At 69.9% G+C, this 47722-nt stretch carries 51 protein-coding genes and 2 pseudogenes; 28 read left to right on the top strand and 25 right to left on the bottom strand.

Translation table 11 applies throughout. The features are described from left to right. Positions 1 to 1111 (top strand): MDR family MFS transporter (locus ACIRP7_RS43190; protein WP_403671768.1); only part of this gene is annotated, 1111 nt, incomplete at its 5' end. A 52-nt stretch (positions 1112 to 1163) separates the two neighbouring features. Here the strand turns inward: ACIRP7_RS43190 and ACIRP7_RS43185 are convergent. Both ACIRP7_RS43185 and ACIRP7_RS43180 read right to left on the bottom strand, forming a co-directional pair. Continuing rightward, on the bottom strand, positions 1164 to 1589 hold the full coding sequence (locus ACIRP7_RS43185) for a DUF2000 family protein (RefSeq protein WP_403671765.1): 426 nt from the start codon (positions 1587 to 1589) through the stop codon (positions 1164 to 1166). An 86-nt stretch (positions 1590 to 1675) separates the two neighbouring features. Then, positions 1676 to 2889 (bottom strand): annotated as a pseudogene (locus tag ACIRP7_RS43180) (RNA-guided endonuclease InsQ/TnpB family protein). Positions 2890 to 2939: 50 nt separating this feature from the next. Here ACIRP7_RS43180 and tnpA point away from each other — a divergent pair. The 3 genes from tnpA to ACIRP7_RS43165 all read left to right on the top strand — a co-directional run bounded on the left by tnpA (position 2940) and on the right by ACIRP7_RS43165 (position 4881). Beyond that, a complete protein-coding gene (gene tnpA, locus ACIRP7_RS43175; protein ID WP_403671762.1) occupies positions 2940 to 3368 on the top strand; it encodes an IS200/IS605 family transposase in 429 nt (142 codons plus the stop codon). Between the two features lie 118 nt (positions 3369 to 3486). After that, a complete protein-coding gene (locus ACIRP7_RS43170; protein ID WP_403671759.1) occupies positions 3487 to 4299 on the top strand; it encodes an AraC family transcriptional regulator in 813 nt (270 codons plus the stop codon). Positions 4300 to 4356: 57 nt separating this feature from the next. Continuing rightward, positions 4357 to 4881, top strand: a complete 525-nt coding sequence (locus ACIRP7_RS43165; protein WP_403671756.1) for a hypothetical protein — start codon at positions 4357 to 4359, stop codon at positions 4879 to 4881. A gap of 29 nt (positions 4882 to 4910) precedes the next feature. On the opposite strand, the gene ACIRP7_RS43160 is transcribed toward ACIRP7_RS43165, so the two are convergent. Together ACIRP7_RS43160 and mshA are read right to left on the bottom strand one after the other, a co-directional pair. Then, positions 4911 to 5411, bottom strand: a complete 501-nt coding sequence (locus tag ACIRP7_RS43160) for a YbjN domain-containing protein (RefSeq protein ID WP_403671753.1) — start codon at positions 5409 to 5411, stop codon at positions 4911 to 4913. Next, a complete protein-coding gene (gene mshA, locus ACIRP7_RS43155; RefSeq protein WP_403671750.1) occupies positions 5404 to 6741 on the bottom strand; it encodes a D-inositol-3-phosphate glycosyltransferase in 1338 nt (445 codons plus the stop codon). The genes ACIRP7_RS43160 and mshA overlap by 8 nt, the downstream gene beginning before the upstream one ends. A gap of 246 nt (positions 6742 to 6987) precedes the next feature. Between mshA and ACIRP7_RS43150 the strand changes: the two genes are divergently transcribed. The 3 genes from ACIRP7_RS43150 (at position 6988) to ACIRP7_RS43140 (ending at position 11131) form a co-directional block, all read left to right on the top strand. Continuing rightward, positions 6988 to 7812, top strand: a complete 825-nt coding sequence (locus tag ACIRP7_RS43150) for a class I SAM-dependent methyltransferase (RefSeq protein WP_403671746.1) — start codon at positions 6988 to 6990, stop codon at positions 7810 to 7812. Between the two features lie 669 nt (positions 7813 to 8481). Then, the gene (locus ACIRP7_RS43145; RefSeq protein WP_403671742.1) at positions 8482 to 9555 is read left to right on the top strand and encodes an NlpC/P60 family protein; all 1074 of its coding nucleotides are present in this window, start codon (positions 8482 to 8484) and stop codon (positions 9553 to 9555) included. A gap of 274 nt (positions 9556 to 9829) precedes the next feature. After that, the gene (locus ACIRP7_RS43140) at positions 9830 to 11131 is read left to right on the top strand and encodes a PP2C family protein-serine/threonine phosphatase (RefSeq protein WP_403671739.1); all 1302 of its coding nucleotides are present in this window, start codon (positions 9830 to 9832) and stop codon (positions 11129 to 11131) included. 440 nt (positions 11132 to 11571) lie between these two features. Here the strand turns inward: ACIRP7_RS43140 and ACIRP7_RS43135 are convergent, their stop codons facing one another. The 3 genes from ACIRP7_RS43135 to ACIRP7_RS43125 all read right to left on the bottom strand — a co-directional run bounded on the left by ACIRP7_RS43135 (position 11572) and on the right by ACIRP7_RS43125 (position 13438). After that, on the bottom strand, positions 11572 to 11910 hold the full coding sequence (locus ACIRP7_RS43135) for a DUF2516 family protein (protein ID WP_352391718.1): 339 nt from the start codon (positions 11908 to 11910) through the stop codon (positions 11572 to 11574). A 152-nt stretch (positions 11911 to 12062) separates the two neighbouring features. Next, positions 12063 to 12746 carry a hypothetical protein gene (locus tag ACIRP7_RS43130; RefSeq protein WP_403671736.1) on the bottom strand — a complete coding sequence of 228 codons (684 nt, stop codon included), beginning with the start codon at positions 12744 to 12746 and terminating at the stop codon, positions 12063 to 12065. A gap of 101 nt (positions 12747 to 12847) precedes the next feature. Further along, the gene (locus ACIRP7_RS43125) at positions 12848 to 13438 is read right to left on the bottom strand and encodes a helix-turn-helix domain-containing protein (RefSeq protein WP_403671733.1); all 591 of its coding nucleotides are present in this window, start codon (positions 13436 to 13438) and stop codon (positions 12848 to 12850) included. A gap of 276 nt (positions 13439 to 13714) precedes the next feature. On the opposite strand from ACIRP7_RS43125, the gene ACIRP7_RS43120 reads away from it, so the two are divergent. The 4 genes from ACIRP7_RS43120 to ACIRP7_RS43105 are packed head-to-tail and all read left to right on the top strand — an operon-like array spanning position 13715 to position 18495. Continuing rightward, on the top strand, positions 13715 to 14497 hold the full coding sequence (locus ACIRP7_RS43120) for a TnsA-like heteromeric transposase endonuclease subunit (RefSeq protein ID WP_403671730.1): 783 nt from the start codon (positions 13715 to 13717) through the stop codon (positions 14495 to 14497). Next, positions 14463 to 16547 (top strand): Mu transposase C-terminal domain-containing protein, encoded by a 2085-nt coding sequence (locus ACIRP7_RS43115; protein WP_403671728.1) that lies wholly within the window; start codon positions 14463 to 14465, stop codon positions 16545 to 16547. Before ACIRP7_RS43120 ends, ACIRP7_RS43115 begins: the two co-directional genes overlap by 35 nt. Continuing rightward, a complete protein-coding gene (locus ACIRP7_RS43110; RefSeq protein WP_403671726.1) occupies positions 16538 to 17575 on the top strand; it encodes a TniB family NTP-binding protein in 1038 nt (345 codons plus the stop codon). Before ACIRP7_RS43115 ends, ACIRP7_RS43110 begins: the two co-directional genes overlap by 10 nt. After that, positions 17575 to 18495 (top strand): hypothetical protein, encoded by a 921-nt coding sequence (locus tag ACIRP7_RS43105; protein ID WP_403671722.1) that lies wholly within the window; start codon positions 17575 to 17577, stop codon positions 18493 to 18495. The genes ACIRP7_RS43110 and ACIRP7_RS43105 overlap by 1 nt, the downstream gene beginning before the upstream one ends. Positions 18496 to 18580: 85 nt before the next feature. Here the strand turns inward: ACIRP7_RS43105 and ACIRP7_RS43100 are convergent, their stop codons facing one another. After that, positions 18581 to 19621 carry a hypothetical protein gene (locus ACIRP7_RS43100; RefSeq protein ID WP_403671719.1) on the bottom strand — a complete coding sequence of 347 codons (1041 nt, stop codon included), beginning with the start codon at positions 19619 to 19621 and terminating at the stop codon, positions 18581 to 18583. Between the two features lie 172 nt (positions 19622 to 19793). On the opposite strand from ACIRP7_RS43100, the gene ACIRP7_RS43095 reads away from it, so the two are divergent. The 6 genes from ACIRP7_RS43095 to ACIRP7_RS43070 all read left to right on the top strand — a co-directional run bounded on the left by ACIRP7_RS43095 (position 19794) and on the right by ACIRP7_RS43070 (position 24529). Next, complete coding sequence (locus ACIRP7_RS43095) at positions 19794 to 20333, top strand: NUDIX domain-containing protein (protein WP_403671716.1); 540 nt, start codon at positions 19794 to 19796, stop codon at positions 20331 to 20333. A gap of 15 nt (positions 20334 to 20348) precedes the next feature. Then, complete coding sequence (locus ACIRP7_RS43090; protein ID WP_403671713.1) at positions 20349 to 20711, top strand: ArsR/SmtB family transcription factor; 363 nt, start codon at positions 20349 to 20351, stop codon at positions 20709 to 20711. Beyond that, positions 20695 to 21207 carry an SRPBCC family protein gene (locus ACIRP7_RS43085; protein ID WP_403671710.1) on the top strand — a complete coding sequence of 171 codons (513 nt, stop codon included), beginning with the start codon at positions 20695 to 20697 and terminating at the stop codon, positions 21205 to 21207. The genes ACIRP7_RS43090 and ACIRP7_RS43085 overlap by 17 nt, the downstream gene beginning before the upstream one ends. Beyond that, a complete protein-coding gene (locus ACIRP7_RS43080) occupies positions 21207 to 21881 on the top strand; it encodes a dihydrofolate reductase family protein (RefSeq protein WP_403671707.1) in 675 nt (224 codons plus the stop codon). Before ACIRP7_RS43085 ends, ACIRP7_RS43080 begins: the two co-directional genes overlap by 1 nt. A gap of 87 nt (positions 21882 to 21968) precedes the next feature. Continuing rightward, the gene (locus tag ACIRP7_RS43075) at positions 21969 to 22709 is read left to right on the top strand and encodes a VOC family protein (RefSeq protein WP_403671705.1); all 741 of its coding nucleotides are present in this window, start codon (positions 21969 to 21971) and stop codon (positions 22707 to 22709) included. A 65-nt stretch (positions 22710 to 22774) separates the two neighbouring features. Next, a complete protein-coding gene (locus tag ACIRP7_RS43070) occupies positions 22775 to 24529 on the top strand; it encodes an ankyrin repeat domain-containing protein (protein WP_403671702.1) in 1755 nt (584 codons plus the stop codon). Positions 24530 to 24542: 13 nt separating this feature from the next. On the opposite strand, the gene ACIRP7_RS43065 is transcribed toward ACIRP7_RS43070, so the two are convergent. The 3 genes from ACIRP7_RS43065 to ACIRP7_RS43055 are packed head-to-tail and all read right to left on the bottom strand — an operon-like array spanning position 24543 to position 26470. Next, positions 24543 to 25268 carry a class I SAM-dependent methyltransferase gene (locus ACIRP7_RS43065; RefSeq protein WP_403671699.1) on the bottom strand — a complete coding sequence of 242 codons (726 nt, stop codon included), beginning with the start codon at positions 25266 to 25268 and terminating at the stop codon, positions 24543 to 24545. Between the two features lie 51 nt (positions 25269 to 25319). Next, positions 25320 to 25850, bottom strand: coding sequence for an HAD domain-containing protein (locus tag ACIRP7_RS43060; protein ID WP_403671696.1), 531 nt, complete (start codon positions 25848 to 25850; stop codon positions 25320 to 25322). Then, positions 25847 to 26470: an RraA family protein gene (locus ACIRP7_RS43055; RefSeq protein ID WP_403671693.1), complete on the bottom strand. Its 624-nt coding sequence runs from the start codon at positions 26468 to 26470 to the stop codon at positions 25847 to 25849. The genes ACIRP7_RS43060 and ACIRP7_RS43055 overlap by 4 nt, the downstream gene beginning before the upstream one ends. A 157-nt stretch (positions 26471 to 26627) precedes the next feature. Here ACIRP7_RS43055 and ACIRP7_RS43050 point away from each other — a divergent pair, with 157 nt between their 5' ends. Further along, positions 26628 to 27473 (top strand): nitroreductase/quinone reductase family protein, encoded by an 846-nt coding sequence (locus ACIRP7_RS43050; RefSeq protein ID WP_403671690.1) that lies wholly within the window; start codon positions 26628 to 26630, stop codon positions 27471 to 27473. Between the two features lie 283 nt (positions 27474 to 27756). Here ACIRP7_RS43050 and ACIRP7_RS43045 read toward each other — a convergent pair whose 3' ends face one another. From ACIRP7_RS43045 to ACIRP7_RS43025, 5 genes are all read right to left on the bottom strand, one after another. After that, positions 27757 to 29799 (bottom strand): HelD family protein, encoded by a 2043-nt coding sequence (locus tag ACIRP7_RS43045; protein WP_403671687.1) that lies wholly within the window; start codon positions 29797 to 29799, stop codon positions 27757 to 27759. A gap of 56 nt (positions 29800 to 29855) precedes the next feature. Then, positions 29856 to 30464 (bottom strand): TetR family transcriptional regulator, encoded by a 609-nt coding sequence (locus tag ACIRP7_RS43040; RefSeq protein WP_403671684.1) that lies wholly within the window; start codon positions 30462 to 30464, stop codon positions 29856 to 29858. Positions 30465 to 30493: 29 nt separating this feature from the next. Further along, positions 30494 to 32350, bottom strand: a complete 1857-nt coding sequence (locus ACIRP7_RS43035) for a phosphotransferase family protein (protein ID WP_403671681.1) — start codon at positions 32348 to 32350, stop codon at positions 30494 to 30496. A gap of 328 nt (positions 32351 to 32678) precedes the next feature. Beyond that, entirely contained in the window at positions 32679 to 33464 is a 786-nt protein-coding gene (locus tag ACIRP7_RS43030) for an HAD family hydrolase (RefSeq protein WP_403671678.1), read from the bottom strand. Beyond that, positions 33413 to 34291 (bottom strand): winged helix-turn-helix domain-containing protein, encoded by an 879-nt coding sequence (locus ACIRP7_RS43025; RefSeq protein WP_403671774.1) that lies wholly within the window; start codon positions 34289 to 34291, stop codon positions 33413 to 33415. The genes ACIRP7_RS43030 and ACIRP7_RS43025 overlap by 52 nt, the downstream gene beginning before the upstream one ends. Positions 34292 to 34470: 179 nt before the next feature. Between ACIRP7_RS43025 and ACIRP7_RS43020 the strand changes: the two genes are divergently transcribed. Then, positions 34471 to 34659 carry a hypothetical protein gene (locus ACIRP7_RS43020; RefSeq protein ID WP_031056585.1) on the top strand — a complete coding sequence of 63 codons (189 nt, stop codon included), beginning with the start codon at positions 34471 to 34473 and terminating at the stop codon, positions 34657 to 34659. Positions 34660 to 34694: 35 nt separating this feature from the next. Here the strand turns inward: ACIRP7_RS43020 and ACIRP7_RS43015 are convergent, their stop codons facing one another. After that, positions 34695 to 35606, bottom strand: a complete 912-nt coding sequence (locus ACIRP7_RS43015) for a winged helix-turn-helix domain-containing protein (protein ID WP_403671675.1) — start codon at positions 35604 to 35606, stop codon at positions 34695 to 34697. 190 nt (positions 35607 to 35796) lie between these two features. On the opposite strand from ACIRP7_RS43015, the gene ACIRP7_RS43010 reads away from it, so the two are divergent. Continuing rightward, positions 35797 to 35982, top strand: a complete 186-nt coding sequence (locus ACIRP7_RS43010; protein WP_403671672.1) for a hypothetical protein — start codon at positions 35797 to 35799, stop codon at positions 35980 to 35982. A 223-nt stretch (positions 35983 to 36205) separates the two neighbouring features. Here ACIRP7_RS43010 and ACIRP7_RS43005 read toward each other — a convergent pair whose 3' ends face one another. Together ACIRP7_RS43005 and ACIRP7_RS43000 are read right to left on the bottom strand one after the other, a co-directional pair. Continuing rightward, positions 36206 to 37456 carry a GNAT family N-acetyltransferase gene (locus ACIRP7_RS43005; RefSeq protein ID WP_403671669.1) on the bottom strand — a complete coding sequence of 417 codons (1251 nt, stop codon included), beginning with the start codon at positions 37454 to 37456 and terminating at the stop codon, positions 36206 to 36208. Positions 37457 to 37560: 104 nt separating this feature from the next. Beyond that, the gene (locus ACIRP7_RS43000) at positions 37561 to 38148 is read right to left on the bottom strand and encodes an aerial mycelium formation protein (protein ID WP_403671667.1); all 588 of its coding nucleotides are present in this window, start codon (positions 38146 to 38148) and stop codon (positions 37561 to 37563) included. A 158-nt stretch (positions 38149 to 38306) separates the two neighbouring features. Here ACIRP7_RS43000 and dtd point away from each other — a divergent pair, with 158 nt between their 5' ends. Further along, positions 38307 to 38732, top strand: a complete 426-nt coding sequence (gene dtd / locus ACIRP7_RS42995; RefSeq protein ID WP_403671665.1) for a D-aminoacyl-tRNA deacylase — start codon at positions 38307 to 38309, stop codon at positions 38730 to 38732. 10 nt (positions 38733 to 38742) lie between these two features. On the opposite strand, the gene ACIRP7_RS42990 is transcribed toward dtd, so the two are convergent. The 6 genes from ACIRP7_RS42990 to ACIRP7_RS42965 all read right to left on the bottom strand — a co-directional run bounded on the left by ACIRP7_RS42990 (position 38743) and on the right by ACIRP7_RS42965 (position 43957). Further along, positions 38743 to 39708, bottom strand: coding sequence for a YgfZ/GcvT domain-containing protein (locus tag ACIRP7_RS42990; protein ID WP_403671662.1), 966 nt, complete (start codon positions 39706 to 39708; stop codon positions 38743 to 38745). Positions 39709 to 39718: 10 nt separating this feature from the next. After that, positions 39719 to 40156 (bottom strand): Fur family transcriptional regulator, encoded by a 438-nt coding sequence (locus ACIRP7_RS42985; RefSeq protein WP_403671659.1) that lies wholly within the window; start codon positions 40154 to 40156, stop codon positions 39719 to 39721. Positions 40157 to 40205: 49 nt separating this feature from the next. Further along, on the bottom strand, positions 40206 to 40781 hold the full coding sequence (locus tag ACIRP7_RS42980; protein ID WP_403671656.1) for an FABP family protein: 576 nt from the start codon (positions 40779 to 40781) through the stop codon (positions 40206 to 40208). A 214-nt stretch (positions 40782 to 40995) separates the two neighbouring features. Then, a complete protein-coding gene (locus ACIRP7_RS42975; protein ID WP_403671771.1) occupies positions 40996 to 41880 on the bottom strand; it encodes a hypothetical protein in 885 nt (294 codons plus the stop codon). Positions 41881 to 42356: 476 nt separating this feature from the next. Next, positions 42357 to 43199 (bottom strand): hypothetical protein, encoded by an 843-nt coding sequence (locus ACIRP7_RS42970; protein WP_403671653.1) that lies wholly within the window; start codon positions 43197 to 43199, stop codon positions 42357 to 42359. Next, positions 43196 to 43957 (bottom strand): hypothetical protein, encoded by a 762-nt coding sequence (locus ACIRP7_RS42965; RefSeq protein ID WP_403671650.1) that lies wholly within the window; start codon positions 43955 to 43957, stop codon positions 43196 to 43198. Before ACIRP7_RS42965 ends, ACIRP7_RS42970 begins: the two co-directional genes overlap by 4 nt. A 167-nt stretch (positions 43958 to 44124) precedes the next feature. Between ACIRP7_RS42965 and ACIRP7_RS42960 the strand changes: the two genes are divergently transcribed. From ACIRP7_RS42960 to ACIRP7_RS42930, 7 genes and pseudogenes are all read left to right on the top strand, one after another. Next, positions 44125 to 44487, top strand: a complete 363-nt coding sequence (locus ACIRP7_RS42960) for a DsrE family protein (RefSeq protein ID WP_403671647.1) — start codon at positions 44125 to 44127, stop codon at positions 44485 to 44487. A 128-nt stretch (positions 44488 to 44615) separates the two neighbouring features. After that, positions 44616 to 45344 (top strand): DUF2993 domain-containing protein, encoded by a 729-nt coding sequence (locus ACIRP7_RS42955; protein ID WP_403671644.1) that lies wholly within the window; start codon positions 44616 to 44618, stop codon positions 45342 to 45344. A 184-nt stretch (positions 45345 to 45528) separates the two neighbouring features. Next, complete coding sequence (locus ACIRP7_RS42950) at positions 45529 to 45633, top strand: putative leader peptide (RefSeq protein ID WP_352391688.1); 105 nt, start codon at positions 45529 to 45531, stop codon at positions 45631 to 45633. A gap of 109 nt (positions 45634 to 45742) precedes the next feature. Beyond that, positions 45743 to 46582 (top strand): sulfurtransferase, encoded by an 840-nt coding sequence (locus ACIRP7_RS42945; protein ID WP_123761659.1) that lies wholly within the window; start codon positions 45743 to 45745, stop codon positions 46580 to 46582. Positions 46583 to 46644: 62 nt separating this feature from the next. Then, positions 46645 to 46932, top strand: coding sequence for a DUF1416 domain-containing protein (locus ACIRP7_RS42940; RefSeq protein ID WP_007382995.1), 288 nt, complete (start codon positions 46645 to 46647; stop codon positions 46930 to 46932). A gap of 85 nt (positions 46933 to 47017) precedes the next feature. Continuing rightward, positions 47018 to 47278, top strand: a complete 261-nt coding sequence (locus ACIRP7_RS42935; RefSeq protein ID WP_352391686.1) for a DUF3099 domain-containing protein — start codon at positions 47018 to 47020, stop codon at positions 47276 to 47278. A 103-nt stretch (positions 47279 to 47381) separates the two neighbouring features. Then, positions 47382 to 47594: pseudogene (locus ACIRP7_RS42930) on the top strand (hypothetical protein); the annotation flags it as partial. Positions 47595 to 47722 lie beyond the last annotated feature (128 nt).

Below are 47722 nucleotides of genomic sequence, written 5' to 3'. Positions count from 1 at the left end.
CAATCCACACCGAACCGGAAGGCCCTCATCCGTTCAAGATCCCTCAGTCGAGACCTGGCTCACCTGTCCACAACCTCCCAGGACAGAACAGCTAGGGCGGCGGCCCACCCTGCTCGTCGCGCAGTCCGCCACCGCCGCCTCCGTCGCGCTGCTCGGCTTCATGCACCACCCCGTCGCCATCGCCGCCGTCGCCTTCCTCGTCGGCATGGCCTCCAACGCCTCCCGGCCGGCCGTGCAGGCGATGATGGCCGACATCGTGCGGCCCGAGGACCGGGTCCGGGCCTTCTCGCTCAACTACTGGGCCATCAACCTCGGTTTCGCCGTCTCCTCCATGGCCGCCGGGTTCATCGCCGAGTACAGCTATCTCGCGGGCTTCCTCATCGAGGCCGCGATGACCGCCGTCTGCGCGGTCGTCGTCTTCCTGAAGCTGCCCGAGTCCCGGCCCCTCGCACAGCACGCCGAAAAGGCTCCCGACGACGTCCGCCTCGGCACCGTCCTGCGCGACGCGCGGTTCATGAGTGTCGTAGGGCTGTCCTTCCTGGTCGCCGTAATCTTCCAGCAGGGTTCGATCGGGCTGCCCGTCGCGATGGGCCGGGCCGGGTTCACGCCCGCCGACTACGGCCTGGCCGTCGCCCTCAACGGCGTCCTGATCGTCGCGCTGCAGATCCCGGTGACCCGGTTCATCCAGGACCGGGATCCCCAGCGGCTCCTCGTCGTCTCGTCCCTGCTCGCGGGATACGGCTTCGGGCTCACCGCCTTCGCCGGATCCGTCGGCCTCATCGCCCTCACCGTGTGCGTGTGGACCCTGGGCGAGATGATCAACGCGCCCACCCAGACCGGGCTCGTCGTCCGCCTCTCCCCCGCCCACGGCCGCGGTCGCTACCAGGGCATGTACACCCTGTCCTGGTCCGTCGCCGCCCTCGTCGCGCCCCTGATGTCCGGTTTCGTCATCGACCTGTTCGGGGCGGAGTGGCTGTGGGGGCTGTGCGCGGTCGTCGGCACGGTGGCGGCTGTGGGGTACGCCGCCCTCATGCGCCGACTGTCCCGGGAGACGGCCACCGGGACCGCCGTACCCGAGAAGCCCACCGCCGCCGAGGCCAGCCCGGCCTGACCCGTCAGCGCCTGATGCCGGCCCGGCCTGATGACGCCCCGGCCCGGCCCCGTCACGGATGCATCCGCGCGCCCTTGAACACCTTGTCCACGGCGTTGCGCGGCCCGTACACCGCGAGGCCCACCAGGTCCAGCTCGCCCGTCGCCACCGCCCGTACCGCCGCGCGGTTGTCCCGGTCGTTGCCCGTCGAGAACAGGTCGCTCGTGAAGAGCGCGCGCGGCAGCGAACGGGACAGCACGCGCGCGTGGGCCGCCGTCAGTGTCTCCTTCGTGCCCTCGAAGACCAGCACCGGCTGCCGGAACATCGGCAGGTAGGGCACGCCGTCGGCGTCCTCGTACGGTTCGCCGACCACCTCGGGGGCCTGGGTGCCCAGGCCGCTGACGAGGAACGCGGTGACGTTCAGGCGCTGCCAGGTCTCCAGGTCCTCGCGCAGCAGGACGGCGATCTTGGTGTCGAAGCGGATGGATTCATCGTTCATACGACGAGACTGGCGGCCGCCTCCAGGCCCCGTCTTGTACGTTCTTTGCGTGACTCCTCCCCCTGGCTGAAGCCGGGGGCTTCTCGTTACGCCGGGTTGGCGTCGCGACGGATCAGCCCGGCCCGTAGAACGTTGGTGGCTGCCACGGTGTCGGCGTGCGCGTGGTGGCCGCACGAGACGCAGTGGAACTTTTCCTGTGTGGGCCGGTTCTCCTTCGCGGTGTGCCCGCATTCGGGGCAGGTGCGGGAGGTGTTGCGGGGGTCCACGGCGATCACTTCCCGTCCGGCGCTTTCAGCCTTGGCGTGCAGGATCGTCAGGAACACCCCCCATCCGGCATCGTGGATCGACTTGTTGAGCCCGGCCTTCGTGGCGGCCCCGTTGGGCAGGAAGGTGCCCGGTTGGTCGGGGTCGGGTTTCGGTGCGGGGGCCTTGCTCATGTTGCGGATCTTGAGATCTTCGTGCGCGATGACGTCGTGTGCGCGGACCAGGCCGAACGCGGTCTTGTGTGCGTGGTCGAGCCGCTGGCGCCGCACCTTGCCGTGCAGCTGGGCGACCTTGTCCACCGCGCGCTGGTGGTTGGCGGTCCGGTCCTTCGCCTTGCAGCGGGGGAACCGGGACAGGGCCTGCTGCGCTGCTTGCAGTTTCGCGGCTGCACGCCGGCCGTGGCGCGGGCTGGGCACGAAATCGCCGTTGGAGTCGGCGAGGAAGTTCGTGATGCCCAGATCGATGCCGACCACCAAGCCGGTCGCGGGCAGGGGTTCGGGCTGGTCCTGCTCAGCGGTCAGTATTACGAACCACTTTCGGCCCTCACGCTTTACCGACACGGTCTTGACGTGGCCGGTCACCGGGCGGTGCTGGTTGACCTTGACGTGGCCGACGCCCTGGAAGCGGACCCGGGTGACCCGGTCGTGCGGGGTGGAATCCCACCGGCAGCCGTCCCCGTCCTTGGGGAAGTCCACCGTGTCGAACCAGTTCACCCCGCGAAAGCGCGGGTAGCCCGGGGTGTCGCCGGACTTGACCCGGCGGAAGAACGCGGCGAACGCTTTGTCGAGACGGCGCAGGGTTGCCTGTTGCGAACTGAACGACCAGCGGCCCTGACGCTCCGGGTCGAACGCCCGGATCTCCTTGAGCTGCGCGGATTGCATCCCGTACCTGATGGTGGTCTTGGAGGCATGCCGCCAGGCGTCGCGGCGTTCCTGCAACGCCCCGTTGTAGAGGGAGCAGTGATCCCGCAGCATCTCGACCAGCGCCTGCGCCTGGCGGACGGTGGGCCGCAGGAGGAACTGTACGCACGGATCATCCAGCCCACCCCCTCCGGTCAAGTCCACTCGATCCTACTATACTTGGCGCATGTCACCGCGCTGGGAACCAGATCCCGACATCAGACGGGGAAACCATGTCATCTCCCACCTCCACGCCCACTTGGTCTTCGTCACCAAATACCGGCGTGAGATTTTTAACGACGACATGCTGAGGCGCTGCGAGGCGATCATGCGGGACGTGTGTGAGAGCTTCGGTGCGGATCTGCGGGAGTTCAACGGCGAAGGCGATCACGTCCACCTGCTCGTGCACTACCCGCCGAAAATCGCCCTGTCCAAGCTCGTCAACTCCCTCAAGGGCGTCAGCTCCCGATATCTGCGCGCGGAGTACACCGGCCGGATCAACCGGATCGGCACCGGATCCGTGTTCTGGTCCCCGTCCTACTTCGCCGGGTCCTGCGGTGGCGCACCACTGAGCATCGTCAAGGAGTACATCGAGAACCAGAAGCGCCCAGCCTGACCGTCACCCCGAAGAGCAAAGATCTCCGGCGCTACGCGCCTCCGGGCCGAGGGCCGCATCCCCGCCCGGCTTGAAGCCCGGCATTCCCTGCGAAGAACAAGGGATAAAGGCCACCACCATGCCCGCGCAGCACGTCACCGCGTGGCGCCCCGCCGTTCCGGGCGTCACCGAGGTCTTCCACGCCCACTTCACCGAGTACGCGTACCCGATGCATGTGCACGAGGCGTGGACGCTGCTCATCGTGGACGACGGGGCCGTACGGTACGACCTCGACCGGCACGAGCACGGCACGCCGGACGACACCGTGTCGCTGCTGCCGCCGCACGTCCCGCACAACGGCTCGCCCGCCACTCCGGACGGCTTCCGCAAGCGGGTTCTCTACCTCGACCACACCCACCTCGGCGACGAGCTCATCGGGGCGGCCGTCGACGGTCCCGATCTGCGTGATCCCGTACTGCGGCAGCGGGTGGGGCAGTTGCACACGGCGCTGACCAGGCCCGGCGAGGAGTTCGAGGCGGAGAGCAGGCTGACGCTCATCGGCGACCGGCTCAGGGCTTTGCTACGCCCCCCGCTGTACGACGGCCCCGCGCGCCGCGACCCGGCCCTCGCCCGCCGACTGCGCGAACTCCTCGACGAGCGGGTCGTGGAGGGGCTGTCGCTGGAGGAGGCCGCAGGGGTCGTCCAGGCTCATCCGGCGCACCTCGTACGGGCCTTCAGTGCCGCCTACGGCATCGCACCGCACCAGTACCTCAACTCCCGTCGCGTCGACCGGGCCCGGCGCCTGCTGCTCGCGGGGCAGGGTCCCGCAGAGGTCGCCGCGCTCACCGGTTTCCACGACCAGGCGCATCTCACCCGGCACTTCAAGCGGCTGGTGGGGGTGACGCCGGGGCGTTATCGCAACAGCTCCGGGGCCGGAAGGGCCGGGCTCTAGACAGGTGTTCGACGGAAGGCGTCCGTCCGGTGATCGACGCCGGTTAGCGTCGTCGCTATGGATGACAGACAGAACTCCTTACCGTTCAGACGTCTCTCGGTGGCCGTCGCGGGCGCTGCCGCCCTGGTCGCCCTCAGTGTGGGTGGCGCCATCGCCGCGAGCTCGGACGACGAGCCCGGCGGCGCCGAGCCGAGCGTGTCGACCAGCCTCCCGCCGGACGGAGGCACGGTCGGCGCCGACGGTGGCGGCGACGGCAGTACGGTCGGTGGCAGCGGCGGCGGCGACGCGGGCAGCACCGGCGGGTCCGATCCCAGCCCGACCTCCACGTCCCCGGACGATCCCCCGGTCACCGACGAGCCCACGGCCGAACCCTCCGCTCCGGGCGATCTGGCGGAGCTCAACCGCCGTATCGCCGAACTCGACAAGAAGGTCGACGAGCTGCCCACCAAGAAGGAACTCGCCGACGCGCTGCGGGCCTTCGCGGACCAGCTGGACAAGCCGACCGCGCCCGAGAACCCCGGCGGGTCCGAAGAGCCGACCGACGATCCGCCCACCAACTCCCTTCCGCCCGGCGAGTCGTAAGCCGCGGAGAGGACTCCAGGGCCCGGGGGTCAGCCCTCCGACCGCTGGGTCAGGTGCGCGAACGCGTCCAGGTTGCGCGTCGACTCGCCCCGGGCCACCCGCCACTCGTACTCCTTGCGGATCGCGGTGGCGAAACCCAGCTCCAGCAGGGTGTTGAAGCTGCCGTCGGCCGCCTCCAGGACCTGGCCCAGGAGGCGGTCGATCTCGTCGGCGGTGACCGCGGCGAGGGGGAGCTTGCCGGTGACGTAGACGTCGCCGAGCCGGTCGACGGCGTAACTCACGCCGTACAGCTTGAGGTTGCGCTCCAGGAGCCAGCGGTGGACGCCAGGTTCGTTCTCGTCGGGGTGGCGGATGACGAAGGCGTTCAGCGACAGGGAGTGGCGGCCGACGAGGAGCGAGACGGTGGTCTTCAGCTTGCGGGTGCCGGGGAGCTGCACGACGTAATTGCCGGGCGCGGGGCTCTCCCACTCGATCTCGGCGTCCTTGAGAACGCCCTCGATGACCTGTGCCGCCTTCTCTGCCTCAGCCATGAAGCGAGCGTACGTGACGCCGGTACGACTGCGCGGCGGCCACATACACGTCCGCCGTCGCCGCGGCCGCGGTGTCCCAGCCGAACAACTGGGCGTGCCGAGCGGCCGCCTCGCCCATGCGGGGCGTGAGCGCCGGATCGTCGGCGAAATCGCGCAGCACGCGCGCGTAGGCGGCCGGATCGTGTCCGCGTACGAGGAAACCGGTCCGTTCGTCGGCCACGGCCACCGGCAGCCCGCCGACCGCCGCCGCGAGCACCGGGGTGCCGGCCGCCTGGGCCTCTATGGCGACCAGGCCGAAGGATTCGCTGTAGGAGGGCATGACCAGCACGGACGCGGCCCGGAACCAGTCGGCGAGCTGGTCCTGGCCGACGGGCGGGTGGAACCGTACGACATCCGCGATGCCGAGGCGGGAGGCCAGTTTCTGCAGGCCCTCGGGTTTGGCGAGGCCGCTGCCGCTGAGGCCGCCGACGACCGGGACGAGGATGCGGGAGCGCAGGTCGGGCCGCTGGTCGAGGAGAACGGCGACCGCGCGGAGCAGGATGTCGGGGGCCTTCAGGGGCTGGATACGGCCCGCGAAGAGGGGGATCAGGGCGTCCTGGGGCAGACCGAGACGGGCCCGGGCCGCCGCTCGGCCGTCCGCCGGGCGGAAGCGCTCGAGGTTCACGCCGGGGTGGACGACGGCGACCTTGGCGGGATCGGCGGCGTAGTGCTGCACGAGTTCCTCGCGCTCCTCGGCGGTGTTCGCGATGAGGCGGTCGGCGGCGGCGACGATCTGGGTCTCGCCGATGACGCGGGCGGCGGGCTCGGGGGTGTCGCCGTCGGCGAGGTTGGCGTTCTTGACCTTGGCCATGGTGTGCATGGCGTGCACGAGTGGGGTGCCCCAGCGCTGGGCGGCGAGCCAGCCGACGTGGCCGGAGAGCCAGTAGTGCGAGTGGACCAGGTCGTAGTAGCCGGGGCGGTGACCGGCCCAGGCCTGCATCACACCGTGGGTGAAGGCGCACAGCTGGGCGGGGAGGTCCTCTTTGTTGAGGCCCTCGTAGGGGCCCGCGTCGATGTGGCGGACCAGGACGCCGGGGGCCATCTCGACGGTGGGCGGGAGACCGCCCGTCGTCGCGCGCGTGAAGATCTCGACCTCGATGTTGATCGCGGCGAGGCGCTGGGCGAGCTCGACGATGTAGACGTTCATGCCGCCCGCGTCGCCGGTGCCGGGCTGGTGGAGCGGGGAGGTGTGCACGGAGAGCATGGCGACGCGGCGGGGGCGGCGGTGCAGTCGCAACCGGTGAGGTGTGGCCTGGGAGCGACGCTGGAGCCTGCTGACGTACTGGCTCACGTGGCGTTCCTCCTTGCAGCGGGCATGCCGGACGGAGGGCGTGGGGACCCTCCAAGGGAGGCAACACCGGAGGGGCGTATTCCCATTCCGGGTGGGGTGGTTTTTGCCGAGGTATTACCGGGGGTCGCTCAACCGTTCGAGGGCGGGGTGCGTCGGCCCATCGGTGCGTTGTGGCGGGGCCGGGTGCCACACCTGCCGTGCCGGCGCCGGCGTCCGGTCCCGTGGCCGCCGCATACCCTCGTAGGCATGACCTCCCGCGCCGCCTCCCGCCCTGTGGGCACGGTCACGCGCGGGACGACCAACCCCAACCGGCTGCGCCGCATGGACCGGTGGATCGCGGCCACGCACGGCGCCGAGCTGCGCCGCGCCGCCGATCCGGTCGCCGTGGACCTCGGGTACGGGGCCGCGCCCTGGACCGCCGTCGAACTGCTCGCCCGGCTCCGCGAGAACGCTCCACGCACGCGTGTGGTGGGCGTGGAGATCGAACCGGCCCGGGTGGCGGCGGCGAAACCGTACGAACGGGAGGGGCTCGTCTTCCGGCACGGCGGGTTCGAGATCCCGCTCCCCCAGCGACCACTGCTCATCCGGGCGGCCAACGTGCTGCGCCAGTACGACGAGGGTGAGGTGGCCGCCGTATGGGAGCGACTGTGTGCCCGGCTGGCACCGGCCGACCCGGTACGAGGGTCGCGCGGCGGGCTGCTCATCGAGGGGACCTGCGACGAGATCGGACGCCGGCACGTGTGGGTCGCGCTGGGGCCCGAGGGGCCGCGGACGGTCACCTTCGCGACCCGGCTGGGCTCGCTGGACCAGCCCTCCGACCTCGCCGAGCGGCTGCCGAAGGCACTGATCCATCGCAACGTCCCCGGTGAGCCGGTGCACCGCTTCCTGCGCGACTTCGACCGCGCGTGGGCGGCCGCCGCGCCCTACGCGTCGTACGGCGCCCGGCAGCGGTGGATCCGGACGGTACGGAACCTGACGACGGACTGGCCGGTGGTGGACGGGCCTTCGCGATGGCGGCAGGGGGAAGTGACGGTGGGGTGGGGGGCGTTGGCGCCGGGTGGGCTCGTGTGAGCGCCGGGGAGTCTTGCGGGGTGCCGCACGCTTGAACTCCGTGTGCCGCACGAGGTGCCGCACGCTTGAACTCCGTGTGCCGCACGAGGTGCCGCACCCATGAACTGCGGTGCGCCACGCCGGGTGCCGCTCGCATGAACTCTGTCACCCCACGCGGGATGCAGCTGCGTGAATTGCGGTGCGCCCGCATGCTGCCGCCGGCATGGCCCCCGGCCCCGGCCCCGGCCCGCCTCGCCGAGGGCCACCCGAACGAACTCCTGCGCTCCACGCCGGCAGTGCGCTCATGGTCCCCGTGCACAGCGGGGGCCTTCGCTTGAACTCCGTGTGCCACGCGGGGTACAGCACCCTGACCCTGGGCCCGCCTCGCCAGGTGCCGCCTACTGCTCGCCTGAACTCCGGTGCGCCGCACAACATGCCAAGCACACGAACTCCGGCCCGCCCCCGGAGGGACCCGCAGGGAACGATCTCCGTGAGTCGTTCGTCACAAAGGCGGGGAGATCGTCTTCGGCAGGCGGGGAGAGGGGAGGCACCGGAAAGCGTCAGGTCGGCGGTGAGCGGCCCGGAGGGATACGCCGGGAAGGCCTGCCTCTGTCGCTTTCGGCCATGACGTGGCACGATCCCCCGAGCACCGTAAGTTACTGACGGTAAATCAGCTTTGGGGGCAAGGGTATGGGGACGGGCAAGCGCGGTCTGATCGCTACGGCCGTGACCGTGATCGGCGCGGTGGCCGTACTGGCGGCGCCAGGCACTGCCTTCGCCGCCCCGAGTCCGACCCCCTCGCCCACCGCTTCACCGACGGCCGTGACCAACAAGGACATCGAAGCCGTACGCAAACAGCTCGACGCGCTCTACCACGATGCGGCCGTCGCCACCGACGCCTACAACGCCGCCGAGGAGAAGGCCGAGCAGCAGTCGGCGCAGATCGTCGCGCTGGCCCGGAAGATCGTCAAGGGCCAGGAGAGGCTGGCGGAGTTGAAGGCCCGCGCGGGCGCCGCGGCCGCCGCCCAGTACCGCACGTACGGCCTGTCGGACGAGGCCCGGCTGATGCTGAGCGACGATCCGCAGGAGTTCCTGGACAGCACCGGCCGCATCCTCCAGGGCCAGCGCGCCACCAAGGCGCTCATCGCGGAACTGGCCCGCACCCAGCAGGACTTGAAGCAGTACGCCGACGACGCCTCCGCCCAGTGGACCAAGCTGGAGGCGAACCGCAAGGCGAAGGCGACGGCCAAGAAGAAGGTCGAGCAGCAGATCGCGGCGGCCGAGAAGCTCGAGTCCCAGCTGGAGGCGAAGGAGAAGAAGCGCCTCGCCGAACTCCAGGAACAGGCGGCCCAGCAGGCGCAGACCGCCTGGCTCGACTCCGGCGTCCTCAAGGACATCAGCGGCAAGGCGAGCGAGGCCGGGAAGACCGCCGTCGCCTACGCGACGAACCAGATCGGAAAACCGTACGAATGGGGCGCCGAGGGCCCGGACTCGTACGACTGCTCCGGGCTCACCTCACAGGCCTGGGCGAGCGCCGGCAAGCCCATTCCCCGCACCTCGCAGGAGCAGTGGAAACAGCTCAAGCACGTCGACATCGAGGACATGCGACCCGGCGACCTGATCATCTACTTCGACGACGCCAGCCACGTGGCGATGTACCTCGGCGACGGCGCGATCGTGCACGCCCCGCGGCCCGGGCGCACGGTGACGATCGCCGGGGCGGGCTCCATGCCCATACTCGGGGTGGTGCGGCCGGACGCGTGAGCGTCGCCGGGCGCCCGGGTGAGACCTGGGTCATGTGACGCGGGGCACGCCTGACGACTCCGTAAACCTTCCGCGAACGTGACGTTCGTCATCCCCGCAACACCCGCCACTTGTCCAACTGCGGTGGATAACGCGGCATATGACAGTGGCCACCGGCCAAGCGGCGTGTCTCACGCCATTCCTTTCCCGGCCCGGCACCCGCTATGGTCCCCGTCGGTGGATCGAGGTCCCTCGCTCCACCATGCCCTCGGGGGGAGGGAAGGAATCCGAGACCATGCCCGTACCCATACCGCGGCAGCGAGCGATCCCGGCCGTGGAAAGTGGTCAGGCGCCGGCCGTATCCCAGGACAAGCCCTCCAAGGAAGAAGCCCCGCGCAAGCAAGCCACGGTCGACCACAACGCCGCCACCCAACTGACCCTGCTGGTGATCGAGGACGATCCCGGCGGGTCAACGGTCGTCCCCGAACTCCTGGACTGGACCGGCAAGCCGATCCGCGTCCGCACCGCCCGCAACCTCACCGAGGCCGAGCGGCTGCTCACGGACGACGTGCACTGCATCCTGCTCGACCTCGCGCTGCCCGCGCCCGGCCGCCTGAATGACGACGACGAGCTCGCCGTACTCCGCCATGTCCTGCAACTCGCACCCCGGCACGCCGTCCTCGCGCTCACCGCGTCCGGCGACGCCGAGCGCGGCGCGGAAGCGGTGCGGGTGGGCGCCCAGGACTATCTCTTCCGGGACGAGCTGGACGGACGGCTGCTGAGCCGGGCGATCCGGTACGCGGTGGAGCGGAAACGTTCCGACACGGCGGAGCGCAGACTCGCCGAGGGACGGATGCGGGCGCAGGAGAACCGGCGCCTGGAGCGCGGGCTGCTGCCCACGCCGCTGCTGGAGGGGTCGTCGCTGCGGTTCGCCGCGCGGTATCGGCCGGGCCGGTCGCGTGCGCTGCTCGGCGGTGACTTCTACGACGTCGTACGGACTCCGGACGGGACCGTGCACGCGATGATCGGTGACGTCTGCGGGCACGGCCCCGACGAGGCGGCGCTCGGCGTGGAGCTGCGGATCGCCTGGCGTGCGCTGACCCTGGCGGGGCTGTGCGGGGACGAGCTGCTCGGCACGCTGCAGGAGGTGCTGGAGCACGAACGCTCCGACGACGAGATCTTCGCGACGCTGTGCACGGTGGACATCGCGCCGGACGGACGGCGGGCGGGGCTGTGTCTCGCCGGGCATCCGTCACCGCTGGTGGCCCGGCCGGGGCGACCCGCACGGTTGTTGCCGTACGACAACAACGGCCCCGCGCTGGGACTGCTGCCGGGGGCTCGCTGGCCCCGGATGCAGGTGGAGCTTGGTGCCGAGTGGAGCCTGATGCTCTACACCGACGGGCTGATCGAGGGGCGTGTCGGGGAGGGCGGGGAGCGGCTGGGCCAGGACGGGATGGTGTCCATGATCCGTCGCCAGCTCTCCGAGGGCCTGCGGGGCGAGGCGCTGCTCCGGGCCGCGGTGAACGAGGTGCGCGCACTCAACGGCGGCGAACTGGCGGACGACGTGGCGGTCCTGCTGCTCGACCGGGAGACGTGAGGGCCGGCCGCCGAGCGAAGGCTCACCGCCACGGTTCGCGACGGGTCCACCGCGGGTCCGCGGCGGCCCACCGCGGCCTCATTACGGGTTCACGGCGGCCTCTTGCGCGTCCGCCGCGGGTTCGTGGGTCCGGCACTCCCCGTCGCGGCTCTGTCTTAGCTCACCGCTAGCCCACCGCGGGCCCGTCGGCGGTCCATCTCAGTCCGCCCGAGCCCATCCCGCCCATCCCGGTCCACGGCGGCTGGTACTGCCGTAACCGTCCTGAGGCCTCGTTGTGCCGCTGCCGCAGTCCACCCCGGAGTTGTCCTGGCGGCCCCGCTTCGGGAGCCGGCCGCGCACAGCCAGGCCACGCCTAGTTGGTGGCCCGAGCGACGACGGTCGCACCCCGCCACGGAGCCACCCATCGATACGTCCCTGGCCTCCCCGGCCCCCCGATGGGGCTAGCGCCCCCCGTTGTACGGGCCGTAAGGGCCGTCGCTGCTCGAACCCCTGCCCCGGCCGCTGCGGCCGCCGCCCGGAAGGGCGCGGATCGCCGGGCGCACGTCGACCATGTAGACGATCGTCGCGACGAGGCCGATGATCGGCAGGAACGACAGGACGTTGAAGATCAGGTTCACCACGAAGGCGAGCCCGAGGATGATCAGCCAGAAGGGCTTGGTCTTCTTGTCGGCCGCGCGGTAGGCGTCCTCACGGCGGATGGCCGCGTCGAACAGTGCGAAGCCGCTGAAAACGATCAGGGCCATGCTCAGCAGCCACATGAAGCCTGCGAACCCCTGCATCAGCACAACGTCCACCACCTGACTCGGCTCGTCATCTCAACGATTACGCGGTCACCGTACCCGTTACCCGTCCCCGCAAGGCCGCTACCCGCAGAACGGGCCGGGCACTCGGTAAGTGCCCGGCCCTCAGTCCTGAAGTGTCCCGCGGTGCCTTACTTGGCGGGCGGGGTCTTCTTGGCCGTCGTGGTCTTGCGCGGCGGCGTGGTCTTCTTGGCGGTGGTGGTCGTGGTCGCCTTCTTCGCCGGAGCCGCCGCGGCGACCGTGGCAGGCGTGGCCGGCTTCGCGGCCGGAGTCGCGGTCGCCTGGTTCTTGACCTCGCCCGGCTCGGCGTTCGGCTCGACGGCGATGGCCAGTTCCTCGATCTCCTCGGCGGCCTCGCCACGCCAGGTCTTGACGGCCTGCTCGCCGTGCTCGGCGACCTTCTCGTAGGTCTCGCGGGCCTTGACGGCGTACTCGGCGGCGACGCCGACGCTGCGCAGGGCGAGGTCCTGGGCGGACTCGCCGAGCTTCTTCAGGTCCGAGTCGATCGTGCTGCCGAGCTTCTTCAGGTCACCGTCGAGGCTGCTGATGAACTCGCCGACCTTGGTCTGCAGGGTCTCCTGCGTCTCCTTGACCTTGGCTCCGGCCTCCTTGGCACGGGCCTGGGCCTTCTCCTGGACCGCCTTCGGGTCGGTGCCGCGCACGGCCTCGATCCGGGCCGGCGCCTCGGCGCGCAACTGCTCCACCAGGCCGGGCACCTTCTTGGCCTCCTGGAGGGCCAGGTCACCGGCGCCGGCGAGGAAGTAGAGCGGGGTCGGGTCCTTGACGGCCTTGCGGATGTCATCGGTGATGGCCATGGTGATGGTCCTCCCGGGTCGCTTTCTGATGAGGGTTTTGGGTCCCGCGGTGCCTGTCGGCGTGCGTCGGGCGTGTCGAGCTGTGTCGAACCCTGCCGGGCTCAACTGGCCGTCTGCTGCGGGTCGGCGTCGCTGCCGTCGGTCTTGGGGGGTGTGCGGGTGGTGCGGGGCTTGCGGGTGGCGCGCGGCCGGCGGGCCTGCCGTGCGGCGGTGTCACCGTCCGGGTCGCCGTCGGCCGGGACGGCTATGTCCCCGAGGCCCTCCTGGATGCCCGCCGCACTGTCGTCCGATCGGTCGCTCTGCCCGTCGCCCGGCGCGGGGGCCGCGTCCGGCGGGGCGATCTCGAAGCCGTTCTCCTTGCGGAAGGACTCGTAGATCTGGAGCAGCACCTGCTTCTGCCGCTCGTTGAGCGTGGGGTCGGCGAGGATGACCGCACGTGTCTCCACGTCGTCCCGGTCGCGCTCGGCGTCGAGGATGCCGGCTCGCACATACAGCGTCTCGGCGGAGATCCGCAGGGCCTTGGCGACCTGCTGCAACACCTCCGCGCTCGGCTTGCGCAGCCCGCGCTCGATCTGGCTCAGATACGGATTGGACACCCCGGCGGCATCGGCGAGCTGCCTGAGCGACAGCTGCGCAGTGCGCCGCTGTTCACGCAGATACTCACCGAGATTGCCGACGTTGAGCGATGCCATGTCCCCACTGTGCACCACTCGCGCTAACTATTGCAAGCAGGCGCTTGCAATAGTGCGCCACGCCACTCTCGTTGTCGGTGGGCCCTGCCAGGGTGTCCATCGTGGATGATGTCCTGTCTCCGTGTTGTCCGGGCAGTCTCGGAGATCTCCGGGCATCTGCGTTGACGTCTCAGTCATCTCCGGGCATTTGGTGGGGTGTCTCGGTCTTCTCCGGGTACGCCGTCTCGGTCGCGCCTACGGTCGTTGTGGCTGGTCGGCGTCGTCCCGGAGGCACGGATGGATGCGCGTGAGGTGTCGGCGGAGGACGTCGAGCTGGAGTACGTCAGCGCGGCCGGGGTCCGTGAGCGGGGGCCGCTGGGGCGTCTGTGGCCGGTCCGCTTCGAGTCGGTACGGCCTGAGCGCCGGTTTCCGGCGTTCCGGGGTCAGGGCAACTGGTGCGGCTGGTATTGGTCGGCGACGTGTGGCGGCCATGTGGGCTATGAGTCGTGGCTGGAGCGCGATCGCCTGATGCTGCTCGACTTCGACCCGCTGGTGACGGGCATGTCCTCGCAGCCGTTCCGGCTGTCCTGGGCTGGGCCCGGCGGGAGACGGGTGCGGCATACGCCGGACTACTTCGTTCGCCGCGACGCCGGCACGGCCCTGGTCGTGGACGTACGCCCGGATGACCGGATAGAGCCGCAGGACGCGGTGAAGTTCGCGGTGACTGCCTCGGCCTGCCGGTCGGTGGGCTGGGACTTCACACGCGTCGGGACTCCGGACGCAGTGCTGATGGCGAACGTGCGGTGGCTGGCCGGCTACCGGCATCCGCGGGTGCACCGCCCTGACGTGGCCGGTCGTCTGATGGAGGTGTTCGCCGGCGGCGCCGGTCTGCTGGACGGAGCTCGGTGGGTGGGTGATCAGATCGCGGTGCTGCCGGTGCTGTTCCACCTGCTCTGGCGCCGGATTCTGACCACGGACTTGGAGACCGGGCTGCTGTCGGCGGACACGCAGGTCCGGCTCGGCATGGTCCGGGAGGGAGGCGGGAATGCCGTCGCGTCCGCGACTGCTGCGAGCGGGTGACCTGGTCCGCTTCGACGGCCGCCTGCATACGGTCGCCGCATTGGAGGGGACTGCCGTCCGGCTGGTCGACGAGGGCCAGTCGGCGAGCGTGGTGATGCTGGCCCATCTGCTGTCCTCGGACGGCTTCAAGGTGGTCACCCCGGCCTCGGTGCGGACGATGGTCCCACCGGCCGGAGTACTGGAAGGGCTCCCGGCCAAGGCGGTTGAGCGGGCCGAGTGGTGGCAGCGGCATCTAGTGGAGATGCTCACCGGGCAGCCGCTGGACGATCCGCACGGGCCGGTGAAACCCGAATACGACCCGGCGGTCTGGTCCCTGCGGCAGCGGGAGCTGGCGAAGGCCGCGGAGTTGGCGGCGGCGGGGACGGCGGTGTCGCTGACCGTCCTGCAGAACATGCGGGCCCGGTTCGAGCGGGAGGGGGTGCTGGGCCTGGTCGACCCGCGGCTACGGACCGCCTCGGACGGCACGGGCCGCGCCGACCGGCGGGTGGTCGAGGCTCTGCGGAAGGTCGTGGACGAGCAGACGGCCCGGTCCACGGTGTCCGCGCAGGTGCTGCGGCGCCGGATGGAACGCTTCTTGGAGGCCGAGCACGGGCCCGGGGTGGTGCCGCTGCCGTCGCGGGCGGCGTTCTACCGATTGCTGAAGTCGGTCACGGCCGGGCGGCACACGCTGGGCTCGGCCCGCACCCGCCGCTCGCTGGCCAAGCAGCCGGACGGCATGTTCGGCCAGCTCACTGCGGCCCGCCCGGGCGAGGTGATGGAGATCGACTCGAATCCGCTGGATGTGCTAGTCGTTCACCACGACGGCACGGTGGACTCCGTCGAACTCACCGGCATCGTCGACATCGCCACCCGCACGTTGGCTGCGGCGGTGCTGCGGCCCTCGACGAAGGCGGTGGACGCCGCACTGCTGCTGGCGCGGGCGATGACGCCGGAACCCATGCGGCCAGGCTGGGCCGACGCCCTGCGGATGTCCCGTTCGGTGCTGCCGCACGCCTCGCTCACGGCGCTCGACGAACGGCTCGCCCAAGCGGCGGCCGTCCCGGTGATCACGCCGGAGACGATCGTCTGCGATCGGGGCAAGGCCTACATCTCCGACACGTTTCGCTCTGCCTGCCAGTCTCTGGGTATCTCCTTCCAGCCCGCCCACCCCGACACCCCGACCGACAAGCCGCATGTCGAGCGAACGCTGGAATCGGTGGCGACGATGTTCGTCCAGCACCTTCCCGGTCACAAGGGACGCAGCACCGAACACCGCGGCGCCGATCCGGCCGCAGAGGCTGTCTGGACGATCCATCAGCTCCAGGACTTGCTGCAGGAGTGGATCGTCCACTGGCAGAACCGGCCGCACGACGGGCTCCGCGATCCGCTGATGCCCGGCAAGGCGCTGACGCCGAACGAGAAGTACGCCGCCTTGGTCGCCGCGGCCGGGCACGTTCCGGTCGCCCTCAGTCCGGAGGAATACATCGAGTTGCTGCCCCGGTGTCGGCGGGCGCTCAACTCCTACGGCGTCCGTCTTGGCCATCGCACCTACGACAGCGCCGAGTTGGACCCGTTCCGCCGCCAGCCGTCCGGCATCGGCCCGTCCAGGCGGGGCTGGGAGATCCACTACGACCCCTACGACATCTCCCGCATCTGGGTACGCAACCACGGCGGCAGCGGCTGGATCACCGCGGTCTGGCGGCACCTGCGCACCGCCCCGACTCCCATGGGCGAGTTGGCCTGGGATCACGCCCGCCGCATCCTGGCCCGACGTGGCACGGATCCGGCGACCGAGGACGAGATCGCCCAGGCTGCTGTCGCTCTGCTGGACCGGGCCGCCGACGGCCCGGAGGACAAACCTCAGAAGCCGTCGGGCGCATCGCGCCCCAGCCGCCGGGATCGCAAGGTCGCCGCCCGCACCCGGGCGACCGCCGAACCTTCCTGGCCCCGCCCTGACGAACCGGCTGAAGGGCCCGCTGCCGAACAGGTGGAGTCGGACGAGGACGAACTCGCCGACGTGATCCCGCTGGAGATCTTCGATGCACGCAAGGAGGCCCAGAAATGGTGGTGAACGTCGAGGAATCAGCGGGGGATGTGCCGCAGGACAGTTGGACCGATCCCTCGACACGGCTGGAGGGCTGGCGGCGTTTCGTCGAAGCCGACCCGGCCGTCCTCGATCTGCTGCCCGAACAGCAGTGGGAGGCGCTGTCGCCACAGCTGCGTGATGCCTATGACGAGGCTCGCATCGCCTATCACTCCGAACTCCAGGTCGTGCGGACGTCCACAGTCAAGGAGATCGCCCACGAGGGGCGGTTACTGACCCTGCTCAACCAGCGTGAGCACGGCGCTCGCCGCGGGATGATCGTCTCCGGTCAGTGGACGACCGGGAAGACCACCGCGCTCAAGCAACTCGGCCGCACCCACGAACTCCGTGTCCGGCAGCGTTATCCGGACAGCGACCGCATCCCGGTCGTCTACATCACCGCCCCGCCCAAGGGCTCGCCGCGAAAACTCGCCCTGGAGTTCGCCCGGTTCCTCGGACTGCCCGTGATCAGCCCGCGGCACAACACCACGGACGTCACCAGCGCCGTCTGCCAGGTGCTGATCGAGGCGCGAACCGACCTGGTCCTGGTCGACGAGATCCACCTGCTCAACCATGCGACCGCCGCCGGCGAAGACCTTTCCGATCACCTGAAGTACTTCACCGAGCACCTGCCCGCGACGTTCGTCTATGCCGGAATCAACGTCGAGAAGTCCGGGCTGTTCACCGGCCTCCGCGGCAAACAGCTGGCCGGCCGCTGCATCATGGTCCGCACCGGCGCCTTTCCCCTCACCTCCGAGTGGCAGTCGCTGGTCGCCTCCCTGGAGAACACCCTCCGCCTGCACCGGCACCAGGCCGGCAGTCTGGTCAAGCAATCGAAATACCTGCATCAGCGAACCGGCGGCATGATCGGAAGTCTCTCCCATCTGATCCGGGCCGCCGCAATCTCCGCCATCCTCGACGGCAGCGAACGCATCACCAAGACCGCTCTACGGAGCATCCGCATCGACCACAACAGCGAATCAGACGGCCCGCCAGAGCCGCGCAGGGCAGCCTGATGAGCACGCGTTTCGAACCCGTCGTCTTCCGCCCGCTGCCCAGGCCCCTCAAGCCATTCCCGCAGGAGACCGAGTCCTCGTTCCTGAACAGACTGGCCACGGCGAACGCGATCCCCGTTCAGCGCCTGCGGAAGCCGTCCCGCTGGCTGACCTCCCGTCTCGATCCGATCGACCAGCTCAGCGTCCTGAGCGGACAGCCCCGCACCGTGATCCAGTACGCCATCCCACACTGGGAGAACAAATCGTGGAACGTCTCTAACGGGCCTCTCGCGCTCACTCCTCGCTGGGCATGCCGCCGCTGCGTCGCCCGCAGGACCGGCAACCCACAACAGGACGTCATGGTCTGGATGTCGAAACACCACCACCAGGTCTGCATCCCCCACCGTCTCTGGATCGGCCGGGCAGTCGAAAACCCCACCCGCCAGCTGGACCTCACCGACCTGCCTGAGGTCGTCCAGGCTCAGCAACGGCACTACCGGCTGCTCCGCCGCCGCGGACCAGCCACCATCGGCGCCTGCTACGAACACTGTTCCGCGTTCTGGCACAGCCTGTTCCAGCGGGGTTACCGCCTGAGCGATCGAGCCGAACGACTCCGCCGGATGTCCTCGAACGACCGCCAGGTCCGTCCTTGGGAACCACAGCGTTACGCCGCCGTCTATCCGGAGATCGTTGAGGCCATGTCGCTCTATGCGTCCCCGCACTGGCGCAGCCTCGCACTCTTCGGCGAGCGATTTGAGCTGTTCAGGGCAGAGTTCAACAGGCGTCTTACCCAGGAGAGCGCGCTTCGCACCACGGCCAGGCAATGGTTCCTCACTGAGCTGATACGAACCGCCCTGCGCATCGAGCGATCCATAGAAGCTGCCGAACTCAAGGCACTCACCAGCCTGGGCCGGACAGACGCATCGCCTGCCCGGAGCTGAGTGAGGCGCCAGTCTCTGTCTCTGCTCAGTCTCGAGCTCGCCAGCCAACCCCCTCACAGCCCAGGCCTCGGCGGAGATCAAAGCGCTACTTGGGCATGTCGGAGAAGCTCACACGGACCGCGACCACGACACCTGATGCATCCAGATCGGCCGACACAGGGAAATAGCCGTCGCCCCAGGTCGTCATCGCACAGAGCAGTCGGGCGTCACCGATATCCACGGTCCCGGCCTCGAATTCAGAGACACGAACCTGCCGCATGACCTGCCAGTGATGGGAATGCGGCCGGAAGTCCACCATCATTCGGCGTCCTGTCTCCTCCTTCCAACTCATCACAGCGCGAGCCCTTTCCATAGCATCCGCCACGGCCAGCCCTGTCCACCCGCGGACACCTTCCTCACCGGGCTCGCCCAGCTCCGAAGCCGCGAACGTCGCGGCGGCTTCGTCCGCAGCAGCACCCCAGAACGCGACGTCGGCCAAGCCGTCCACAGGATCGTTGTGCTGCCATGTATTCAGGGCATCGGCATCGCCGAAGAGCACCCGGGCCCAGTCGACGCCAATGTCACCCAGCGGCACGGATGCCTCCGCCTGGCCACCACTCAACCGCACCGATATCTCGGACCAGCGCGGACCGATACCGTCGCCGAAATCGACCCGCGAAGCCAGCACCGGCAGATGCCGGTCGCGGGGCACCCCGCCCACCGCGACCACGGGCACCCCGAACATCAGAAAACTGCCGCCACCGTCAGCGGCAGTCCGGCGCACGCGTTGGGCATGAGGTTCGCGGCTCGGCAACGCCTCCAAGCGAGCGTCCAGACCTGAGGCCCGGCAATGCTCTTCGAACAGCGTCCCAATCTCCACCGCCCGGGAGGCAGGGATGTCATGGAGCATCGCGCCTGGCTGCCGATCGAAGCTGCGGACCGCTGCTGAGGCGTCCGGGCCGACCACGGCGAAGTCGACCGAGTTAAGGACATCGGAAGCCATCGCCGTATCGTCAATGCCAAGTAGAGCGGGATCGATCTCCGCCGGCGACCGCTCTCCGCTCCACAACCCCAGATGACCGCCGTCAACCACGACCAGGGTCCCCGACGGACAGCTGATCTCACCGAGTCTGAAGATCTCTTCCATGGCGCGGGAGTCTATGGCCGCCCCTCGAGCAGTGAGCAGGCGGACTGGGGCAATCCCGAGAAGCGATTGCCCGGGCTTAAGAGAGACGCTTCGGCTCCCAACGTCTCAACCAAGTCCGGGCACTGCAGGCCAGGAACCCACCATGCCCGGACTTACCTGAGACAGGACAAGGGTGTCCGTCGTGGATGAACTGGTGGAGCGTGTCGACGATCAAGATCGTGTGCTGGGGGTGGCGGTCAGCCGCCGGAAGGCTATCCGGGAGGGGTGGCTGCATCGGGTCGCCGTGACGGTGTGTCGTGATGAACGTGGACGAATCCTCGTCCACCGGCGGTCGGAGCGGCTGTCTCGCTTTCCCGGGCTCTACGAGGTCGTGGTCGGTGGCGCCGTGGGTGTCGGTGAATCCTACGAACAGGCCGCCGCGCGGGAACTGGCCGAGGAGCTGGGCATTCGTGTGGTGCCACGCCTGCTGTTCACGTTCCTCAACCGCAGCGGTTTGAGCCCTCACTGGCTCGGCGTGCACGAAGCCGTGGTGCCGGACACCTTGGCCGCCGATCCCGATGAGGTCGCCTGGCATGGCCGGCTGACGGAGCCGGAGCTGCGGTCGGCCCTGCTGGAGTGGCGCTTCACTCCCGACAGCCACGAAGCCTTCGGCCGGTATCTCGCGTTCCGGACCGCGCGGCACGCGGGAGGGACTCCACACATTCCGATATAGGCATATGATGACGTCATGCCACGAGCGGCGACGACCTCGGACGCGTTCAACGCGATAGCCGAACCGCAGCGGCGGCAGATCCTGGTGCTGCTGCGGCACGGCGAGCGGCCGGTGAACGACCTCGCGCGGGACCTGGGGATGACCCAGCCGCAGGCCTCCAAGCACCTGCGGGTCCTCCGGGAGGTCGGGCTGGTGCGGGTCCGCGGGGCGGGCAAGCAGCGGCTGTACGGCCTGGACGCCCACGGGCTGCGGCCGGTCCACGAGTGGCTGGGCGGCTTCGAGCGGTTCTGGAGCGGGAGCTTCGACCGGCTGGACGAGTACGTGCAGGAGCTGAAGCAGACACGGCAGGAGGGACCACCCGATGGCGACGACGAGTAGCGGCGGCGAGGCCGCGCACCCGACCGCGGACCGCGAGATCGTGATCTTCCGGATGATCGGCGCTCCGCGGGAGTTGGTGTTCGAGGCGTTCACGCGGGTGCGGCACCTGTCGCGGTGGTGGGGGCCGGAGGGCTTCACCACCACGACACGGTCCTTCGAGTTCCGTGTCGGCGGGTCGTGGGACTTCGTGATGCACGGCCCGGACGGGACCGACTACCAGGAGTGGATCACCTGGCGGGAGATCGTCCCGTCGGAGCGGATCGCGCTGCTGCACGGAGAGTCCCGCGACGACCCGAACGCCTTCGAGTCGGTCCTGACCTTCGAGCCCGCCGGGGACGAGACCCGGATCGTGATGCGCACGGTGTTCCCCACCAAGGAGCTGCGCGACGAGGCCGTGGAGAAGTACCACGCGGTCGAGGGCGGCGAGCAGACGCTGAGCAACCTGGCGGCCTACGTCGCCGAACTCGGGGCCGCCCCGAAGGGAGGGGACAGCTGATGGCCGGGAAGGCCGGGAAGGTGTTCTTCAGCGTGACGATGTCGCTCGACGGGTTCATGGCACCCGAGCCGGTGTCGCCCGAGGACGCCTTCTCGCCCGAGAAGCAGGACGACCCGGGCGTCAGGCGCTGGAATGCGAAGTGGTCGGAGTTGCAGGCCTGGGCGTTCCCGCAGCGGTGGTTCCGGGAGAACCTGAAGCTCGGCGAGGGCGGCGAGGAGGGCATCGACAACGACATCGCCCGGGCGACGTACGAACGCACCGGCGCGAGCGTCATGGGCAGGCGGATGTTCGACCTCGGCGAGCCGGCCTGGCCGGAGGAGGCGCCGTTCCACACCCCGGTGTTCGTCGTCACCCACACCGGGCGTGACCCGTGGGAGCGGCCGGGCGGCACCACCTTCCACTTCGTCGGCGACGGCATCGACAGTGCGCTGCTCCGGGCCCGCGAGGCCGCCGGCGACCGTGATGTGCGTATCGCGGGCGGCGCCGAGACGATCCAGCAGTACCTCGACGGCGGCCTGATCGACGAGTTCTCGATCACCCTCGCACCGGTGCTGTTCGGCACCGGCATCCGCCTGTTCGACCACGTGGACCCCGACCGCCTCACACTGGACCAGACCCGCACGGCCCCGTCGTCCCGGGTGACCCACCTGACCTACACGGTCGGGAAGCGGTAGCCGGCGTTCCCACAGCCGCGCGGACGACGACGGGCAGCTGACCTCACCGACAAACCCGACAAGAGGCGACTGCATAGGATCGTCGGCATGGCGCTGCGACTTGTGCAGGTGAACATCAAGGCCGTGGACGCGTCGGCGGTGGGTCGGTTCTGGGCGCAGGCGCTCGGGTGGAGTGCCTGCAGTCCCGGCGTGACCACGTACGTCGGCCCCGCGGGTGGCCTCGTGTGGCCGGACCCGGTCGCCTTCGGTATCGATGTCGTTCCCGTCCCGGAATCCAAGACGGCGACGAAGAACCGCCTGCACCTCGATCTCGCCACCACCTCCGCCGCCCATCAGGCGGAGTTGGTCGCGCGTCTGAAGACTCGCGGCGCGACGCCCGTCGACGTGGGTCAGGGCGACGTGCCATGGACGGTCCTCGCTGACCCCGAGGGCAACGAGTTCTGCGTGCTGGAGCCCCGGGAGGTCTACCAGGACACCGGGCCGATCGCCGCCGTGGTCGTGGATTGCCTGGATCCGCGGGCCATGGCCCGGTTCTGGGGCGAGGCGATGGACTGGACCCCGCACGAGGTCACCGACGATCAGGCGACGCTGCGTTCCGCCGCGGGGACCGGCCCGTATCTGGAGTTCCTCCGCACCCCTGACGTGAAGACCGTGCCGGACCGCGTCCATCTCGACCTGCTGCCGTACCCCGGTGACGACCAGGCCGCGGAGGTGACCCGGCTGCGTGCCCTCGGCGCCACCGAGCTCGACCTCGGCCAGGGCGAGGTCCCGTGGACCTGCCTGTGCGACCCGGAGGGCCACGAGTTCTGCGTTCTCGCTCCGTCCTGACGCCCGGCCTGCACGAGCTCCCTGCGGCACCGGGCATTGTCAGTGCCGTGTGCGACGCTCGGCGCATGGGGTTCTTTGACGATCTGGTACTTGCTGAGGAACCGGCCGTCGAACAGGCCGTGCTGGTGCGGTTATGGCCGCCGCGAGAGGACGAGGGACGGTATGCGCCGCCCGTCGACCAGTTCGCGCCCGCGCTGTCGCCGCAGTTGGAAGTGGTCGGTGTGGGGCCCGAGACGCGGGTCGTGGTGACGGGCTGGTCCGTGTGGCCGGGGTCTCTCACCTTGCATCTGTCGGTGTTCCGCAAGGTCCGCAGACAGAGCGGGGACCAGCGGCGGCAGTCCGGCCTACGGGTGGGGCTGCTGTTCTCCGACGGCCGCCGGGTGACCTCGCTCGACGGCACGGTGACGCTGAGGATCCCGTACACCGGGCCGCAGGGTGAGGCGCTGGAGGCGGCGACCGAGCAGGCGGTCGGACTGATCCCGCTGGATCCGGGCCTGCACCACTCCCGCAGATCCCTGTTCAAGACGGACGTCGACCTGTATCTGCCGCAGCTTCCCCCGCCCGGTCAGGCGCAGTTGGTCGTCGAGTGGCCCGACGAGGGCGTGCCCGAGACACGAACCGCCGTGGACGCGGACGCGCTCCGTGCCGCCTCGCGCCGCGCGTTCGAGGTCTGGCCAGGACTCGAACCGCCGGAGCAGGAGGCGGCCACGGGTTCGATCGCGGCCTTCGAGGTCAGCGGACCGCCGGCACTTCTGGCACCACCCCTCAACCGACGTCAGCGTGAGGCCCTTCGGCGTGAGGAGGAGGCCCGGCAGCGCTATGTACCGCAGCCCGACTGGCAGCGCATGGGCTACGCCGACTGGGGCAACGCGGCCCTGGTCAGGGCCCGGCTGGAGGCGGGCGCCCCGCCCGACGCCCGCGTCGGATGGCATGGCGCCACCCCGCTGCACCTCACTGCGGAACAGGGCTCGGCGGAAGCGGTGGCCGCACTCCTGCCCCACGTCGCGGACGTCGACGTACGCGACGAGGAAGAGCACACCCCGCTCTGGTACGCCGTCCACAGCATGGACGAGGCCACGGTGCGGGCGCTGATCGACGCCGGGGCGGACGTGTGGACACCGCAGGCAGAGCCCTGGTCACCGGGTCGGCTGCTGCTGACCACTCCCCTTGCCCCGCTGGCCCAACGCCTGCCGGGTGCGGTGGAGTTGCCGTCCGAGGAGGTCGCCGCCCAGCAGGCGGCCGACGCGCTCATCGCGGCCTTCGGCACGCGGGAGATATGGACCGAGGGGCTCGGCATCTGCTTCGTCCAGGGCCTCGACGAGGACGAGCTGATACGACGGCTCGGTGCCGATCCCGCGAAGTGCCCGAGGTCCGATCCCGACCACGCGCTTTTCGAGCCGGGCGACTACGACGAGTCCCTGCGCCACGTGGGCATCACGGGCGTCGACGGCACCCCCGGCGGCTGTGTGATCACACAGAGCGGGTTCATGCCGAGCGACGACGCCGTACTGCGGGCGATATCGGCGGGCACCACCGCCTACGGGGTCTACTTCAACCCCAAGGGCGGCAGATTCGGCACCCTGGCACGCGACGGCGAGATCGTCGCGTACGACGAGATCGGCCTCGGGCCGCACGCCTCCGACCCGGCCGCCTACTGGACCTTCCGTTTCTGGCAGGGCAAGCACGCGTTCCCCTACGGCGCCGACATCCTCGCCTACTGCTGCGCCGCGGCCGGTCTGCGGATAGCTGACGGGCGGGACGCGGTCGACCCCCGGGCCCCGCGCCGCTGGGTGCCCCTGCCGACGCGACTTCAGCGCTGACCGGGGGACACCCCTAGGGGCGCCGGGCCACGAAGACCAGTTCCTTGCCCGGCCGGTCCGGCGCGTCCCGTACGTCGTCCACCACGAACCCCTGCGCGTCCAGTTCCGCCTCGACCTCCGCCCGCTCCCGGAAGCGCAACGTCGAGTCCGAGGTCAGCACCCGCCCGTCCGAGGCGAACACATAGGTCCACCGGAACGTCACCAACTGCCCCTCCACTGCGCTGACTTCGACCCAGCTCTCCACCGCCCCGGCCCCGGGCACGTCGGTCACGGCGTACGACTCCTGCCGGTTCCACTCCTCCCAGGCCCGCCGCGCGGGATCCCGCGTCTCGAACACCAGCCGACCACCGGGCCGTAGCACCGCGTACGCGCCCCGCAGGGTCTCCCGCCAGGTGTCCGCTCCTACGATCTGCTGGGCGACGTTGGCCGTCATGGTCACCAGGTCGACGCGCAGGGGCGGCAGTCGGGAGGCGTCCCCGTGGATCCAGCGCACCCGCTCGCTCCCCGGCTTCCCGCGGGCCACGTCGAGCGAGGCCAGGGCGGGATCGACACCGACGACCTCGACGCCCCGCCCGGCCAGCAGCAACGCGAACACCCCTGTCCCACAGCCAAGATCCAGCACCTGCCGCGCCCCGAACTCCTCCACCAAGCGGACGTAGGCGTCGAGGTCGCCGCGCTCGCCGTCGAGCGCGTCGTAGATCGCGGCGAGTCGGGGATGGGTGAAGCCTTCGTCAGCCATGCGCTCGACCGTAGGGGGAGGGGCCTGGGCCGGCCACCCGATATCGCCCGGTCACCGCACCTCGCCCGCCAGCCACTCCTCCAGAACCGTGAAGTCCCCATCGGTGAGCCCTACTTGGGGCTCCACTCGGTGCAGGAGAGCCCGTCCGGGATGCTGGGCCGCCACCCAGGCCCGGTCGGCATCCGTGATCTCGTCGTCGACCCACACGAACGGTCGTCCGGCCGCCCAGGAGACGAGCGGGCGAGTCTTCCAGTGCAGGCCGGTCCCGTCCTCATCGTCCGAGTCCGGCCAGTCCACGAGCGGCAGCCGCGGCAGCCCGAGCCAGGGCGCCAGAACAGTGTTGGCATCGTCGCCCCAGGTCGTGGCCCACACCAGCGCACAGCGCAACGACGTCAGCCGCGCACCGAGCGCGGGATTCACGCGGGTGAGCAGCGGATGACCACCGTCGGTGTCGGTGTCGGCATGCGGGCGGCCGGTGACGGCATCCGGCAGCCGGAAGGCCGGCTCGTACAGCGGATACGCCCCCGCCGCCCCGAACGGCAGCAACGTCCCGTCGACGTCCAGGAAGAGAAGCGCCCTCACCCCTCGAATCCGCCCTCCGCGAGGATCTCGTCGACACGAGCCCGGTGCGCCGCCTCCCAGTCGTCGAGCGTCTCGGCCGCCTCCCTGGCCAGCTCGGCGTGGGCGGCGGCGAGGATGTCGGCCCGCCGCGCGGCGGGGACCGCCACGATCCCCTCCTCGTCGGCGACCACCACGTCCCCGGCCTCGACCCGCACCCCGCCGCACCGCACGCCCTCACCCAGCGGCGTCACGGCCTTCTTCGCGCCCGGAATCGGGATGACGCCCCGCGCGAAGACGGGGAAACGGGCCTCCCGCACCTCGGCGAAGTCGCGGATCAGCCCGTCGAGAACAAACCCGGCGATCCCCCGCCGCTGCGCGACCGCGCACACGTTCCCGCCGGCCATGGCGTGGTCGAGGTCCCCCGACTCGACCACGACCACTGAGCCGGCCGGCGCCCGGTAGATCGCCGCGTGCAGCATGAGGTTGTCGCCGGGAGGGCACCGTACGGTGAACGCGGGCCCCGCGACCCTCGGCACCGGCCCCCACAGCGGCCGGACCCCGATGTCCATGACCTGGTCGCGATCGAGCAGATCGGCCGCGGTGGTCGTGGGAATGTCCGCAAACTCGGTGGTCTCGATCATGTTGCGGACGTTACCGTGCGTGTATGACTGCCGGGTCGGCCTTGTGCCGTGAGCGAGTTGGGTGCCCGGCCTCTGAGTGAGGCCGGGGAGGGCGAGAAGCCCTCCGCTTTCTCTGAGTCGTCCAGGAAATGACCGGAGACCAGAGAAAGCAGAGAGAGTGACCAACCCCATCCAGGACTTCAACCAGCGGATCATCGACGAGTTCCGCGCGAACCACGGCCGGGTCGGCGGCCCCTTCGAGGGCGGCCGCCTGATCCTCCTCACCACCACCGGCGCCCGCACCGGCACCTCGCACACCACCCCCGTCGGCTACCTCCCCGACGGCGGTGACCGCATCCTCGTGATCGCCTCGGCGGGCGGCTCGCCCCGCCACCCCGACTGGTACCGCAATCTTGTCGCGCACCCTCACGTCACGGTGGAGAGCGGTGTGTTCACGTACGAGGCGAAGGCGGTGGTCCTGGCGGGCGAGGAACGGGACCGAGCCTTCGCGCGAGCGGTGGAGTCGGACCGCGGCTGGGCGGTGTACCAGGAGAAGACCGACCGGGTCCTCCCCGTGGTCGCACTGCACGAGATCGCCCGGCCGGGCCCGCCGAACATCAACGCCTCCTCCCCGGGCGAGGCGATCAGGCTCGTCCACGATGCCTTCCGCCGCGAACTCGCCCTTGTCCGAATGGAGTTGTCCGCCTCGACCAGCACCCTCGGCGCCCAACTCCGCGTCAACTGCCTGACGTTCTGCCAAGGCCTGCACAACCACCACACCGGCGAGGACGTGGCGATGTTCCCGTTCCTGGCCGACCGCCACCCGGAGGCGGGCCCGGCCCTCGACCGCCTGCGTGCCGAGCACGAGCACATCGCCACGCTGGTGGAGGAGTTGAGGCAGACCCTCAGCGGCGGCACGGACCTCGACTCCGTCCGCACGGAGGTCGACCGCCTGACGACCGAGCTGGAGGCTCATCTGACGTACGAGGAGGAGCAGTTGATCCCCCTCCTCGACCGCACCTGACCTACCGGCGAGCCGGCGGCCACCCCGCACGAACCTTGCTAGCGCGACGGCCGCCACTTTGGGATATCCGCGGAGGATACTCGCGGGCGGCCGCCACCTCGCCGCCCACGGACAGCGGCCGCCCCGCCGGACCTGCCCCGCCTGGGGTGGCCTCCACCCCAGGCCCCCGGGACGGCAGTCACCCCACCGGACCTGCCCGCATCGCGGCCGCCACCACCGGACCCCACGAACGGCAGCTCCCTGACGTCCCCTGACCTCCCCCACACAGGCGTCCACCGCCACGCTAGAACGGCAGCGGTCGCCCATGAACCACCACCAGCCGTGACACCGCCCGGGTCAGCACGACGTACAGCCGGTGCAGTCCCCGTTCCTCCGCCTCCGCGATCGTGGCCGGCTCGACGGCCACGACATGGTCGTACTCGAGTCCCTTGACCACACCGGCCGGCACGACGGTCACCCGGGCCCCCAGCTCGTCCGGCCCGGCGGCGGCGATCCCGGCCGCGTCGAGAGCCTGCCGTACGCGTGCCACGTCGGCGTCGGCCGCGACGACCCCCACGGACCCCTCGTGCGCGAGCGAGTCCCGTACGGCGTCCACGACCGTGTCCGACAAGGCGTCCAGGGAGGTGGGCCGCATCGTCAGCTCCCCGTCCCCGCGCAGCGACCGCCCCTCCGGCACCTCCACATCCAGTTGGGCCAGGAGCCGGTTGGCGAACCCGACGACGGCCTGCGGCACCCGGAACCCGATGGTCAGCGGTACGACGGCCGCGTCCGGCTTGCCGAGGTGCCGCAGGACGGTGCGCCACGAGCGGGCCGCCCAGGGCGTGGTCCCCTGCGCCAGGTCCCCGAGCACGGTGACCGACCCGAAACGGGCCCGGCGGGCGATCGCCCGGCATTCCATCGGCGACAGGTCCTGCGCCTCGTCGACGACGAGATGGCCGTACCCTTCGGGATGCTCCACCAGCCCCGCGACCTCGTCGAGCAGCACCAGATCGGCCGCCGACCAACGCGCCGACTTCCACGACCTCGGCGGCTTGGCCCACAGCAGGTTCTTCTGCTCCTCGGCGTCGAGGATCCCGTCGGCGGCGACCGCCAACTCCTCCCGGTCACCGAGCAGTCCGGCCAGGAGCTCCTCGGGTCGCACCCTGGGCCACACGGTGTCGAGGAACGCCCCCATCACCCGGGACCGCGAAACCCGCTGCACCCAGGCGCCGTTCTGCGGCCCCGCCCGCCGCTCCGCCTGCAACTGCACACTGCGCACCACCCGCCCCCGCACCCGCTCCCGCCCGACGCCGTACGGCGGTTCCTCCTGTCGTACGTCCACCACGATCCGCGCGAGTTCACCGGCCCGGACCCGCCACCGGTACGAACCGTCCGGGATCTCCAGGGAGTTGACGCCCTCGCTCGACACCCGCGCGTAGAGCGCCCGGCGCAGTACCTCCGCCATACGGGGATCGTGCTTGAGAACGGCGGTGGGGTGGGCGTCGGTGCCGGTGACCGGGTGGCGGGCGATCTCGTCCTGGAGCGTGGACTGCCGTACGCCGCTCTCGCCGAGCGCGGGCAGCACCTGGGAGATGTAGGAGAGGAAGGTCCGGTTGGGCCCGAGGACGAGGAGCCCGCCGCGTCGCATGCGCTGCGGGTGGGTGTAGAGGAGGTAGGCGGCCCGGTGCAGCCCGACAGCGGTCTTGCCGGTCCCGGGAGCGCCCTGCACGCACACGGAAACGGCGAGGTCGCTCCGTACGAGATCGTCCTGGTCGGGCTGGATGGTCGCGGCGATGTCCCGCATGGGTCCGACGCGGGGCCGTTCGATCTCCTGGGTGACGATGGCACTGGGCCCCGACTCGCCTTTGCCCAGGTGCTCGTCCTCGAGCCCGGTGAGGTCGGCGGAGTCCCCCTTGCTCCCCGGCGCCCACCCGAACCGCCTCCGCACGGCGACCCCTTGCGGATCGCGGGCGCTCGCCTGGTAGAAGGCGCGGGAGACGGGCGCACGCCAGTCGACGACGAGGGGCGGGGCGGCGGGATGCTCGGTGATCCGCAGCCGGCCCAGGTGATACGCCTGCCCGGCATGGTCGCCGCGGTCGAACTCCAACCGGCCGAAGAACAGGGGCCCTTCGGGCAGCTCCCGCATCTCCTTGGCCTGGCTGCGCAGCTGGTACCCGAGTACCTCGGCATCGGCCCCGGAGGCGGAGACGTTCTCACCGACGACGACCTGCTCCTGTGCCCCGTCGACCATGGCGGCAAGGGCGGTACGGCACCGGTCGTGGTGGGAGCGCTCGCGGTGGAGGGCCTCTTTCAGGGCGTTCCGGGAAGCGGGATCGGCTGACGTCATGGGGACGAGCGTACGCGAGAAAATGAGACCGGGTTAAATCTTTTACTCACTCTCACTCAAGTGAGCCACGGCAACCCGTCCGCCAGCAGCCCGAACGCCCGCTGCGCCGCGGCCACGGCATCTCCCCGCACGTCCTCGACCGTCTCCCCCTCGGCGATCCGCCGCCAGTTCTCCATCGCGAGGATCCGCCGCACGGCGATGATCTGCCCGGCGGCCAGTCGCGCGTCGAGATCACCCCCGAGCACCTCGGCGAGCGCGGCCTCCTGCCGTTCCAGGTGCCCGTGGGCCCGGGCGACGAGGGCGGGGGTGCCGTAGAGCAGCGCGTGAAAGGCGAGAACAGCGGGGTGATCATTGAGCCCGGTGACGGGATCGTCCCGATCGAGCCCGTCGAGGAAATGCCGCCGGAGCGCGGCAAGGGGCCGCTCCTCGGATTCGGCCACGACCCGCGCGGCCTCGTCCTCGTGATCGGCGATCCGGTGCAGGACCAGGTCCTCCTTGGCCGGGAAGTACCTGAAGAGGGTGGGCTTGGAGATCTCGGCGGCGGCGGCGATCTCGGCGACGGAGACGGCGTCGAAGCCCTTCTCCAGAAAGAGCCGGATGGCGATCTCGGACACGTTCTCGTACGTCCGCTGCTTCTTGCGCTCACGCAGGCCGGGGTCGGTCATGGGGGTGAGCCTACGCACCGGGTCGGGAGTCAGGACGCCTTGAGCGGGGCGGGCAGCTTCGGCACGACACGCCTGCGCAGCCCCAGAGAGCCGGTGGCGGCGGACAGGGTCATCTCGTACGCGTCGACGGCCCGCCGTACGTTCGGCGTGCTCAGTGCGGCCCCCGTCGTCATCCGGTCCAGATCGACGTAGGCCGAGCGGATCTGCTCGATCCAGCGGTAGACGCTCCAGTCCCGCTCCCACCCGACGACACACTCGGAAGGAAGCTTCCTGCTCCAGCGGTCGAACATACGCATGCGCATCTCCGTCCGAGTCGGCGTCAGGTGCAGATGGCGTACGAGGTCGTAGAGGGGATCGCCGATCATCCCCATCTCCCAGTCGATGATCGTCAGCCCTCCCCGGCGCCCGGCACGCACCAGATTCCAGGGGTTGAGGTCGCCGTGCAGCAGAACGGGGGTGCGCTCGGTCACCTCGTAGCGGCCGAGGATCCACCGGAGCACCTGGCCGTCCGGCAGTCCTCGTCGGTCGGCGGCCCCCAGGGTCTCGGGAGGAAGCTGGTCGACGAAGGCGGCAAGCCGTTCGGCCAGCCAGCCGTAGAAGCCGCCCTTCGGCTCGTCGGACGGCAGGGACGAGTGATCCACTCGCGCGAGCGCCGCGAGTTCGTCGACGAGTTCGTCCGCCTCGGCGGGCAACAAGCCGTCCACCGGGTGCTGAGGAGCCCGGCCTCCTGGGCCCTCGAACGTGTGGATCGCGAAGTGGCGCCCGCGATCGTCGTGGCCCAGCGCCAGGATTCGCGGCGCCCGGACCTGCACCCCGGACCGCTCGATCACCTGCAGGACGGCGTGTTCGGGGAGGAAACCCTGCTCACGGCGAGGGGCCGCCGCGGTTTCCCGACGGACCACCACGGGGTCGGGATGGTTCTCGAGACGAACGACGGTGTTGAGATGCGCCGTCCCGCGAAAGACCTGGTCGGCCGGCGCGACCCCCTCCACCGCCAAGGCACTGCGCACCAGCTCCGGTGGAAAGTCGTCCCGCTCGGGGACACGATCGTCGCGCCGCCACCGGAACAACGGGTCCGGCACCCTCTCGGCCTTGCGCGCGAGACGCGCGGCCTGCCAGCGGAACAGGGCGTCCGCGATCTCCTTCTCGGGCGGCACCTCGGACATGCCGAGCAGGCCGGCGGCGCGGTCCAGAGCCGTACCGATCTCCCCGGCCGCCGTCAGCAGCCGACGATCCTCGACCGAGTCATCGAGAGACTTCGCCGCGCGGATCACCTCGTCGTACGCGGCATGGATGCGCTCGAAGTCGACGTAGTACGGAAAGTCCCGGCCGAGACCGGTGACGGCCAGGGGCCGGGTGCGCCGCATCTCGGCTGCCCACGCCTGGAGGACCTCTTCCACCTGGTCCTCGGGGTAGCGCATTCGCACCACGTGGCTGGCGAGACCGTGCAACGGGTCTCCGTACGACGCCGAGGACCAGTCGAGCCGGGCGACCGAGAGCTTGGGGCCCTCCAGGAGAAACACGTTGTCCCGGGCCAGGTTGGTGAGGAGGAGGCCGTAGGGACGGCGGGACATGGCGGGAACCCGCTCGCCGAACCGGGCCGGCGCGTCACCGGGCACCCCGAGAACGGCGAACAGCCCCCCGATCTCCGCCCAGTCGGGGTCGAGCATCCGCCGATTCGCATGGCGCACGAGGGTGTCGAGATAGGCCCGGCTGTCCCTCTCATTGCGCGACCACTCGGCCGGCAGCGCGGGCAGCGCCTCTTTGCGCACAAGCATCAACTGCGCGAGGAACCGGGTCAGTACCCCGACGGTCAGAGCGTCGACGGGCTTGTCGGCCGGACAGACCTTGGCCAGTGCGTCGACCCCTGCCCCGGGGGACGCCACCCGCACTCCTGGGGAGACCTCACGGATGTATCCATGCCGACGAAACGCCGAAAGAACGGCATCCCGGACTTCGCCCCCGCGGTCAGGCCAAGCCCCGATCGCCACTCATGCTCCCGAAACGCTAGTTCTAAACATCGAAAGCGATGCGCATCCAAGGAAATTGATGCACACGATAGCGGCACGCGCCCCTCCACATGGCCACGATGCGCCCTTTGGAGTGAGACCTGTCGCAGATGTCTGGACGTGCCGGAATTTTTAACGCCCCCGTGCGCACCTCGTTACGTCGCCGGTAGCCATCACGCCGGGGCGAACCGTCTCTGCCGACCGCTCACAATGCGGCGGGCAGGGCGTTCAGCACCTGCTCCATCGAGCTCACGACGACGTCGGCGCCCGCATCCCTCAGTTCCTGCTCCTTGTCCGAGCGACGCGCGTAGCCCAGGAACGAGACCCCGGCCAGCCGCGCCGCCTCGAGGTCTGTCGGAGTGTCACCGATCATCAGGGTGGCCGAGGGCACGGCTCCCATGGCCTTGATGGCCTGGTCCAGGCAGTACGGGTTCGGCTTCATCAGGTCGAGGTTCGGCGTGCGGCCGTAGACGTGAGGAAAGCAGTCCGTCAGCTGACGGCTCTCGACGTACGTCACTGCCGCGACTGCCGCGTTGTTGGTGGTGATCGCGAACCGGACGCCGTACGACGACCACGTCCTGATCAGCGGATCCGCGTACGGCGTGGGCATCGCCGTGCCGACAGCCGTCAGTTCACGCCGAGTCAGCCACTCCTCCAACTCGAGCACCAGGTCACTTCCCGGGCGTCGTTCATGAACACGACGAAGAGCATCCTGGGGGTCGTTGCTGGATCGTTCCTGCTCGGTCAGCAGGCCACCCATGCCCAACTGGTCGATCTTCTTGACCAGTTCACCGGCTATCTCGTGCGCCGGATACCCCGCGAACAAGCGGCAGATCGGCCCGTCCATGTCCCAGAGCACATACCGAGCGGAGGCGACCAGTGATGCGAGTCGTGCTGTCTCTGCTGTCACCGGTTCAGTGTGCGTCGTCTCAGGAGTCACTAGGAGAGTGTCAGGTCCGTCGTGATGGTTTCCCAGAGGGCGTTGAACCACTTCTGCGATTGATCGACGAACGCCGCGTCACGTTCTCCCGCGCCCTTCACGAAGGAGAAGAGGAGCGACTCGGTGCCGAGGACGTCGTACATGTCGAGCATTCCGTTGTCGGAGAGTTCCTCCCGGCGCGCGACCATGTAGTACGCGATCAACGCCTCCACGCCGTTGAGCAGGTACAGCTTCACCGGCGGCGTGAACGGCAACGCTCGGAACCTGACCTTGACGTCGATCCCGTGGGAGGAGCGCAGGGAGCGCAGGTTGTGGCGCAGGACGTGACCCTGGGCGTTGCGCATCTCCAGCCAGCGCTGGTGGACCGGGTTGTCGTCGTCGGGGGCCTCGACCGGGACCGGGAAGGCCAGATTGATGTCGCGGGAGGGCAGCAGGATGCGGACGTCGATGGACTCGGGGTGGATCCGGCCTTCGTGAATGAGGCGGACCGGTTCGCTCAGGGCCACCATCAGCGTCTCCGCCGTGAGGCAGGCCGCGTCGATGCGGACGTGCGGGCCGGCGAACGCGTCGGCCAGGCGGGGCGCCAGGGCCACCATCGTCGGCTGCGGACCGCCCTGGGTGACCGGCACCTCCGCGATTCGCGGCGGGCTCCCCTTGCTCACATTGCTGAGCAGCCCGTCCTCCTGCAGCGCGCGCAGCGCCTGGCGGACCGCGCCCCGTTCCACCCCGAACTCCTCCGCGAGTTCGGCCTGGGTGGGGAGACGGTCACCGGCCTTGAGGTCACCCGTGCGGATGCGTTCCCGCAGGGTGTCGGCGATTTCCTGGGGCGAGAGCCTTCTGCTGCCGTTCACTGCCACGTTCTCCTGGGTCACGACCAAACGGTACAACTCCAATCCATCTAGGGGGAGTTGTTCCGAAGTTGTTTATCAACCACAACCAAGTGGGGACAACATAGGTAGAGTTGGTTACCAACTTCACTGAGTTGGTGGAAGTTTTGCTTCCGCATCACCGCCCGCCTCGCCCAGCCCGATGTCCGATGCCCGAAGGGGGAACCACCATGCCGGCCCTCGCCCTCCTCTCCGCCGTCTTCGTCGTCGGCGTCGAGCAGACCTTGCAGTGGAAGTACGGTGCCAGCGGCATCATCGGGATGCTCCTGCTCACCATCGGCCTCAAGGCCAAGAACCCCGCCATCAGTTCGGTCGGGGCCGTGGTGCTCGCCCTGCTGGTCGCGGGACCGGCCCTATGACCCGAGCGCAACCGGATCCGCCCCTGTGGGAGACCTCAGATCGTGAGCACCAGCTCCGAACTGATCGTCTCCCACAGTGCGTTGAACCACAGGTGGGACTGCTCCACGAACGTCGTGTCCCGCAGGCCGGCGCCCTGCTCGAAGGCGAACAGCATCGACTGGGTGCCCTCGGAGTCGTACAACTCCAGGTGCTCGTCGTCGATCTCCTCCTTGCGGCGGGTCAGCGTGTAGTACGCGAAGAGCGCCTCCATGCCGTTCAGCAGGTAGAGCTTCACCGGCGGCGTGAAGGGCAGGGCACGGAAGGTGACGTGCACGTCTATCCCGTGCGTGGCGCGCAGGGCCAGGAGGTTGTGCTGGAGGACCTGCACCTGGGCGTTGCGATGGGCCAGCCAGCGCTCGTGGACCGGGTCGTCGTCGCGGCGGCCCCCGACCGGCACCGGGAAGGCGAGGTCGATGTCCCGGCCCGGGAGCAGGACCCGGACGTCGATCTTGGCCGGATTCAGCCGTCCGGCGTGGATCTGTCGCAGCCCCTCGCCGACGGCGAGGTTCAGGGACACCGACGTCAGGCACAGGGCTTCTATCTCGACGTGCGGGGCCGCGAACGCGGCGGCTATCCGGGGGCCGAGCGTGACCATCGTGGGCTGTGGAGCGGATCCCGGGCCGGTGCCCGCCCTGCTGAACCCCAGGTCGGGGGCGACGGTCGCCGGGCTTCCCTTGGAGACGTTGGTGAGCAGACGCTCCGTCTGCAGCAGGTACAGCGCCTGCCGTACGACCCCCCGCTCGACGCCGAACTCGTCGGCCAGCCGTGCCTGGGTGGGCATGCGCTGACCTGCCCGCAGCGTGCCGGACCGGATCCGGGCGCGGAGCTCGTCGGCCACCTCACGATGGGACTTCTGTGGCCTCTGTGACCTCTTCCGCCCATTGGCGGAGGCGTGTTTCGGGTCCACGACCGAACACTACAACTTCCCGCCATCTTTGGGCAGTTCACTGGAAGGTGGTTATGAGACGCATCCAAGCGGAGATAAGTACAGTGAAGTTGGTCGCCAACTTGGTCAACCTTGAGAAACATGGTCAAAACTTCACAGGGTTGGCCACCTCGGTGGTCGACAGGGACCATCGTCCCGAAGGGGGACCGTCATGCCGTTCGTCGCCATCGCCATCGCCGCTCTCGCCGTCGGCTTCGAGGCACTCGTCCAGTGGAAGTGGGGCGCGATGGGCATCATCGCGTTCGTCGCCCTGACCATCGGCGTCAAGTCCAAGAACGTCGCGATCGGTGGCATCGGAGCGGTCATCCTCGTGATGCTGCTCGCCCAGTCCGGATGACGTCCGCCCGCCCGCCGGGCCCAGGATCCGGCTGACCGGGCTCCCCCCTGGAGGGGAGCCGGGAGCCCGGTCGGTCTGCACAGCCACAACTGAACACCGACAACTGAACAGCAGCGACAGCTGCACACCCGCACAGCCACAACTGAACAGCTCGCTACGGATACGAAAGCACCACCAGGCACCACCAGGAACACCGTCCGCCCGTCCCCGCCCGAAGGGAGCGTCAGAACATGTCCGGGCACCAAGGCCGCCTGGACGTACGCAGCAGGGCGTCGGCCCCCCGGCCGGCGCCCGCTCGTTCTTCCCGCACCCGCCCCAGCGCCGCGAGCCGCACCGCCGACTCGTCCCCGAGCCACAGCGACGCCAACTCCCGTACGTCGAGGGTGAGATCGGCGCTGCGCGTCGTCGCCGTACAGGAAGCACCGTCCGGGGCGGCCTCCAGCCGGTAGCGGCCGCCGGTCATCCCGGAGCTGTCCACGACCTCCAGCACCAGCTCCCCCTCGCCCTCGTACGTCCGCGTCTCCAGGGCCCGTACGACATCCAGGATCCGCACCCACATCCAGTCCGACTGCATGCTGATCCTGGCCGCCGGGGGGTTCGGCAGCAGGTGCGGGAGCAGGTCGTCGGGGGCCCGCCAGCCGCTCTTGACCTGCATGACCCAGTCGATCGAGCACAGGTAGTGCCACAGCGCGCGCTCGGCGGCCGGGGTCGAGGCGATCAGGTCCCGCACGCTCGCCGTGTTCGACGGCTGCATGGTGTCGGCCCACTTGTCGTCGACCTCGTACGCCATCAGCCCCTCGACCGTGCCGTCCGGCGCCCGGTACACCGCGAAGAACGGCTCGGTCCACGCCGGGTCGGGGCGCACCGCACCCGTGTTCAGCTGCCACCGCCAGTCGTCCCGGCTGATCGCCCCCGGAGTGGCCCGGCGCATCCGGTCGTGCAGTTCGGGACCGAGCTTGCGTACGTCGTCGGGGTCCACCAGGTCGATACGGCCGCCGTCCAGATCCGGGCCACGGAGGTCGAGGCCGGTGCGCGGGACGTCGATCGTCCACTCGGTGCCCGTGGTGGCGGGGCCGAAGCCGTAGCGGCCGTAGATCCGGTACTCGGCGGCGATCAGCGTGGCCAGGACGTCTCCGCGCTCCTTCGCGGCGGCGAGGTCCTGGCTCATCATGCGGGTCAGAAGGCCGCGCCGGCGGTGGGTGGCGGTCACGCTGACGGCGGTTATCGCGTCGGCGGCCACGGACCGGCCCCCGACCGCCGTCACCTCCTGCGCGAAGGAACGGAAGGTCGCCACGCAACGGTCCCCGTCGAAGGCCCCGAGGATCCGGCCGGACGCGAACTGGCTCCTACGGGCCTCCAGTTCCGCCGCCGTCACCACGGGCTCCCGCAGGAACCCGGCCCGCACGGCACGCAGCCACTCGGGATACTCGGCCTCGGTGACCGCACGGACGTCGATGTCGGCTGGGACGCTCATGGGGCCCACGGTAGGCGGGCGGGGTCGGGGTGTCGTGTTGTTTTTCCGCACCCGGACGGCCGCACGCCGGCCCGCGGGGAACACCCCGAACACCCCCGACACCGCTACGTCAGCAGATCCTCCACCTGCGCCTCCCCCTCCCGGTATCGTCGCGCGATCTCCCCGCTGCACTCGTCCGCCGTCCGCTGCAAGCGTTGCCGGCGCACCGACACCCGCTGCTCGTAGCGCACGAGCCGGCCCATCGCGGTGCTCAGTTCCAGGTCGGTCCGTGCGCAGAGGTCCGAGAGCTCGACCTCGGCGAGCATCTCGGCGGCCAGCAGCCGGTACTCCTCGCTGTGCGGGGTGCCCAGCCTGACGTGGCGGGCCGAGGAGCGGTGGCGGGCCGGGGCATCGGTGAGGATCTCCGGGAGCCGATCGACCACGGAGGCCTCCGGGAGCCGTTCCGGAATGGAGCCGGTCGGGGACCGGCGGAGCAGTTCCGCGCGGAGGATGTCGATACGGCCCTGCAACAGCCGTCGGACATAGCTGAGGTCGGCCTCGTCCCGCTGGGCGTCCCGGCGCAGGGTGCGCAGTTCGGGCAGGCTCAGCGTGGCGAGATCCTGTTCGGGTGGCTCCTGGGGCAGCAGCGGGCTGTCCGTTCGCTGTGTGGGCGGCCGCCGACTGTCCAGCCGCCCGGTACTCGGTGTGCTCATGCGCCTCTAACGTCCCCTCGACCGGCGTGTGCAAGCATCGTGCCACCCCAAGTGGCCGCTATGTGACCGAGTGCCCCCGAACGGCCCCAGATGGGGGGTTAAGGATCAAAAACAAACCCGAACACGGGCCCCTTCTGAGCGAACGGCATGATGGGCACATGCGTGCAGTGGTGCAGAGGGTGGACGGCGCGAGCGTCGTCGTCGACGGTGAGACGGTCGGGGAGATCAGCGGCGAGGGACTGTGCGTCCTGGTCGGGGTCACCCACGAGGACACCAAGGAGAAGGCGGCCCAACTCGCCCGCAAGCTCTGGTCGGTGCGGATGCTGCACGACGAGAAGTCGTGCAGCGACATCGACGCCCCGCTGCTGGTGATCAGCCAGTTCACCCTGTACGGCGACGCCCGCAAGGGCCGCCGCCCCACCTGGAACGCCGCGGCCCCCGGCGACATCGCCGAGCCTCTCGTCGACGAGGTCGTCGCCCGGCTCCGCGCTCTGGGCGCGACGGTGGCCACCGGCCGCTTCGGCGCGCGGATGCGGGTCTCGCTGACGAACGACGGCCCGTTCACGGTCCTGCTGGACATCTGAGAGCCGGGGGCTACGGCTCCACGACGACTTCCTGGGCCGCGGCCGTCGACTCGACGACGAGCCGCGCGTCCAGCGGGACGTTCCGCTTGACCAGGGCGAGCGCGACCGGGCCGAGCTCGTGATGCCGTACGGACGTCGTCACGAAACCGATCTTGCGACCGTCGGGCCCCTCCTCCGCGAGCCTGATGTCGGCGCCCGCGGGCGGCAGGTGCACCTCGCTGCCGTCCAGGTGCAGGAAGACCAGGCGCCGCGGGGGCTTGCCGAGGTTCTGGACGCGGGCGACGGTCTCCTGCCCCCGGTAGCAGCCCTTCTGCAGGTGCACGGCCGTCCCGATCCAGCCCAGCTCGTGCGGGATGGTGCGGTGGTCGGTCTCGAAGCCGAGGCGGGGGCGGTGCTGTTCGACACGCAGCGCCTCGTAGGCGAGCAGACCCACCGCGGGGCCGGACTTCTCGGCGTACGACTCCAGGTCCCCGCGCGGCAGGAACAGATCGCGGCCGTACGACGTCTCGCGTACGACGACCCCGTCCGGCACCTCGGCGATGGAACCGGCGGGAAGGTGGACGATCGCGAACTCGTCGGTGCGGTCGGCGACGTCGACCCGGTTGAAGAACTTCATCGACTCCAGGTACGCGATCAGCGCGCCCTGGGTGCCTGGTTCGACGTGCGCCCACACGGTAGAGCCGTCGTCGACGAGGTACAGCGCGTGCTCGATGTGCCCGTGCGCGGAGAGGATCAGCGCCTCGGTGGCCTGGCCCGTGGGCAGGTCGCTGACGTGCTGGGTGAGCAGCAGGTGCAGCCAGCTGAGGCGGTCCTCGCCGGTGACGGACACGACCCCGCGGTGCGAGAGGTCGACGAATCCGGTGCCGTCGGCGAGGGCGCGCTGCTCGCGGAACAGGTCGCCGTAGTGCGCGGCGACGTCTTCGTCCACACCCTCGGCAGGGACGGCGCCGGGCAGGGACAGCAGGGGGCTCTTCATACACCCAAGCCTACGACTCGGTAGTTGAAGCCTTGAGAGAGCAGTCCTTGCAGCGGCCGAAGATCGCGAAGTGCTTCATGTCGGTCTCGAAGCCGAACTCCTGCCGGAGCTTCGCGGTGAAGTCGGCGGCCACCTTGACGTCCGCCTCGATGACGTTCTCGCAGTCGCGGCAGACCAGGTGGATGTGGTGGTGGCGGTCGGCGAGGTGGTAGGTCGGCGCCCCGTGCCCGAGATGGGCATGGCTGACCAGACCGAGTTCCTCCAGGAGTTCCAGGGTCCGGTAGACCGTGGAAATGTTGACCCCCGACGCCGTCTTCTTCACTTCCGTGAGGATGTCGTCGGGGGTCGCGTGCTCCAGGGTGTCCACGGCTTCGAGGACAAGCTGGCGCTGCGGCGTCAGCCGGTAGCCGCGCTGCCTCAGGTCACTCTTCCAGTCGGTGCTCACCACACCGGGAAGTCTAGGACCTCCCGGCGCGGGACCCACTTGAATGCGGGACCTACTTGAAGAAGGCGATGCCGTCGTCCGGCATGTCGTCGGGCAGGGCCTTGGCCCAGCGCTCGACCTCTTCCGGGGTGACGACCTTCTTCAGGTGGGCCGACATGTAGGGGCGCAGCTCGACCTCGGGGGTCTGCTTCTCGCCGACCCACATGAGGTCGCTCTTGACGTAGCCGTACAGGCGCTTGCCGCCGTTGTACGGCCCCGAGGCGGCCGTACGCGCGACGGCATCGGTCACCAGGTCGATCTGCGGCTTCTGGGCGGCCATCTCGCCATACCAGATCTCGACGACACCGTCGTCGCGGACCATCGTCACCTCGACCTTGCGGTCGGCGTCGATGCGCCAGAAGCCGTGCTCGGACTCCAGGGGGCGGACCTTGTTGCCGTCGTTGTCCAGCACCCAGGTGTGGGACTCGTACTCCAGGAAGTCCCGGCCGTCATGGCCGAAGCTCACCTCCTGGCCGAAGTTGCACTTCTCCGAGCCCGGGAAGTCGTGCACGCCCGCGCCGGCCCAGTTGCCGAGCAGGAAGGCGAGCGGGACGAGGTCCTTGTGGAGGTCGGACGGGATCTCGATCATGAGTGGCGGTTCCTAGAGGGGGGTCAGCGCTGGCCCTGGTACAGCTTCTTCACGGTCAGGTACGAGAAGGCGAGAACGCCGACGCAGACCAGGACCAGCAGGGCTTCGAAGAAGATCTCCACGGGGTGCTCCTCGGATGAGCGGGGTGCGGTGCATGTACACGGGCCGGGCCCCAGCTTACGCGGCCGGGGCCCGGGGGACCGTAGGGGTCCGCTCAGCCGAGGAGCTGGCTCTGGAGGGTCACGGTCTGCTGGAAGGGGACGGGGTTCGCGGTGCCCTTGCGGGACTGGACGACCAGGGCGAGGACGTCGCCGGAGGACAGGTAGGCGTGCCGGGTCTGTTCGGCGCCGTACGGCTTGGACTCGACGTAGACGGAGGCGGTGATCTCGGGGATCCGGGCCGCGCTCGGGAAGTGCTCGTCGGAGACGGACGTGACGGCGTCGCGCAGTTCGAAGCCGGGGCTGCCGTAGGGGGCGATGTCCTTGCCGAACAGATCGTCCACGACGGCCGCGGTGTCGAACTGGAGCAGGTAGATCCGCGTGTGCGTGCCGTCCGGGGTGGTCCAGCCGCGCGCCGCGATGTGCCTCAGACCGTTGTCGGAGAGCTTCTGCCCCAGCTCCTCGCGGTCCTCCTTCTCGCCGTACTCCGCGAGGAGGCCCTTCGTCGGCAGCCAGCCGTCCGTGCCGCGCAACGCCTTGTCGACGGTCGCACCCCTGGGCGCGGGCAGCACCAGGGCGCGCAGGTCGGCGTAGTGGCTGCCCGCCTTGTTGTCTTTGGCGAGGGGCCCCGGACTGCCGGAGGGCAACGGCGGCCTCGTCAGCGTCGGGTACTCCCACCGCCCGTCCGCTTTCGTTCCCAGGCCCGGTACGTCCGTCCGCTCCATCCCCGCGATGCCGTACGCCGTCCCGGCCCCGACCACCGCGAAGGTGAGCAGGGCGGCGGTCCAACGGAGGGCCGCCCGCAGGACACGGCGGTCCTTGGGGGCGGGGAGAGGTTCTGGGACGGCGAGGGAGTCGGGGCCGGGTGTCGGGGCGGTCACGGACTCGGCCGCTGGCGCGGACGCGGGCACGGGGTCAGACACGGAGGCGGGCTCGGACACGGACGCGGCGGCCCGGGGTGAGGACACCCCGTCCTGGGGCTCGCTCCGCTCGGGCCCGTCGGTGCGGTCGGCGCCGCCAGGCCGTTCCTTCGGCTCGGCCTGGTGCCCGTGACCGGCGCTGCCGCCCGACTCGGCCACCTCGAACCGTCCGGCCCCAGCAACCGGCTCCGCGACCTCACCCTTCTCGGGCCGGTCGACCGGATGCGCCACCTCGAACCGCCCGGCCTCGGCGACCGGCTCCGTCGTCTCGGTTTCCGCCACCTCACCCTTCTCGGGCCGGTCGACCGGATGCGCCACCTCGAACCGCCCGGCCTCGGCGACCGGCTCCGCCACCTCGGCCTTCTCCGGACGGTCGGCCGACTCCGCCACCTCGAATCGCCGGGTCTCGGCCACCGGCTGCGCTGCCTCGCCCTTCCCGGCGCGGGCGGCCGGCTCCCGGGTCGGGGGCTGGGCCGGTATCTGTTCGGTCTGCTCGGTCATACCGACTCCCCCGGCTCCGCGATCCGGTCGAGCTGCTCGCGCATGAGCATCGCGATCCCCTTTTGCTGCATGGGCCTGGCGCTGTCGGCGGTGAAGTCGACCAGGACGTTTCCCTGGAGGGCGAAGCAGAACATCGAGTCCAGCTTCGTGTCGGAGTCCTTGGGCGTCAGGAAACAGCGCGCGTCCTTGTGGCCCTCGATCCGGGGCCCGTCGCGCAGGACGTCGCCGAGCACGTCGAGGAAGTCGTTCTGGAACTTCGAGATGCCCCGCGCCGCCGCCTTGTTGTCCAGCTGCGTCAGCTCGATGGTGACGGTGGAGGCCTTGTCCGTGTAGACGGACGAGAGCTGGTCGGTGCTGACGTAACTGCGCATCGCGATGCCCGTGAGGCGCTGCTTGTCGATCTGCTTCTCCAGCGCCTTGCGCTGGGTCCGGGGCAGCCCGCTCAGCGACTCCTTGCGCAGGGCGGTGGCCTCGGGCCCGGTGAGCCGGGTCTCGTAGCCGTACTCCCCGATGTCGGGCCCACGGCTCCACCCGTCGGCGCCGTACGGCACGAGCATCCCCGCGAGTCCCTTCGCGGGCGCCGCCTTCGTCTTGTCGGTCCCGCCCTTCGGGAACGTCCACACGGGAGCGCCCGCGTCACGGTCGGCACCGTCGACGGTGACCACGGTGCAGCCCACCCCGGCGACGACGGCCGCGACGAGCACCACGGCCCCGACGACCGCGGCGATACGGCCACGACGGACGCGGACGCGCTTCGCGGGCGCCGCCGCGGGCTCGGTCGAGGCGGTGAGCTCGGCGGGACCGATCTCACCCACCTGCTGGTTCTCGGGCTCGCTCACAGCTTCTTCACCTGCCGCTCGGCCAGATCCATGATCTTCGCCTTCGTTATGGGCTTGGTGTCCCAGACGAAGATCTTCATGAGGATGTCCCCGCGCCAGGCGACGGCCGAGGCGTTGTACTGCGGCAGATAGCCGGGCTCGGTGTCCGGCTTCGTGTGGACGTACGCCATGGCGTTCCCGCTGCCCGGCACCGACCAGCTGTTGGTGCCGCTCTTGGAGTCCTCGAAGTAGTTCTCGCTGTCCGCCGCGTCGGAGGCGTCCAGCGTCTCCTCCTGCCGGTACTGCACGAGGCGGATCTCGACGCCGTAGGTGCGGCCGACCTGCCAGCCGGTGTCCGCCGCGCGACGGAACTCCTTGGAGACCAGGTCACCGAACGCCCCGCCCGGCTTGTCGGCCGTCTTCGCGACTTCGGCCAGCGTCATCCAGCGGTCGTCACTGACCCAGTCACCGGTCTTCGCCCCGGCCGGCTTCTTCAGCAGCAGCTTGCGCAGGTCGCCGTCGGTCTTCACCCGGCGGTCCTGGGAGGCGGGCAGCGGTTCCGGCGCCGGGCCCTTGGCCTGCGCCGGCGTCGGCTGGGAGAGCGAGGCCAGTTTCGTCGGCTCACGGTCGGCCTGGATCAGATATCCCGTGCACGTCCCGGCCACGACACCGAGAACGGCGGCGGCGGCGATCAGCAGTGTCGTACGGCCCCGGCGGCGCGCCCGGGGTCTCTCCTCGGGTATCTCAGGTGCTTCGGGTATCTCGGGTGCCTCGGGCACCTCGGGTCCTTCCAACGCGTCCCCCACAAGACGTGAAGCGCGCATTCCGTATGCGCGCTTCACAGGAGACCGCCGGTCAACACCCAGGGTTGTACGCCGACTTGATCACGATTCGGACACGCGGACAACGCACACGGACCAGACCCCGTCGCGCGTACGCTGCCGGTATGGCGAAGAAGCTCGTGATCAAGGTGACCGCCGGGGCCGACGCCCCCGAGCGGTGCTCGCAGGCGTTCACCGTCGCGGCGGTGGCCGTGGCCAGTGGGGTGGACGTGTCACTGTGGCTGACCGGGGAGTCGGCGTGGTTCGCGCTGCCGGGGCGGGCCGCCGAGTTCGAGCTGCCGCACGCGGCCCCGCTGCCCGACCTGCTGGACTCGGTCCTCGCGGGCGGGCGGCTCACCCTGTGCACCCAGTGCGCGGCCCGCCGGGACATCACGGAGAAGGACGTCATCGAGGGCGTACGGATCGCGGGGGCGCAGGTCTTCGTGCAGGAGGTGCTCGCGGACGGGACGCAGGCGCTCGTTTATTGAGCAGGTACCGGGTGCGGCCTGTCACAGGTGATCGACAATCCGGCGGGCGCCTCACCCCGCAGGGTTAGTCTGCCGCTCGACGGCCACCCGTCCGTCGACAAGACCGCCGCCCCGGGGGGACCCACCGCATGCGCGCCCTGCGAGTACTTCTGATCATCGCCGTGATTCTCGGCGGGCTGTTCGTCGCCGCCGACCGTCTGGCGGTCCATTTCGCGGAGGGCGAGGTCGCGGACCGGCTGAAGACGCAGGAGGGGCTGACCACGACGCCGAGCGTGGACATCAAGGGGTTCCCGTTCCTGACCCAGGTGGCCGGCGGTGAGCTCGACGACGTCGAGGTCGGGATGAAGGACTACGACGCGGACACCGGCACCAGCGGGGGCTCGATCCGCATCGACGACCTGAACGCCGCCATGAAGGGCGTCGCGTTCTCCGGCGACTACAGCTCCGCCACCGCCTCCACCGCCGCCGGCACCGCGACCATCGCCTACGACCAGCTGCTGAAGGCCGCGGGGTCCGAGGAGGCCCAGCTTCCGCTGGGTGTCACCGCCAAGGTCGTCGGCCTCTCCGACGGCGGGAACGGCAAGATCAAGGTCGACATCAAGATCAGCGCCCTGGAGAAGCCCGTCTCCGTGCTCAGCACCGTCTCCGTCGTCGACGGAGACACCGTGCGGGTGCACGCCGACTCGATCCCCAGTTTCGGCAACATCACCCTCGCCGACTCCGACGTCCGTTCGATCGCCGACTTCGACCAGAAGATCGAGGGTCTGCCGGGCGGTATCAAGCTCGACAAGGTCGAAGCGGGTGCGAACGGTGTGGAGATCGCGGTGAAGGGTTCGGACGTCAAGCTCGCCGGGTAGGACGAGCGTCGGGCCGTACGCCGTGTCCGACAGGCGAGACGGTGACGTCCGTACGTAGAGGTGCCGTAGAGGTGATGACGGCCGTTTCCGCCCGGAGACCGTGGGAACACGGCCCGGGCGTCTTTCTGGTCCCACATGCCGGACGATCGCATCTCAGCATGCGACACCCCGGTGACATGCCGGTATGTCCCTCCCTACGATCGGCACCATGAAGCGACAGGCGGATCTCACGAAGCGGCGGGCAGTAGACCTGTGCCGCGTCGCCGCCATGCTCTGTCGCCCCTTCTGAGCGGACGGCACCGACCTCCGCGTCCCCTCGCCCTGGCGCCCCAGGGCATCCGTGCGCCCCGCGCACCCTTCCGCACGCCCCGCCGCAACTGCCCCGGAGGAGAACGAGCATGAGCCGCAGTGACGTCCTGGTCGACGCCGACTGGGTCGAGGCCAACCTCGACAACCCGAACATCGCGATCGTGGAGGTGGACGAGGACACGTCCGCCTACGAGAAGAACCACATCCGCAACGCGATCCGCATCGACTGGACCAAGGACCTGCAGGACCCGGTCCGCCGCGACTTCGTCGACCAGGAGGGCTTCGAGAAGCTCCTGTCGGCGAAGGGCATCGCCAACGACACCCTGGTGATCCTCTACGGCGGCAACAACAACTGGTTCGCGTCCTACGCCTACTGGTACTTCAAGCTGTACGGCCACGAGAACGTCAAGCTTCTCGACGGCGGCCGCAAGAAGTGGGAGCTGGACGCCCGCGAGCTGGTCGAGGAGGTCCCGGAGCGGGCCGAGACGACCTACACGGCGAAGCCGCAGAACAAGGCCATCCGCGCCTTCCGTGACGACGTCGTCGCCGCGATCGGCTCGCAGAACCTGGTCGACGTCCGGTCGCCCGACGAGTTCTCCGGCAAGCTGCTCGCCCCGGCCCACCTGCCGCAGGAGCAGTCGCAGCGTCCGGGCCACGTCCCGTCCGCGCGCAACATCCCGTGGTCGAAGAACGCCAACGACGACGGCACCTTCAAGTCGGACGAGGAGCTCAAGGAGCTCTACGCCGAGGAGCAGGTCGACCTCGCCAAGGACACCATCGCGTACTGCCGCATCGGTGAGCGCTCGGCCCTGACCTGGTTCGTGCTGCACGAGCTGCTCGGTGTCGAGAACGTCAAGAACTACGACGGCTCCTGGACCGAGTACGGCTCCCTGGTCGGCGTTCCGATCGAGCTCGGCGCCAACAAGTAAGACCCCGTCCGCATCATCCCGACCGGCCTTCCTTCCGGTCAGACCCCTCTTTGGAGAAAGACATGTGTGGAGCGAAGGCCGGCGGCCCGGACGCCTCGACGATCAAGCCCGGTGAGACCACGATCCAGGGCCAGGTGACGCGTGACGGCGAGCCTGTGGTGGGCTACGTCCGCCTCCTGGACTCGACCGGCGAGTTCACGGCGGAGGTCCCGACCTCCGCGACGGGCCAGTTCCGCTTCTACGCGGCCGAGGGCACCTGGACCGTCCGCGCCCTGGTTCCGGGCGGCACCGCCGACCGTACGGTCGTCGCTCAGCAGGGCGGCCTGGCCGAGGTCGCGATCGCCGTCTGAGGCAGCCGACCGGCTGATCGGCCGGAGGGCCGTACCCCGTCGCACGGGGTACGGCCCTCCGGCCTTTCCGTCCTACGCTGGACTCATGTTGGCGCGACGGCGGCACGCTTATTTCGCGATGATGGGCACGTGCATCGGGCTGTTCGTCCTGGCCTGGGGAGTCGTGCGGCTCTGGTCGGTGCCGGTGGCCGTGGGAATGTGCGTGGTGGCGATGGTGATCCCTCCGCTCGCCGCGATGGTCGCCAACCGGCGCGGCCCCGACGACCGCTGGTGGGACGACCCCTCCGGCGACCCGAAGTCCGACGAGTGGTGGGACGAGCTGGACGGGAAGAAGCGGCGGGGCTGACCCGACAGGAGGCCGAGCGGCACCGACGTGGCCGTGGCTGGGGCTGCGCCCCAGACCCCCGTCGGCCTGAACGGCCTCGCCCTCAAGCGCCGGGCGGGCTGGAATGTGCCCGCCACCGAGCACGTGCCGTCGACGCGGCTCACCACGAACTCGGTCACTGCGTCACCGAGCCCCTCGGCGTCGACACGGCCGATGTCCCTGTCGGCGACCCGTCAGCGGCCCGGTGGCCGAGACCGCCCGCGCGATCGCGCAAGGCGCTCGGCTCGCCGAGTATCAGCCGCAGGGCGACGTCCGGGTCCTGTTCGACCCGGCCGGGCATCCCTTCTGCCCTGTGGGTCGACTCCGCGGCCTAGCTGTACTGACCCGTGAGGTTGGGGACGCGGCTGGCGGGTGGTTGGCCTTTCAGCGCGGTGTGTCCGCGGTGGTGATTGTAGGTGTGTAGCC

The organism is Streptomyces sp. NPDC102270, assembly GCF_044766405.1.
Lineage (GTDB): Bacteria > Actinomycetota > Actinomycetes > Streptomycetales > Streptomycetaceae > Streptomyces.
This window is presented reverse-complemented; position numbering and strand designations above follow the sequence as displayed.

Excerpts from the sequence above, each read along its gene's own strand:
- ACIRP7_RS43185 (WP_403671765.1), bottom strand. The coding sequence starts at position 1,589 with ATGAACGATGAATCCATCCGCTTCGACACCAAGATCGCCGTCCTGCTG.
- tnpA (WP_403671762.1), top strand. The coding sequence starts at position 2,940 with ATGTCACCGCGCTGGGAACCAGATCCCGACATCAGACGGGGAAACCAT.
- ACIRP7_RS43170 (WP_403671759.1), top strand. The coding sequence starts at position 3,487 with ATGCCCGCGCAGCACGTCACCGCGTGGCGCCCCGCCGTTCCGGGCGTC.
- ACIRP7_RS43165 (WP_403671756.1), top strand. The coding sequence starts at position 4,357 with ATGGATGACAGACAGAACTCCTTACCGTTCAGACGTCTCTCGGTGGCC.
- ACIRP7_RS43160 (WP_403671753.1), bottom strand. The coding sequence starts at position 5,411 with ATGGCTGAGGCAGAGAAGGCGGCACAGGTCATCGAGGGCGTTCTCAAG.
- ACIRP7_RS43150 (WP_403671746.1), top strand. The coding sequence starts at position 6,988 with ATGACCTCCCGCGCCGCCTCCCGCCCTGTGGGCACGGTCACGCGCGGG.
- ACIRP7_RS43145 (WP_403671742.1), top strand. The coding sequence starts at position 8,482 with ATGGGGACGGGCAAGCGCGGTCTGATCGCTACGGCCGTGACCGTGATC.
- ACIRP7_RS43140 (WP_403671739.1), top strand. The coding sequence starts at position 9,830 with ATGCCCGTACCCATACCGCGGCAGCGAGCGATCCCGGCCGTGGAAAGT.
- ACIRP7_RS43135 (WP_352391718.1), bottom strand. The coding sequence starts at position 11,910 with ATGCAGGGGTTCGCAGGCTTCATGTGGCTGCTGAGCATGGCCCTGATC.
- ACIRP7_RS43130 (WP_403671736.1), bottom strand. The coding sequence starts at position 12,746 with ATGGCCATCACCGATGACATCCGCAAGGCCGTCAAGGACCCGACCCCG.
- ACIRP7_RS43125 (WP_403671733.1), bottom strand. The coding sequence starts at position 13,438 with ATGGCATCGCTCAACGTCGGCAATCTCGGTGAGTATCTGCGTGAACAG.
- ACIRP7_RS43120 (WP_403671730.1), top strand. The coding sequence starts at position 13,715 with ATGGATGCGCGTGAGGTGTCGGCGGAGGACGTCGAGCTGGAGTACGTC.
- ACIRP7_RS43115 (WP_403671728.1), top strand. The coding sequence starts at position 14,463 with ATGCCGTCGCGTCCGCGACTGCTGCGAGCGGGTGACCTGGTCCGCTTC.
- ACIRP7_RS43110 (WP_403671726.1), top strand. The coding sequence starts at position 16,538 with ATGGTGGTGAACGTCGAGGAATCAGCGGGGGATGTGCCGCAGGACAGT.
- ACIRP7_RS43105 (WP_403671722.1), top strand. The coding sequence starts at position 17,575 with ATGAGCACGCGTTTCGAACCCGTCGTCTTCCGCCCGCTGCCCAGGCCC.
- ACIRP7_RS43100 (WP_403671719.1), bottom strand. The coding sequence starts at position 19,621 with ATGGAAGAGATCTTCAGACTCGGTGAGATCAGCTGTCCGTCGGGGACC.
- ACIRP7_RS43090 (WP_403671713.1), top strand. The coding sequence starts at position 20,349 with ATGCCACGAGCGGCGACGACCTCGGACGCGTTCAACGCGATAGCCGAA.
- ACIRP7_RS43085 (WP_403671710.1), top strand. The coding sequence starts at position 20,695 with ATGGCGACGACGAGTAGCGGCGGCGAGGCCGCGCACCCGACCGCGGAC.
- ACIRP7_RS43080 (WP_403671707.1), top strand. The coding sequence starts at position 21,207 with ATGGCCGGGAAGGCCGGGAAGGTGTTCTTCAGCGTGACGATGTCGCTC.
- ACIRP7_RS43075 (WP_403671705.1), top strand. The coding sequence starts at position 21,969 with ATGGCGCTGCGACTTGTGCAGGTGAACATCAAGGCCGTGGACGCGTCG.
- ACIRP7_RS43070 (WP_403671702.1), top strand. The coding sequence starts at position 22,775 with ATGGGGTTCTTTGACGATCTGGTACTTGCTGAGGAACCGGCCGTCGAA.
- ACIRP7_RS43065 (WP_403671699.1), bottom strand. The coding sequence starts at position 25,268 with ATGGCTGACGAAGGCTTCACCCATCCCCGACTCGCCGCGATCTACGAC.
- ACIRP7_RS43055 (WP_403671693.1), bottom strand. The coding sequence starts at position 26,470 with ATGATCGAGACCACCGAGTTTGCGGACATTCCCACGACCACCGCGGCC.
- ACIRP7_RS43045 (WP_403671687.1), bottom strand. The coding sequence starts at position 29,799 with ATGACGTCAGCCGATCCCGCTTCCCGGAACGCCCTGAAAGAGGCCCTC.
- ACIRP7_RS43040 (WP_403671684.1), bottom strand. The coding sequence starts at position 30,464 with ATGACCGACCCCGGCCTGCGTGAGCGCAAGAAGCAGCGGACGTACGAG.
- ACIRP7_RS43020 (WP_031056585.1), top strand. The coding sequence starts at position 34,471 with ATGCCGGCCCTCGCCCTCCTCTCCGCCGTCTTCGTCGTCGGCGTCGAG.
- ACIRP7_RS43010 (WP_403671672.1), top strand. The coding sequence starts at position 35,797 with ATGCCGTTCGTCGCCATCGCCATCGCCGCTCTCGCCGTCGGCTTCGAG.
- ACIRP7_RS43005 (WP_403671669.1), bottom strand. The coding sequence starts at position 37,456 with ATGAGCGTCCCAGCCGACATCGACGTCCGTGCGGTCACCGAGGCCGAG.
- ACIRP7_RS43000 (WP_403671667.1), bottom strand. The coding sequence starts at position 38,148 with ATGAGCACACCGAGTACCGGGCGGCTGGACAGTCGGCGGCCGCCCACA.
- dtd (WP_403671665.1), top strand. The coding sequence starts at position 38,307 with ATGCGTGCAGTGGTGCAGAGGGTGGACGGCGCGAGCGTCGTCGTCGAC.
- ACIRP7_RS42990 (WP_403671662.1), bottom strand. The coding sequence starts at position 39,708 with ATGAAGAGCCCCCTGCTGTCCCTGCCCGGCGCCGTCCCTGCCGAGGGT.
- ACIRP7_RS42980 (WP_403671656.1), bottom strand. The coding sequence starts at position 40,781 with ATGATCGAGATCCCGTCCGACCTCCACAAGGACCTCGTCCCGCTCGCC.
- ACIRP7_RS42960 (WP_403671647.1), top strand. The coding sequence starts at position 44,125 with ATGGCGAAGAAGCTCGTGATCAAGGTGACCGCCGGGGCCGACGCCCCC.
- ACIRP7_RS42955 (WP_403671644.1), top strand. The coding sequence starts at position 44,616 with ATGCGCGCCCTGCGAGTACTTCTGATCATCGCCGTGATTCTCGGCGGG.
- ACIRP7_RS42950 (WP_352391688.1), top strand. The coding sequence starts at position 45,529 with ATGTCCCTCCCTACGATCGGCACCATGAAGCGACAGGCGGATCTCACG.
- ACIRP7_RS42945 (WP_123761659.1), top strand. The coding sequence starts at position 45,743 with ATGAGCCGCAGTGACGTCCTGGTCGACGCCGACTGGGTCGAGGCCAAC.
- ACIRP7_RS42940 (WP_007382995.1), top strand. The coding sequence starts at position 46,645 with ATGTGTGGAGCGAAGGCCGGCGGCCCGGACGCCTCGACGATCAAGCCC.
- ACIRP7_RS42935 (WP_352391686.1), top strand. The coding sequence starts at position 47,018 with ATGTTGGCGCGACGGCGGCACGCTTATTTCGCGATGATGGGCACGTGC.